Genomic DNA, 56725 nt, shown 5'->3' on the forward strand with positions numbered 1-56725 from the left:
CTGGCACACCGGCCAACCGGTCATGCGATCCCTGACCGCCTACGACCACTGACCCCTTGGAATCGATCATCTAGTGCACGGAGACGGCCAGGTCCGGGTCGACCGCGCCGAGGGTGGCGCGGGGCACGACCAGGACCATGACCGCCAGCGCCGCGGCCATGCCGCCCGCGATGACGATCGCCATCGGTACGCTCCCCGTCCCGAACAGGCCGGCAAGGGGCGCGGACAGCGCGCCGACGCCGAACTGGACGGCGCCGAGCAGTGCCGCTGCCGTGCCCGCCGCCTCGCTGTGCCGGCTCATGGCCAGCGCGGGCGCGTTCGGCAGGGCCAGACCGGCCGCGGCCAGCACCAGCCACAGCGACGCGAGCAGGGTGCCCAGGCCCCCGATGCCGGTGGCGGCGAACAGCACCAGCAGCAGGCCGGCCACCGTCCCCGCGATCAGGGCCAGGACGAGGATCTGCTGTGGCGTGTAGCGCCGCAGCAGCCGGACGTTGAACTGGGTGGCCCCGATCAGGCCCACCGCGCCGGCGCCGAAGGCCAGGCCGAACTGCTGCTCGTCGAGGCCGTACTCCCGCTGCAGGACGAAGGACGAACCGGAGACGTACGCGAACAGCGACGCCATGGCCAGCCCGGCGACCAGCACCAGACCGACGAAGGCCCGATCGCTCACCAGTCCTCGGTAGTCCCGCAGGGTCGCCGCGACACCACCGCGTCGGCGGCGCGACACGTCGAGGGTCTCCGGCAGCTTCATGGCCGCGACGACGATCAGCAACGCGCCCAGTACGGCCAACGCCGCGAACACGCCGCGCCATTCGGTCCAGCGCAGCAGCCCGCTGCCCAGCGTCGGCGCGAGGACCGGGGCGAGACCCATGACCAGCATCAACCGGGAGAAGATCCGCGCGAACGACGCGCCGCTGAACAGGTCGCGGACGACGGCCGTGGCGACCACGGTGGCGGCGGCGACGCCGAGGCCCTGCAGGACGCGTAGTGCGCCGAGCACCGCGATGTTGGGTGCGACGACGCACAGTACGGACGCCACGATGTGTGCGGCGAGGCCGGCGAGCAGCGGCCGGCGTCGGCCGACCACGTCGGAGACCGGCCCGATCAGCAACTGGCCCAGCGCGAGACCGACCAACGTGCCGGTCAGCGTCAACTGCACGGCGGTCTCGGTGGTCTGCAGGCCGGTCGTGATGGCCGGCAGCGCCGGCAGGTACATATCGATGGTCAGGGGGCCGATGGCGATCAACGCACCGAGCACGAGCACGAGTTGCGCGCGTTGACGGTTGGTCATCAGGTCGCCGGGCAGCGCGTCCGGCCCCGGCGAGGCGTCGTGGCCGATCTTCTCCGACAGCTGCGTCATCATCTCGATCTCGGTGCGCGGGCGGACGTGCCGTCGACGATGGTGACCGGACGGCACGGGCGTGAGTGATCCTCTCGCCCTGCAACGCCATCGGGGCCGGGCACGATTCCCACCGGGCGGAGTCGCCGCGGGTCGGGGAGGGCATCGGGTCCAACGGGGTCGCGATTTTCGCTCAATGCAAATCCCATTTCTGGTCGAGCACCATCAGCCGCAGTCCGACTACGGAGCGCGATATTCGTGTTTCCGTCGCCGTCCACCCGAACGAACCGTCTATTGTGGCCGAACAGTGGAATAGATAAAGCTCAGAGCCGTCAGTCGATCATGTTCACAGATTCCACGAGCGCGCCCATCTACATTCCGCCCTTCCACAGAGAGTTATATGCGGAATGGCCACTACGGATGCGTGAGGCGAGGATGATCGATCAATTGCGAGGGCTTGTTCCCGACAGCTCGGCCGCAGTGGTTCTGGGACTGGTGACCGGGGCGGTGATCGGGCTGGTCCGCGCCTACCTCCGGCACCGCACCCGGCTCCACGCGGAGCGGGAACTGTCCGCACGGACAGCGGCCCGGACGGCGGGCTTGATCACCCTGGTCAGCGGTCGCCACGAGAACATCACGGTCGACGAGCGGGACCGCGACGGGCACCGCGTCGTGGAGCTGCGTGGACCTCGACAGACCAGCGACAAGGAGGCGGCGTGAACCGGAACAGTTCTGCCGCGGCCCGCGCCGCGACCCGCTCGCCCGAACCCACCCCGGCCGAGCTGGAGGCGTCCTTCACGGCCTTCTGCGACGACAACTTCCTGCGGGTCGAGCGCTTCCTGCGCGCCCGCTGCGCCAATCGGGACCTCGTCGACGAGGCGGTCCAGGAGACATTCATCACCACTAGGGCCAAGTGGGCGCAGATCCGCAACTTCGAGAAGCCCCTGGCCTGGGTGCTCAAGACGGCACGGCACAAGCTCCAGGGGCAGCAGAGCCGCCGAACCCGGACCAGCACGACCACGACAAACCTGGACGAGGTACCCCCCGAGTTCCTCACCCAGCCGACCGACCCTCGGGAGGCGGACGAGCTGCTCGTCGCATGGCTGCAGCAACTGCCGCCCCGGCAGGCGGAGGTGTTCGTCCTCTTCTTCGACGGCTGGCGGGACCTCGACATCGCCAAGATGCTGGGTCTCGCCCACACCACCGTTCGCGCCTACAAGCAGCAGGCGCGTCAGCATCTGCAGCGCCTCGCGGAACAGGCCGGTTTCAACAAGCCCACGGGGAGGCCATCGTGAACCTCGACGACGTCCTGGCACTCGCGGCCGAACGTGCTCCCACCCCCCTCGAACGCGCGCGCGCCCGACGCGCCAGCCGGCAGATCCAGCAGGCCTACGCCCACGCGGTGACGGCCGGGCGTGATCTCGTCGTCGACGTCGACCCGCACGACCCGCTGAACGCCGACGCCGACGCCGACGAAGCCGCCCGGATCGCCCGCGCGGCCCAGCTGGCGAAGTTGGGCACCATCACCTGGATCTCCGCCACCGGAGAGATCTCCTGGTCCGACGAGATGTCGCTGATCCTCGGCTGTGCCCCCGGCACGATCCGACCCTCCGCCGATCTGCTCTTCGAGCTGGTCCATCCCGAGGACGCGCACGCCGTTCGTCGGACCATCCACCTGGCGTGGCGGGAGCAGACGGTCAGGGAGACGACGTACCGGGTGGTCCGACCGGACGGGGCGACCAGGTACGTGCACTGCTACATCGAGGTCCTGATCGACCGGTTCGACCGGCCGCACGGCATCATCGGTACCGGTCAGGACGTCACCGACCTGGAGCTGGCCCGCCAGGAGCGGGACCGGCTCGCCCGCCGGTGCGAGACCGCACGCACCGAACTGATCAGCCGCGACCCGGCCACCGGCCTGTTGACCCGCCCGCGCTTCGCCGACGAGGTCGACCGGACCCAACGCGGCGGGTCGGGCGCCCTGCTCGTGGTGGCCGCCGAGCCACTGAACCTACCGACCTCCGGGCACGACCACGCGACCCAGGATCGGCTCGCCGCCGCGATAGCCGGTGTGGTGAAGAACGTCGCCCGCCGGACCGCCGTGTGCGGGCTCGTCGGCCCGGGCGAGTTCGGCGTGCTGCTACAGAACACCACGATGAGGTCGGCCACGACCATCGCGGAGAGCATCATCGACAGCCTGCGCAGTCACGCGTTCGTCGTCGGCCAGGACCGGGAACGGGTACGCCTCGACGCCTGGGGCGGTCTCGTCCGGTACCAGGACGGCGACGACAGCAGCGGCTTCGACCTGCTGGTGGACGCGGAGAGCGCCTGGCGGCAGGCCAAGCGGGAGCAGGTGCCCCTGACCGTGCTGCGACAGCCGGCCCGTCCGGAGGACCGGCAGGAGACCTGCCGGAGCCGAATCCGGGCGGCGGTCGCCGGCAACAGTTTCACGCTCTACGCCCAGCCGATTCTCGACCTCAGCCTCAACCAGATCACCCGTCAGGAGATCCTGCTCCGCGTCCTCGACGGCACGGGCCAGCCGGTACCGCCGTCGGCGTTCCTGGACGTCGCCGAACGGGTCGACGAGATCTGGCCGATAGACCGCTGGGTCATCGACCACACCATGGAGCTGATCGCCCACGGACCACGGACCTCGCACTACCAGGTGAACGTCTCGGGCCGGTCGCTCGGCGATCCGCACCTGTTGGAGCATGTCCACGAGGTCATGCAGCGGCACGCCATCGACCCCTCCCAGGTCACCTTCGAGATCACCGAGACGGCGTTGATCGGCAACCTGACGCAGGCGATCGACTTCGCCTGCGGGATCCGGGACATCGGCTGTCGGCTGGCCCTGGACGACTTCGGCTCCGGATACGGCACGTTCACACACCTGAAGTACTTCCCGATCGACCTGGTGAAGATCGACGGCGACTTCATCAGCAGGATCGAGGAGTCCCGTCCCGACCAGGTGATCGTCCAGTCCTTCGTCGCCATGTGCCGGGGGTTGGGGATCCGGACCGCCGCCGAGTTCGTCCAGAGCGAGGCCACCCTGCGCCTGCTACGCGACTACGGGGTGGACTTCGCCCAGGGCTACGCCGTCGGCAAGCCGACCCCGGTCGGCAACCCGCACCGGGCCCTGCTGGACTCCGCCGAGATCGAGACGGCCGGGCTGGGCGCCGCGTTACGAACGGCGATCGGATGACCGACCGCACCGGCGACCGTCGTGGGCGGATCGGCAGCGCCACCGACCGCCGCGTCGGGGCGCGGCGGCCGGGGCGTGGACGGGCCGGCCCGGGACGTCGAGGCAGGTCCTAGACGACGTCGGCGAGGAGCTGCCGGGCCATGACGATCCGCTGCACCTGGTTGGTGCCCTCGTAGATCTGGGTGATCTTGGCGTCCCGCATCATCCGCTCGACCGGGTAGTCGCGCGTGTAGCCGTAGCCGCCGAGCAACTGCACCGCGTCGGTGGTGATCTCCATGGCGGCGTCGGAGGCGAAGCACTTCGCCGCCGCGCCGAAGTAGGTCAGGTCGGCGTCGCCCCGCTCGGACCTGCCGGCGGCGGCGTACGTGAGCTGCCGGGCCGCCTCCAGCTTCATGCCCATGTCGGCGAGCATGAACTGGATGCCCTGGAACTCGGCGACCGCCTTGCCGAACTGCCGGCGCTCGGCGACGTACCCCTTGGCGTAGTCGAGCGCGCCCTGCGCGATCCCGACGGCCTGCGCGGCGATGGTGACCCGGGTGTGGTCCAGGGTCTTCATGGCGGTGGCGAAGCCGGTGCCCTCCGCGCCGATCATCCGGTCGGCAGGGATCCGCACGTTGTCGAGGTAGACCTCGCGGGTCGGCGAGCCCTTGATGCCGAGCTTCTTCTCCGGCGCGCCGAAGCTCACGCCCGGGTCGGACTTCTCGACCACGAACGCCGAAATGCCCCGGGAGCGGGCGGCGGGGTCGGTGACGGCGAAGACGGTGTAGAACTCGGACACGCCGGCGTTGGTGATCCACCGCTTCACGCCGTTGAGCACCCAGTGATCCCCGTCACGCACCGCGCGGGTGGTCATCGACGCCGCGTCGCTGCCGGCCTCCGGCTCGGAGAGGCAGTACGAGAAGATGGCATCGCCCGCCGCGACCGGTGTCAGGTAGCGGCGCTTGATGTCGTCGGAGCCGGCCAGCAGCAGCGGCATCGTGCCGAGCTTGTTCACCGCCGGGATCAGTGAGGAGGACGCGCAGGCGCGCGCCACCTCCTCGATCACGATGGCGGTGGCCAGGGCGTCCGCGCCCGCGCCGCCGTACTCCTCGGGGATGTGCGGGGCGTGGAAGTCGGCGGCCCGCAGCGCGTCGTAGGACGCCTTCGGGAACTCCCCGGTCTCGTCGGCCTCGGCGGCATGCGGCGCCACCTTGGCGGCGCAGACCTCCCGGACCGCCTCCCGGATCGCCTCGTGCTCCTCCGGCAACCGGTAGACGTCGAACGACTCCCCTGCGGCCATGTCGGCCCCTCCCCTTCACCGCTATCATGCGCAGTCTGTGGCCTCCCCGGACCGCCGACCGCGCAGACTGAAGGATAGCGACTGCAGTTCAGGTGATGTTACCGGCGCGTAGGTATGGGCATGACGGAGCACCCGCGCCGCTGGGCGATGATGGAAGGCAGACAGTGAGCCACCCCTCCGGTGCCCGCCCAGGCGCCGCAGCAGAATGCGACGCGACGACGCGCCGCCAGTGCGAGCGGAGAAGACAGGCGTGACGATCCCCTACCCCACCATCCAGCCGACCCCCGCCATCGCCGCGGTGACGCCGCCCTCGGGCGCGTCTCGGCCGCGGGTGACGTTCCTGGGGACCGGTTACCTCGGTGCGACGTACGCCATCTGCTACGCCGAGCTGGGCTACGAGGTGCTCGGCTTCGACGTCGACGCGGACAAGATCGCGATGCTGAACGCCGGCGAGGTGCCGATCCACGAGCCCGGCCTGGACGAGCTGCTCAAGCGCAACCTCGCCGCTGGCCGGCTGCGGTTCTCGACCGACATCGCCGAGACCGCCGACTTCGGTGACGTGCACTTCATCTGCGTCGGCACCCCGCAGCGGGCCGACGGAATGGGCGCCGACCTGTCGTACGTCGAGGCGTCGGTGACCGGCCTCGCCCAGCACCTGACCCGCAAGGCGCTCATCGTGGGCAAGTCGACCGTGCCGGTGGGCACCGCCGAGTGGGTCGAGCAGCTCGTCGGCAAGCACACCCCGGACGACCTGGGCGTCGAGGTGGCGTGGAGCCCCGAGTTCCTCCAGGAGGGCTTCGCCGTCGACGACGTGCTGCGACCCAACCGGATCGTGGTCGGCGTCAAGAGCGAGTGGGCCAACGGCATGCTCTACGCCGCGCACAAGGGCGTCTTCGACCTGGCCGCCACCGAGGACCGCGAGGTGCCCCTGGTGGTCACCGACTTCGCCACGGCCGAGCTGGTCAAGGTCGCGGCGAACGCCTTCCTGGCCACCAAGATCTCGTTCATCAACGCCATGGCCGAGGTCTGCGAGGCCAGCGGCGGCGACGTCACCCAGTTGGCCCGGGCCATCGGCTACGACCCCCGCATCGGCAACCGTTTCCTCCAGGCCGGCCTCGGCTTCGGTGGCGCCTGCCTGCCTAAGGACATCCGCGCCTTCCAGGCCCGCGCACAGGAGCTGGGCGCGGGCGAGGCGCTGCGCTTCCTGCACGAGGTCGATCTGATCAACCTGCGTCGCCGGACCCGCGTGCTCCAGCTCGCGGCGGACCTGCTCGGCCGCCGCTCCGGGCCGGCCGGTCCGGACTTCTCCGGCACCCGGATCGCCGTGCTGGGCGCGACCTTCAAGCCCAACACCGACGACGTCCGCGACGCCCCGGCGCTCGCCGTCGCCGCGCTGCTGCAGAAGGCCGGGGCCGACGTCCACGTGTACGACCCGCAGGGCACCGAGAACGCCCGCCGCGCGGTGCCCGAGCTGACCTACGAGCCCGGGATCAACGAGGCGGTCGCCGACGCCGACCTGGTCTGTGTCCTCACCGAGTGGGCGGACTTCCGCAACGCCGACCCGGTCGCCCTGGGCGAGCTGGTCCGCGGCCGCAAGGTCGTCGACGGGCGCAACTGCCTCGACTCGGCACTGTGGACCCAGGCCGGCTGGGAGTACCGGGGCATGGGCCGTCCCTGACGATCCACCACTCACCGGCCGGCCGCAAAGCGCTCCACGCGGCCGGCCGGTGATGTTGTTTGCCCCGGACCCGCCGACAAGTGTCGAAATCCGCGCCAGCTTTGGGCATGCTGCGACAGTGGGAGTCCACAGTGCGGCGGGTGGAGGGGTGTCGTGGCGACCTTTCAATGCTCCTCGTGCGGCCGGGAGATCAAGCCGGCCGTGCACTGCCCCCATTGCGGGGCCGACCAGCCGCAGTGGGTCGAGCATCTGGCGGACATCGAGCGCTCGATCGCGGAGATGAAGAGGCGCGACGCCGCAATCGCCAGCGAGCAGCGGCAGATCGCCGCCAAGATGCAGGCCGCGCTCTTCCAGCGGGACATCCTCGCCCACGCCGGTGAGGAACGGATCAAGCAGGCCACCCGGCCCCGCCGGGTGTTGCGCCGCCGGCCCGGCCGCCGTCCGCCGACGGCCAGCCCCAGCCCCGGCACCGGCACCGGCACCGGCACCGGCGCACCGCCGCCCCGGGTTCCGCGCCAGGGCACGCCGCCCGTCCCGGAGGATCCGCCGCCGCCCCCGCCCCGGCCGTCCTGGCTGGACGCCGACGATCCCGAACACCCGCCGGAGGCGTCCAGCCGGGAGGTGCAGAACATCCCGCTCGGGCTGGGCGCGCTGCTGCTCGCCGTGGCCGCGGTGGTCTTCGCCGCGGTGGCGACCAGCTCGATGGACGCGCTGGCCCGCCTCGGCGTCCTGCTGCTCGCCACCGCGCTGATGCTGCTCGCCCCGCCGGCGCTGGCGCGACGCGGGCTCACCTCCACCGCAGAGACGATCTCGGCGGTGGGTCTGCTGCTCGTGCCGCTGGCCGGCTACGCGCTCTGGGCGGTGGACCGGATCGGCAGCGGCACCTCGGGCGCCGTCTTCGCCGGGTTGATCTTCGCGGCCACCGCCGCCGTGTCCGTCGGCTACGCGGCCTGGACAGGTCTGCGCGCACCCCGCTTCGCGACCGTGGTCGCCGCGCAGCCGGTCCTGCCGCTGCTCGCGTACGACCGGATCACCGGGCCGGGTGGCTGGGCGCTGGTGCTGACCCTGGTGGCCCTGCTCGACCTCTGGTTGGCCCGCTCGCCGATCGTGGTGGAGCGCGCCGTCGGGCAGGACCCGCCGCAGCCGGCCCCGCCGTCGGCGACGCCCCGGCAACGCGACGCCGAGGCCCGACCGGAGGGCGCCCCGGAGGAGGCCGGCGAGGTGGTCGACGTTGGCGCGGGCGCCGACGACACTCCATCCGTCCGCCCGGTGCCCGGACTGCGCGAGCTGACCTGGTCGCTGCACGCGGTGGCCGTCACTGTCGCCCTGGCGTACGCGGTCACCGCGCTGCTGCGGGCACAGGCCGTGCCGACGGCGACCGGCGCCGGGCTGGTGCTGCTGCTGGCCGCCGCCGTCGGGCTGGCCGGCGCGCTGGTGCTGCGCCGCCCACCGCTGCCCGACGTGGCGGCCGGCATCGTCACCCTGGCCGTGATCGGCGCGTTCGGCCGGGTCGCCTCCGTAGCCCTGCCCGGCCAGGCGTTGCTGCTGATCGCGGCGGTGATCACGGCGACCGGCCTCGCGGTACGCGCGATCCCCGAGGCCGCCCGCCGCGGCCCACAGATCGCCTCGGCGGTAGCGCTCACCGTCAGCGGGCTGGTGGTCGCCGGAGGAGCCCTGCGGGCCGGCGTCGCCCCCGTCCGGGCGGCACTGCCCGCCTGGGACGCCGACCTGGACCGGCACGCCGCCGAGCTGGCCGCCGCCGTCGGCCCGACCACGTGGCAGCTCGCCGCCGCCGCGTTTCTGCTCACCATCGCCGCGATGCTGGCCCTGCCACCGGAGATCCGCCGCGAGTTCGCGGTCGCCGGAGCCGCGCTGACGGCGCTCGCCGTGCCGGCGTCGTTCGGCCTCGGTTGGGCGGCCGCCCCCTGGCCGATGGTGGTCACCGCGATCGGTATCGGAGTCATCGGCCTCTCCGCGCGTACCCCCCGGGCCGCCCTGGCCCACGGAGTCGGCGCCGCCGTGGTGGGCCTGTTCGGCGCGGGCGCCGGCCTGTCCCGGCCCGCGCTCACGGCCGCGGTCCTGCTCGCCCTCTTCGCGGCCGGCGCGCTGGTCGCGCTGGCGCCCCGCGTCCGGATCGCCTCGGCCGCCGCCGAGACGGTCACCGACTGGGCCGCCGGAGGCGCGGCCTTCGCGCTGCCCGGCGCGGTGGCCGCGTTCGTGGCCGCCACCGTCCCCGTCGACGAGACCCCCACCCCGGCCAGCCTGCGCGAGGCGACCGTCCCGGTGCTCGCGGCGAGCTTCCTGGCCGTCTGTGTGACCCTCGGGTACGCGGCGATGGTGCAGGTCTCCCAGCGGCGCATCCCGGTGCCTCTGTCGGTCGGCACCGGGATGGGCGCGCTCGTCGTCACCGCCGCCGCCTTCGGCGCGCCCGGCGCCACCGTCGCCGACGCGTGGGTCGGGGCGCTCCTGCTGATCGCCGCGGTGCTGCTCTTCTTGGCCCCCTCGATCGACGCCGGCCGCCGCTCCGACCTCACCCTGGACGGCTCGGACCTGGCCGCCGCGGCGGTGACCACCGCACTGATCGCCACGATGGTGCGGATCGCCGCGGTTCTCGCGCCGGGCGGGCAGTTGGCGGTGGCCGCCGGCCTGGTCCTGGTCGTCGCCGTGGCCGCCCGCGCCATGCCCGAGGAGCGGCGACGCGGCCCGATCCTCGGCATCGCCGTCGGCGGCGTACTCATCGGGGTGCTCGCCGGTTGGACGGCGCTGCGCGGCGGGTTGGGCGTGCTGGCCACGCCCGGGCCGATCTGGGACGGGGATCTGAGCAACTGGCCGGCGGCGCCGACCGGCGGCTCGACCTGGCAGGCGCCGATCGCGCTGCTGCTGCTGGCCGTCGCCGCCGGCGTCCTGCTGCCACCGCCCTGGCGCTGGGACGCGTCCGGCGTGGCCGTGGTGCTCGCCACCATCGGCGCGCCGGCCGCATTCGACCTGCCCTGGTGGTCGCCGGTGCTGGTCGGGGCCATGGTCGCCACCGTCTTCGGGATGGCGGCGGTGGCCACCGAGGAGGCCCGGGCCGGGCTGTCCCGGGCCACCGTGGCCGGGGTGGTCGCGCTGCACGGGGCCGGCGCCGGCCTGGTCCGCCCGTGGACCACCGCGCTGGCGCTGGGCAGCATCGCGCTGATCGGTGTCCTGGTCGCCACGCTGGCACGCGTCCTCGCCCGGCCCCAGGTGACCGACCTGGAGACCGAGGGCATGCCGCCGCACCTGGCGCAGATCGGCGGCGCGGCGGCCGGTGCCGCGCTGCTGGCGTTGCCCGGCGCGGTGGCGGCGCTGGCCGTCGAGTTCCAGCACTCGGCGCAGGTGGTGCTGACCGCCGCGCTGGCCGCGTCGAGCCTCGGTCTGGCCGGGGTGGCCGCCGTACGCCGGCACGTGCCGCAGTACCTGCCCTGGGTCAGCGTGGCCGTGGTCGGCGGGGCGAGCATCAGCGCCCTCGCCGCCATCCCGACCGGCCTGCCCGTCGGGGTCTACGCGGCCGCGGCCGCACTGCTCGGTGTCCTCGCCGAACTGATCCGCGCGGCGACCGTACCGCCCACCGCCGCCGCCCAGCCGGTCCGCCGCTGGGCGGTGCTGCTCGACGGCGCGCTGCGCCGGCTACCGGACGACCCGGATCGGCGGCGGTGGCGGGTCAGCCCCTCCGCCGGCGCGCTCGCGGCCGCCGCCCTGCCGACCGCCCTGGCCCTCGTCTCGATCGCGCCCGCGCTGGTCTTCGCCCTGGTCGAGCCGCAGCGCACGTTGAACCGGATCTGGCAGGGTCCGCCGCCGGAACTGCTCACCCCACCGCCGGACCTGGTCAATCCGACCCACGTGCTCACCGCGCTGCTGCTCACGGCGACGGCGGCCCTGGCCGCCACCGGTTTCAGCGGCGGACGACGGTCCCGTGCCGTACCGGTGGTGCTCCCCGGCGCGGCCGTCACGCTGCTGATCGCGCCCATCGCGCTGGGCAGCAGGTGGCCGGCGAGCACCCTCGCCGCGCTGTCCGTGTTCACCATCTCCATGCTCGGTCTCGCCCTCACCCCGCCACCGCCGCTCGTCGAGCCGGCCCGTTCGTTGCGGCTGGCCCGGGTGCTCGTGTTCGTCATCGGTCTGGCCGCCGGTGGCGCCGGCCTGGCCGGCAGCCTTGCCGACCGGCAACTGACCCTGTTCACCCTCGGCGGCGCGGTGGGCGTGGGCGCGGTGGCGGCCCTGTTCGGCACCACCCAGCGCGCCCGGATCCTCGGCTGGCTGTTCGCCTCGGTCATGGCCCAGCTCTTCGTGCTCACCGCCGGCCTGATCGCCGGGCTGGCCCCGGTCTGGTCCGCGTTCGGGGTGCTCGCCGTCGGCGCGGTCCTCCAGGTGCTCGCGGCGACCCTGCCCCAACTTCGCCGTCCCGAGGCGCAGCGCGAGGCGTCCACCGTGCAGTGGACCGGGTACGCCGCGGCTCTGATCGCGCTGGCACTCGCCTTCGACTCTCCACGGCACATCGCCGCCCTGCTGGCCGCCTGGGGCGCCGTCCTCGGGGTGGCGGCGACCCGGCCCGGCCGGCGGCCCGTGGAGCGCCGGATCCTCTTCTGGGCGGTGGTGTTCTGCGAGATCACCGCCTGGTGGATCCTGATGCGCGTCGCCGACGTGGCGCTGCCCGAGGCGTACACGCTGCCGTTCGCCGCGCTGGCCCTGCTGGTCGGCGTGCTGGAACTACGCCACCGGCCGGACCTGAGCAGCTGGGTGGCGTACGGGCCGGCGCTGGTCGCCGCGTTCCTGCCGACCCTGGCGATCGTGCTCGCCACCGAGTCCAGCACGCTGCGGCAGATGCTGCTGCTGCTGGGTGCGGTGGCGGTGCTGATCTTCGGCTCGTCCAGCCGGCAGCAATCACCGGTGATCGTCGGCGCTTCGGTCACCGCGATCGCCGCGATCCACGCGCTGTTCAGCCTCGGCCCGTGGCTGGTGCTGATCCCCGTGGGCATCCTGCTGCTCGTCCTCGGGGCCAGCAACGAACGCCGTCGTCGCGCCCAGGAACGCCTCCAGACCGCGCTACGCGGCATGAGGTGAATCGGAGGGTCACGGCGGTTAGGGCAGGGTGGCTTGGAGGGCCGCGTCCTTGGACTTGATGAGGTTCTCCAGGTCCTGCTGGTAGGTGGCCATCCGGGTCCGCAGCGTCTCGTCGGACGCGCCGAGGATCCGGACGGCCAACAGGCCGGCGTTGCGGGCGTTACCGATCGACACGGTGGCCACCGGAATCCCCGCCGGCATCTGCACGATGGACAGCAGCGAGTCCATACCGTCGAGGTGCTTCAGCGGCACCGGCACGCCGATCACCGGCAACGGGGTCACCGAGGCGACCATGCCCGGCAGCGCTGCGGCGCCGCCGGCACCAGCGATGATCACCTTCAGCCCTCGGTCGACCGCGTCGCGGCCGTAATCGATCATCGCGACCGGGGTCCGGTGTGCCGAGATGACCCGCACCTCGTACGACACCTCGAAGTCGTCGAGCACCTCGGCGGCGGCCCGCATGGTCGGCCAGTCCGAGTCGCTGCCCATGATCAGCCCGACCGTGGTCACCGGAGTCCTCCTTGGTTCGCGACCACCCGGGTCACTCGTGCCCTACCTGGAGCCAGCGCACGGCCCGCGCCGCCCGCGCCCGTACGTCTTCCAGGTCGTCACCGAGCACGGTGACGTGCCCGATCTTGCGTCCGGGGCGTACCTGCTTGCCGTAGAGGTGCACCTTGGCCCCCGGCTCGGCGGCGAAGAGGTGGTGCAGCCGCTCGTCGATCGACATCCCGTCCGGTTCGCCGCCGAGGACGTTCGCCGACACGACGACCGGCGCGGTCAGCGCGGTGTCGCCCATCGGGTAGTCCAGCACCGCTCGCACGTGCTGCTCGAACTGCGAGGTCCGGACACCTTCAATGGTCCAGTGCCCCGAGTTGTGCGGACGCATCGCCAGCTCGTTGACCACGATCGCGGGTCGACCGGCGTCGTCGCGCACCTCGAAGAGCTCCACGGCGAGCAGCCCGACCACACCGAGCGCGGTGGCCAGGTCGATGGCGAGCTGCTGGGCGGAGACCGCCAGCTCCTCGTCGAGACCGGGCGCCGGGGCCAGCACCTCGACGTTGATGCCGTCCCGCTGGACCGTCTCGACCACCGGGTACGCGGCCACCTGGCCGAACGGCGAGCGGGCCACCTGCACGGCGAGTTCGCGGCGCAGCGGCACCCGCTCCTCGACGATCAGCCGGGTGCCACCCGCGAGCAGCGTCGCGGCCAGCTCGGCGGCCTGGGTGGCGTCGTCCACCATCCACACGCCGCGACCGTCGTAGCCGCCCTTGGCCGCCTTGAGCACCACCGGCCAGCCGACCTGCTCGCCGAACTCGACCAGCTCAGCGGTGTCGCCGACCGGCCGCCAGACCGGGTTGGGCGCGCCCAGCTCGGTGAGGCGTTCCCGCATGACCTGCTTGTCCTGGGCGTGCAGCAGCGCGTCCGCCGGCGGGTACAGGGTCACCCCTTCGGCCGCCAGCGTGCGGATGTGCTCGTTGGGCACGTGCTCGTGGTCGAAGGTGACCACGTCACAGCCCTTGGCGAAGGTGCGCAGGGCGGCCAGGTCGGTGTGGTCCCCGTACTGGACGTCGGCGGCGACCAGCGCCGCGCCGTCGTCGGGGGAGCTCGCGAGCACACGCAGTGACTGGCCGAGGGCGATCGCAGCCTGGTGGGTCATCCGGGCCAACTGGCCGCCACCCACCATGCCGACAACAGGCAGACCGGTACGGGAATCCATAGCGCGGCCAGCCTACCGGGTGCCCGACTCAGCCCAGCTCGGCGACCAGCTCGTCGACGGAGGTGACCGGCCGCTGGCAGACGAAACCCCGGCAGACGTACGCGGCGGACCGCCCGTCGACCAACGGCCGGTCGGCGAGCAACGGCACTCCGGGCTGGTCCGGGAGGCCGGCGACCACCACCGCTCCGGGCGGGGCGTAGCGGTGGGCGGCGGCCACCAGCGGATCGCCGGCCGGGTCGTCGGTCACCACCGCGATCTCGTACGGCCCGGACAGCAGCGCCTCGCCGACCGTGGCCGCGTACCCGGTGAAGCGGGCGTGCCGCCCGACGATCGGCGCCACGGTGGCGAGCGCGGCCTCGGCGGCCTCGCGGTAGCGGGTCTCCCCGGTCAGCGCGGAGTACGCCACCAGCCCGGCGACCAGCGCGGACCGCCCCGACGGGGTGGCGTTGTCGGTCGGATCGGCCGGCCGGGCGACCAACCGCTCCGCGTCGTCGGCCGTGTCGTAGTAGGCGCCTTCGGGCGCGGCGAAGTGCTCCAGGGCGGTGTCCAGCAGCTGACCGGCCAGGCTCAGCCAGCGCCCCTCGCCGGTGAGCTGGTGCAGGGCGCAGAACGCCTCGGCCACGCAGCCGTAGTCCTCCAGCACACCGGCCGGATCGCCGACCTTGCCGTCGCGGGAAACCCGGCGCAGCCGGCCGTCGACGACGTGCACGCTGGCCAGGTGCTCGGCGGCGTCCCGCATCGCGCCGTCGGCGACGATGGTGACGCCCTCCAACAGGTTGGCGCCCGCGTCCCGCGTCTCCAGGGCCAGCGCGGCGACCTGGAGGAACTCGACGATCGCGGTGATCGCCAGGCCGTTCCACGCGGCCACCACCTTGTCGTCGCGGGCCGGCTGGGGCCGGGTGTCGCGGGCCGCGAGCAGTTGCCCGACCACACCCTGCCAGCGGGTACGGACCTCGGGCGCGGCGTCGTCGACGTCCCGCGCGAGCTTGAGCACGCTCATGCCGTGTTCAAAGGTGCCCTCTTCGGTGACGGCGAACAGGTCGGCGGCGAAGCGGCCGTCGTCCTCGCCGAGTGCCTCGACGAGCTGCGCGGGCGTCCAGGCGTAGGTGAGCCCCTCCACGCCCTCGGTGTCGGCGTCCAGCGCGGACGCGAACCCCTCCCCCGGCCGGTGCAGCTCGTCGGCGAGGAATCGGGCGGTGTCCCGGGCGACCCGCCGCGCCAATGGATCGCCGGTCAGCCGCCAGAGCTGCGTGTAGACGCGCAGCAGCAGCGCGTTGTCGTAGAGCATCTTCTCGAAGTGCGGCACCGTCCAGTGCGCGTCCACCGAGTACCGGGCGAAACCGCCGGCGAGCTGGTCGTAGATGCCACCCCGGGCCATCGCCTCGGCGGTGTGCCGCACGATCTCCAGGCTGCGCGGGTCGCCGGTGCGCTGGTGGTGGCGCAGCAGGAAGAGCAGGTTCATGTGCGGTGGGAACTTCGGGGCGCCCCCGAACCCGCCGTTCGTCTCGTCGTACTCACCGGCCAGGTTGCCGGCCGCGGCGTCGAGCAGTGGGCCGTCCAGCGGCGCGGTGGGGCCGCCCACGGCCTGCGCGCCACCGATCGCCTCGACCACGGCGGCGCCCTGGCGCAGCACCTCGTCCCGCTGGTCCCGCCAGGCGGTGGTGACCGACTGGAGCAGGCGGGTGAAGTTGGCGCGCGGGAAGTAGGTGCCGCAGAAGAACGGGGTGCCGTCCGGGGTGGCGAAGACCGTCATCGGCCAGCCGCCCTGACCGGTCATCGCCTGGGTGGCGGTCATGTAGACGGCGTCGACGTCGGGACGCTCCTCGCGGTCCACCTTGATCGACACGAAGTTGTCGTTCATCAGCTTGCCGACCTGCTCGTTCTCGAACGACTCGTGCGCCATGACGTGGCACCAGTGGCAGGCCGCGTAGCCCACCGAGATGAGCACCGGGACGTCGCGTCGTTTCGCCTCGGCGAACGCCTCGTCGCACCAGGGCCACCAGTCCACCGGGTTGTCGGCGTGCTGGAGCAGGTACGGGGAGGTCGCGTCGGCGAGTCGATTCACCCGACGACCATAACCACCCGGGCCGGGACGCGCCGGGCGGTCAGGAGGCGCCGTCGGCGCGCAGCCGGAAGACGTTCGACTCGGCCGAGTCGCGCAACGTGCCCAGCACCGCACCGATCTTGTCGGCCGGCATGGGCTTGAAGAAGTGGTAGCCCTGCGCGGACGTGCAGCCCAGCTCGGCCAGGGCCAGCCGCTGTTCGGCCGTCTCCACGCCCTCCGCGACCACCCGCAGCCCCAACTCGTGCGCGAGCCCGACGGTGGTCCGGACGATCGCCGCGGCCTCCGGCGAGTCGGCCATCCGGATCACGAAGGAGCGGTCGACCTTCAACTCGTCCACCGCGATCCGGGTCAGGAACGTCAACGAGGAGAAGCCGGTGCCGAAGTCGTCCACCGCGAGCTGCACGCCCATCGACCGGAGGTTGGCGAGCACCTCGTCGATGATCTCCAGCTCGCTCATCACCACCGTTTCGGTGATCTCCAGGACCAGCCGGCGGGGTGGGACCTGGTGGCGGCGCAGCGCCTCGCCGATCTCCGCCGGGAGGCGGGGGTCGAGCAGGCTACGCGCGGACAGGTTGACCGAGATCGGGACGTCCAGCCCTTCGCGGGCCCAGCCGGCGGCCACCCCGAGCGCCTTGTCGAGCACGTACCGGGTGAACGTGCCGAGCTGTTCGCTGTTCTCCACCGGGCGGATGAAGTCGGCCGGGCCCAGCCAGCCGCGCCGGGGGTGCTGCCAGCGGATCAGCGCCTCCACGCCGGTGGGCGCGCCGGTCGCCAGGTCGACCGCCGGCTGCAACGCCAACACCAACTGGTCGTCGACCTTCAGCGCCTCGCGCAGCTCGGCGAGCAGGGCGAGCTGGTCGGTGCTGGCCGCGTCCCGGGTGCTGTCGTAGGCGGCGACGCTGCCACCGCCCTCCTTCGCCTGGTACATGGCGATGTCCGCGCGGCGCAGCAGCTCGGTCAGGTCGGCGGTGCCGGCGTCGGCCACGACCACGCCCACCGAAACCTCGATGGACATCCGCACCCCGGCCACCTCGGTCGGCGCGGCCAGCCGCTCGGCGATCTCACGAGCCTGACGCAGCGCGTGTGCCATGGGCGCGGCCCGGTCACCCAGCACGGGAACCGAGGTGAGCAGCAGGGCGAACTCGTCGCCGCCGAGCCGGCCGAGCAGGTCACCCGGGCGGGCCAACGCGCTGAGCCGATTGGCCGTCAGCCGCAGCAACTGGTCGCCGGCCGCGTGCCCGAGGGTGTCGTTGACCTCTTTGAACTGGTTGATGTCCAACAGCAGCAGGGCCACCGGGTGGTCGTGTGCGAGCTGCCGCAACGACTGGTCGCCCTTGCCGAGCATGGCCGTGCGGTTCGCCAGCCCGGTGAGCGCGTCGTGCACCGCCTCGTACGACGATCGGGCGGTGACCAGGCGTAGCTCGCGGTGGGTGGCGGCGTCGTGCAGTGCGGCGGCGAGCGCGTCGCCGAACGCGGCCACCGCGTCCCGTTCACGGGTCGTGGGCGGGGCGGAGCGGGGGAACCGGACCCGGAGCCGGCCGACCGGCACGGCGCCCACGGACAGGGGGCGGACCAACTCGTACTCGTCGGGCTCCGACTTGTCGGGCGGGCCGACCTCCCGGTCGAGCAACTGGCCCCCGGCGTCCCCCCGGTAGCGACGCCAACTGCCGTCGGGCCGGGCCACCTCGACATCGACCAACTCGGCGCTGAACAGCGCCAGCGCGCCCGTCACCGCCGCGCTGGCGACGCCCCGCTCGTCGAGCTGGTTGAGGGCAGCGGTGGCCTCGGCGAAGGCGCGCCACGTCCGACGTTCCTGGTCCGCTCGCAGGCGGTAACGGTAGGTCTGCTGCAGCAGCCAGAGCAGCGGCGGGAGCAGCAGCAACCAGCGCGGGTCCAGCTCCAGCAGCGCGATCACGACCAGGCCGACCGCCACGTTGCCGACGAACATCAGCAACTTGCCGCGCAGCGCGGCCAGCAGCGGCGGCCCGATCGGCAGCCCGTGCCGCAGGCTCAGGCTGACCGCGCCGAGCCAACCCGTCACCATCAGGTACGTCACCGACCCGGCGATCACGGCAAGCGCCAGCATCGGGGTGGGAGGGGTGAGCAGGGGGTGCCCCAACGCGGTGGTGACGGACACGGCCAGCGCCGACGCGGCGGCCAGCGACGCGGCGATCCGGACGATCTCCAGCGGCGGGCGGCGATCGCTGTGCAGGGACAACCCCGTCCAGGCCAGCCCGGCGCCGAGCAGCGTGGCCGACGGCAACCAGCCGGCCGGAGCGAGATAGAGGCAGACGATCAGGGCCGCTTCACCCCAGGTGATGCTGACCATGCCGGCGGCACCGCGGAACCGGAGCCGGGCGAGTTGGGCCAGGGCCAGGACACCGACCGCGATGCCGAAGCGGGCCGGACCACCCAGCGGGTCGTCGGCCGGCAGCCCGGACGGAAGCGTCAACCCGACCACGGCGGCGACCAGCGCGGTCAACGTCACCGCGACCGTCAGCACGCGCAGCCGGACCGGCATGCCGTGCACCCCGAGCCGGTCGAACGGGTCGCCGGCCGGACCGGAGGTCATCGACCTCCCCCGTCAGCCGACCAACCAACGGTACGGCGGGCAGCCGGTGCTGTGCTGGTCATCGGCGCCCCCTCCCGCGCACGTCTCGGGGACTTTTGGTCCCCCGGCGGAAGGCTAAGCCAAACCGGGTGGTCGCAACAGGGGTCCACCACCCGGTTCGGCGTGAATCACGCGCGGACTACCCGTTCCGCTGCTGCTGGTGCCCATTGGGGGCGTGCGCGGATGAATCATGCGCGTCGGTCCCGTCTGTCGGATCGACGACTGAAGCGTCGGCCCTGGTCGGATCGACCGCCCGCCCCGGCTGCGGGAACCGGTCGGGCAGACGACGCAGTCGGGCGTTCATGTTGCGGATCAGCAGGATGGTGGCGGTAGCCAGCAGCAGGATGAGGAGGAGGCCCATCGGGCCGGCCAGACCACCTGTGCGGGTGTCCCCGAAGTTGTTCTCCGCGAGCACCTGGGCAGCGGTCAGCATGGTCGTCCTCCGATGTGCGATTGCCTACCAGGGTAGCCCCGGCCGGGATCAGCGCGCGTGCGCCGTCTCCCGCACTCCGGCGAAGAGGTCGGACTCGGGCAGCGGGCTCTCCACCATTGTGCGTACCAGCTCGAAGTCCTCCGTCGGCCAGGCCCGCTGCTGCATCTCCATGGGCACGTGGAACCAGAAGCCGTCCGGGTCGACCTGGGTGGCGTGGGCGCGCAGCGCGTCGTCCCGCACGGGGAAGTATTCGGCGCAGTCGACCCGGGTGGTGATCCGTGGGCCCTTGTCCGGACGCTCGTCCCAGCGCTTGAGCCAGTCCTCGTACGGCGACTCGGCGCCCGTGGCGAGCACCGCCTCGTGCAGCGCCATGATCTTGGCCTTGGAGAAGCCGATGTCGTAGTAGAGCTTCAGCGGCTGCCAGGGGGCGCCCAGCTCGGGGTAGCGCTCCGCATCACCGGCGGCCTCGAAGGCGGCCACGCTCACCTTGTGGCACATGATGTGGTCGGGGTGGGGGTAGCCACCCTCCTCGTCGTACGTGGTCACCACGTGCGGACGGAACTCCCGCATCAGCCGGACCAGCGGACCGGCGGCCACCTCGACGTCCTGGAGGGCGAAGCAGCCCTCGGGGAGCGGCGGCAGCGGGTCACCCTCGGGCAGGCCGCTGTCGACGAACCCGAGCCAGGCCTGGTCGACGCCGAGGATCGCCCGCGCGGCGTCCATCTCGGCCCGCCGGATGTCCGCGATGTTGGCCCAGACGTCGGGCCGGTCGAGCTTGGGATTGAGCACGCTGCCGCGCTCACCGCCGGTGCACGTCACCACCAGCACGTCGACCCCCTGGGCGACGTACTTCGCCATGGTCGCCGCACCCTTGCTCGACTCGTCGTCCGGGTGTGCGTGGACGGCCATGAGACGCAGCTGCTCTGCCAACTTTCGGCGCTCCTCGTCTGTGTCGGCCGGTGGACCCGACCGGGCTCGACCGGCTGACCTGCCAGGAACCTCCCCCGCCCCGCCGCCGGTCGGCACCTGCGGGGACCCGACCTGCCGTTCCTGGCATTCGGCCGGGCTGGGAGGATGGACTCCTGCCATTCTTGCCGATGCCGCCGACAACAACGCCAGGAGATACCCGCCGGTGACCGAGACGCACGCCACAATTTCACCGGGCGCGCCGGTCTTCCCGGCCGGGCGCTACGGCCGACGCCGGGCACCCGGCGGAGGCCGGCGTCGTACGCTGCTGGCCGCCCTGGTGCTCCTGGTGCTGGTGGTGGGGCTGAGCCTGATCTCACTGCGGCTCTACCGGCAGTACGGCGACCCGGTCTACGACGCCCAGGTGATCACGTACACCGACATCACGGACAACCAGGTGGTCGTCGACTTTCGGGTACGTGTGCCGGAGGGCGGCTCGGCCGTCTGCGTTCTGCGCGCCCGGGACCGCGCCGGCGTCGAGGTGGCCCGCGACGAGGTCACGGTGACCGCCGCCCCGGGTGAGCGGCACGTCAGCGCCCGGCACCGGCTGAACACCAGCGCCCGACCGTTCATCGGCGAGGTGCTGCGCTGCCAAGCGCCGTCCTGAACTGCGGAGACATCACCCGGTAACGGCCGTCGCCCGGCTCGACCGCGGGTGTCGGGTCCGGACACCGCCGGTGATCGCCGACACGCTGTGTCGTACCGCACTGGTAACTTGGTAGTTCACCTGTCAGCCAGCCACGCACAACCGAGGAGAACGCCTGTGTCCACTGGCAACGAGGCGCCCGCCACCTGGCTGTCCCAGGACGCGTACGACCGCCTCCAGGCCGAGCTCGACGAGCACATCGCCAACCGTCCGGCTATCGCGGCCGAGATCAACGCCCGCCGCGAAGAGGGCGACCTGCGTGAGAACGGCGGCTACCACGCCGCCCGCGAGGAGCAGGGCAAGGCTGAGGGTCGCATCCGCTACCTGCAGGAGCTGCTGCGCACCGCCAAGGTCGGCGCCGCGCCGACGGCCGACGCGGTGTCACCCGGCATGGTGGTGACGATCTACTTCGACGACGACACCGACGACACCGAGACCTTCCTGCTCGGCTCACGGGAGATCGCCGCCACCACCGACCTGACGGTCTACAGCCCCGAGTCGGCCCTGGGCAAGGCGATCCTGGGTGGTCGCGCCGGTCAGACCTGCACCTACACGGCACCGAGTGGCGCCGACATCAAGGTGACCGTGGTCAGCTTCGAGCCGTTCTCCGGCTGAGCGGCAACTCCCCTACGGCGTAACGCCGCCGGGGCGTGGCACCGCCTGTCACGCCTCGGCGGCGAACACCACCTGATAGCCACTGGCCCGCAGCGCGCTGATCAACGTGTCGGAGTGCTCCACACCACGGGTCTCCACCGACAGCGCCACCTCCACCTCGCCGAGGCCGAGGTGCGGGTTGGCCCGCTGGTGTTCCACGTCCACCACGTTGGCCCGGTGCTCGGCGATCTGAGTGAGCAGTGACGCGAGCTGCCCGGGCCGATCCGAACAGCGCACGGTCACCCGCAGGTAGCGGCCGGCCGCGGCGAGACCGTGCTCGATCACCCGCATCATCAGCAGGGGATCGATGTTGCCGCCGGAGAGGACCGCGACCACCGGCGTCTCCACCTCCACCACGCCGGCCAGGAGCGCGGCCACGCCGACCGCCCCGGCCGGCTCGACGACCTGCTTGCCACGCTCCAGCAGCATCAGCAGGGCCCGCGAGATGTCCTCCTCGGAGACCGTGACGATCTCGTCGACGAGCTTGCGGACATGGTTGAAGGTGATCTCCCCCGGCCGTCCGACCGCGATGCCGTCCGCGATGGTGGCGAACGCCGGCAGCCGGACCGGCTCTCCGGCCACCAGGGAGGGCGGGAAGGCCGCCGCGCCCGCCGCCTGCACCCCGATGATGCGTACGTCCGGGCGGAGCGCCTTGGCGGCCACCGCCATGCCCGAGATCAGGCCGCCGCCGCCCACGCCCGTGATGATCGTCCGCACATCGGGACACTGCTCGAGGATCTCCAGGGCGACCGTGCCCTGCCCGGCGATCACGTCCCGGTGGTCGAACGGGTGGATGAGCACCGCGCCGGTCCGCTCGGCGTACGTCTGCGCGGCCACCAGCGACTCGTCGACGTTGTTGCCGGCCAGCTCGACCTGCGCGCCGTACCCCTTGGTGGCGGCGACCTTCGGCAGCGGCGCGTTGACCGGCATGAAGACCGTCGCGTGCGTGCCGACCAGCCCGGCGGCGAGCGCGACGCCCTGGGCGTGGTTGCCGGCGCTCGCCGCGACCACGCCACGCTTCCGCTCCGCCGCCGACAGCCGGGAGATCCGCACGTACGCGCCGCGCACCTTGTACGAGCCGGCGCGCTGCACGTTCTCGCACTTGAGCCACGTCGGCCCGCCCAGCGCCGCGCTCAGCGGCCGGGAGGGCTCCAGCGGGGTGGTCCGGACGACGTCGGCGAGCAGTTTCCGCGCAGCCCGTACGTCGTCGAGGCCGACCAGTTCCGTCATGCCCCGATCGTGCCATCCGACTCCGGCTACTCCGTCGGCGACACCGGGGTAGGCGACGACGGCGCGACCCCCGGCGTCTGCGGGGCCACGGCAGCGGGCGGCGCGGACTGGGTCGCCGGGGCCGGGACGGCGGCCGGCGAGGGCTGCGCCGGCACGACCGGCGGGGCAGGCGGGGCGGGCGGCCATGCTTGTGCTGGCCAGACCGGGGCGGTCGGCCACGCCGGGGCGGCGCGGGCGATCCGGGCCTCCTGGGCGGCGGAGATCCGGTGGATCAGCAGGATCAGCGTCACCGCCGCGACCGCGCAGCCCAGCGCCGGCAGGGCGTTGCGGAGCAGCGAGTCCCGGTAGTGGTCGACGTACGCCTGGTAGCCCACGTCGTTGAACGGGGTCTCCGGCAGCTTCGCGTACGCCCTGTCCTCGAGGCGGCTGCTCAGCCGCTCGCCGATGCTGAACACCGCCAGGAGCACCACCAGACGCTCACCAGGGTGGGCGTGAACCGCCGCCAGAGGCTGTCCCGCGCCACGCCCGCCACGACCCGGGCCGGCACCACGAAGTTCGCGAACGGCACCAGCCAGCCGGCGATCGCCCAGCCCGCTCCGAGGGTGGGCAGCGCGCCGGGGAAGACGTCGGTGTTCTTACGCGCCCGCCAGGTCCAGATGATCACCAGGACGGCGGCGGTGAGGTAGACCACGGCCATGATGAGCGCCACCACGACGTTGATGATCACCACGCCGAGGAGCAGGTCCGGGTCGTCGTTGGCCATGGCCCGCCGGGCCAGCGCCATCCCGATCAGCGGGGACAGCGCCACCACCAGGTAGAGCACGGCTGTCGCGCCGACGGCGACGCTGGCCGCCAGCCCGATCCCCCGTACGCGGTAGGTCGGCAGCCCCGGCGTGACCGCCGGCTGACCGAGCGGCGTGTGGCAGCGCGGGCATTCGTTGTGCTCGGAGGACGTGGCGTCTCCGCAGGTCTGGCAGCGCATTGGTGTCCCCCGTGGTTCGCGCGATGGTGCGCGCACACGCTAGACGATCATGCGCTGGCCGGCGACCCCGTTCCGACGAGGGGATAGCCGGGGGCGTGGCGCGCCCACGGGGCGGTCATCTCGAACTGACCGGCCACGCCGAGAAGCAGCAGCTCCGAGCCGGGCGGACCGACGATCTGCACGGCGACCGGCAGGCCGTCCGGGCGGCGTCCCACCGGCACGACGATCGCCGGCAGGCCGGCGACGTTCCACGGCGCGGCGTACGGGGCGTACCTGATGTTGGTCGACAGGTTCGCGCGCCAGGACCGCTCCGACCAGCGGCCGGCCTCCGGCGGCGCGCTCGCCAGGGCGGGCGTGAGCAGCAGGTCGACGGAGTGGTCGGTAAAGAAGTCGACGGACCGCTGGCGCCAGGCGGCCCGGTCGGCCTCCCGAACGTAGCCGCGCCGCTGTGCCCACTCGCCCAGTGCGACGTGCCGCCGGGTACGGCGTTGCAGACCGCGCCGGTCCAGTCCGGCGGCCCGGACGTCGGCGGCTGCCGCGGCGAACCAGGTGGCGAGGCCCTGCAGGCCCAGGGCCGTGGGGTAGACCGGGTCGGCCGGCACGGTGTCGTGGCCGGCGGCGGCGAGCAGCCGACCGGCCGCGGCGACCGCGTCCCGGTTGGGCGCGTCCGGCGAGACTCCGCGCACCGGCGAGCGCAGCGAGACACCGACGCGCAGCCGCTGCGGCGGGACCAGTTTCTCCGGGCGTCGGCCGGCGAGCACCGAGAAGCCGACGGCGGCGTCGGCGACCGTGCTGGCGAGCATCCCGTGCTCGGTGAGACCGAACCAGTCGTCCGCGCCGAGCTGGCAGGGCACCACGCCGCGACCGGGCTTGAGGCCGACCAGGCCGCAGCACGCCGCCGGGATGCGGATCGAGCCGAGGCCGTCGTTGCCGTGCGCGATCGGCACCAGGCCGGCGGCGACCGCGGCGGCCGCGCCGCCCGAGGAACCGCCGGGGGTACGCGTGTTGTCCCATGGGTTGCGCGTCACCGCGCTGTCGTCGTCGGTGAGCGCCCAGAGTCCCAGCTCGGGCATCCGGGTGACCCCGAGGATCACCGCGCCGGCGCCGCGCAGCCGCCGGACGACCTCGTGGTCGGCCTCCGCGACCTCGGTCCGCGCGGCGGCCGACCCGTTCCAGGTGGGCAGGCCCGCGACCGGAGTGTTCTCCTTGACGGCCACCGGCACCCCGGCCAGGGGGAGGTTGGCCAGGTCCTCCTGCTCGTCGACCTTCTCCGCCTCGGTGATCGCCTCGCCGCCGCGAACGGCGCGGAACGCGGCCAGTTCGCGGTCGGCGGAGGCGATGTACTCGAGGTGGTCGGCGACGACCTGGGTGGCCGAGACGTCACCCCGCCGTACGCCTCGGGCGATCTGCTTGGCGGTCGCCCCGACCCAGGTCGCCATGATGTCCTGCACGGCCGTCCTTCCCAGCGGTCAGCCCAGTGCCTGCTCCAGATCGGCGAGCAGGTCGTCGACCGTCTCGATGCCGACAGACAGTCGCACGAGATCGCCGGGAACTTCAAGCGGCGAGCCGGCAGCACTTGCGTGTGTCATCCGACCCGGGTGTTCGATCAGCGACTCGACGCCGCCCAGCGACTCGGCGAGCACGAAGAGCTTGGCCCGGTTGCAGATCTCGACGGCGTGGTCCTCGCCGCCGGCGGCCCGGAACGAGATCATGCCGCCGAACCGGCGCATCTGCTTGGCCGCCACCTCGTGACCAGGGTGCGAGGGCAGCCCGGGGTAGATCACCTCGGACACCTTGGCGTGCCCGTCGAGGTAGGCGGCAAGGCGCTCGGCGTTGTCGCAGTGCCGATCCATGCGTACCCCGAGGGTCTTGATGCCGCGCAGGGTGAGCCACGCGTCGAACGGGCCGTTGATCGCGCCCATCGCGTTCTGGTGGTAGCGCAGCTCCTCGCCCAGCGCGGCGTCGGCGACGACGAGCGCGCCGCCCACCACGTCCGAGTGCCCGCCGATGTACTTCGTGGTGGAGTGCACCACCACGTCGGCGCCGTACGCGATCGGCTGCTGGAGGTACGGCGAGGCGAAGGTGTTGTCGACCACCAGCAGCGCGCCGGCGTCGTGCGCCACACCGGCCAGGACGGCGATGTCGGCGATGCCGAGCAGCGGGTTCGTCGGCGTCTCCACCCAGATGATCTTCGTACGACCGGGCTGCACGGCGGCCCGGACCGCGGCCGGATCGGAGACCTTGGCCGGCGTGAACTCCAGCCCCCAGCGCTGGGCCACCCGGGCGAAGAGCCGGTAGGTGCCGCCGTACGCGTCGTCCGGAATGATCACGTGGTCGCCCGGCTGGCACACCGCCCGCAGCAGGGTGTCCTCGGCGGCCAGGCCACTGGCGAAGGCGAGACCCACCGGCCCGCCCTCCAACGCGGCCAGGCACTCCTGGAGGGCGTCGCGGGTCGGGTTGCCGGAGCGGCTGTACTCGTAGCCGAGCCGGGGCGCGCCGACGGCGTCCTGGGCGTACGTGCTGGTCTGGTAGATCGGCGGGATCACCGCGCCGGTCCGGGCCTCAGGGTCCTGACCGGCGTGAATGGCGAGCGTCTCGAAGCCGTGACTCATTCTGGTGAGGCTAGTGCCCCGCCGCGGCGACCTGGCACGGAACCCGCGCTCCGGGCGGGGGCCGGACCCATCCGGTCCGACCCCACGCTCCGGTTCAGCGCCGGGAACGGCCCTCAGGCGGCCGGGACGGGCAGGACGTGCAGGGTGACCGGGTGGGTTCCGGTCCAGTCATAGGAGACCGCGTAGAGCCGGGCGCCATTCGGGGCCCAGGCCAGCGCGCCGGGGCTGAGCTCGTCGCCCAGCTCGAAGTGCGCCAGCTCGGTGCCGCCCGTGGAGAAGACGAACACGTCCGGGTCGTAGGAGGCGTCCGCGCCGCCGGCGATCCGGGTGCCGTCGCGCGAGACCTCGACAGCATTTGGGTACGCGCCGGTGCGGTAGGTCGCCGACGGGGTGGTGATGTCGGCGAACGGGAACGCCTGCACCTCGTACGGGGCGCCGGAGGCGGTGAACACGGTCGCGCCGGTCGGGTCGAGGGCGATGTCGCGCAGGTTGCTGCCGATCGCCATGAACTCGTTGGTGCCCGGCGCGCTGAGCGCACCCCCCGTGCCGATCGTGTAGGTGTACACCGACGCGGGGCTCAGGCCGGGCTGCCCGGCCAGCAGCACCGAACGGTTCTGGCCGGCGGCGGTCAGCAGCGGGGCGCCGTAGAAGCCGCTGCCGGTGTCCAGACCCGTGGTCACCCGCGCCGGCTGGCGACCCAGGTCGATCCGGCCGATGTTGCCGTCCCAACCGCCACAGCCGTACCCGAACCACAGGTACCGCCCGGTCAGCGCCAGCGACGACGGGCACTCGCCCGCGCCGGTGTCGTACCGGGCCGACTCGACGAGCGTGCCGGTGTCGAAGGCGGCGATGGCGTTGGCGGTCGGCAGCGCCACGTAGAGGGTCTGCCGGTCGGCGCTGAGCAGCAGGTCGGACGGGCCCGGCAGGCCGGACAGGGTGCCCACGACCGCACCCGTCGCGCTGGCCACCACGACGTCGGTCGAGGACGGACCGCCGCTGACGAAGACCCGGTCACCGGCCGAGACCACGTCGGCCACCGCCGGCAACGACAGCGGGGTGGCCGTCGGCGCCACGGCGGCCTGGGCGGGGCCCGGGAGACCGGCGGTGAGCAACCCGGCGGCCAGTACGGCCAGTGCCAGGGTCGTGCCTCTCTTGCTGTGCACGTGCGTCCTTTCCGAGCATCGACGAGCGGACCCCCGAGGGCGGGGGTTCCGGGTCGCAACGAGGGGAGAGGACGTCTTCGCCCAGACGGCAGCGCGCCACGGCCGACCGGCCGAGCGACGCTGTCGTGGCAGCACTTCCCCCCGTGCACTGATCCAGACCCGTAAATGAGTACCACAGTCGATGCGCACGTGGGGGGCACGTCACCGCAGATCGGCGCTATAGCCTGGCGCGATGAGCGGGTGCGTGTTCTGCGGGATCGTGTCGGGTGACGTTCCGGCGTTCCGGGTCGCCGACGAGCCGGACGGGGTGGCGTTCCTGGACACCCGCCCGGTCTTCGCGGGACACGTGCTGGTCGTGCCCCGGACGCACCTGGTGACCCTGGCCGAATTGCCGGCCGACCTGCTACCTGGCTACTTCGCGCTGGTCCAGCGGCTGGCCGTGGCGGTGGAAGCCGGCCTGGGGGCCGGTGGGACGTTCGTGGCGATCAACAACCGGGTGTCCCAGTCCGTCCCCCATCTGCACACCCACGTGGTCCCCCGCACCAAGGGTGACGGGCTGCGTGGCTTCTTCTGGCCGCGCACCCGGTACAGCGACGACACCGAGGCACAGACCTACGCGGACCGGATCGCCACCGCCCTCGACGGCGGGGCCTGAGTCACAGTGGCGCGGGTAAGGAAGCAGAACCCACCGGTGTTACACGCTGGGAGACGCATGAGAGGAGTCCCACCGTGTTCCTGCGCCGTATGAACGCCGAGATGATCACGCCCGAGCAGGCCCTGCCGGGCCGCCCGATCTCGATGCCGGTCGCCGACCGCCACGAAGTTCTGGGCACCCCGCTGAAGGGTCCGTTCCCGGAGGGCCTCCAGGTGGCCGTCTTCGGCATGGGCTGCTTCTGGGGCGCCGAGCGGCTGTTCTGGACGCTGCCCGGCGTGTACACGACCTCCGCCGGCTACGCGGGTGGCTTCACCACCAACCCGACGTACGAGGAGACGTGTTCCGGCCGCACCGGGCACGCCGAGGTCGTCCAGGTGGTGTACGACCCCAGCAAGATCATGTACGAGGACCTGCTCAAGGTCTTCTGGGAGAACCACGACCCGACCCAGGGCATGCGCCAGGGCAACGACGTCGGCACCCAGTACCGGTCGGCGATCTACACGACCACCGACGAGCAACGGGCCATCGCGGAGTCGTCGCGGGACGCCTTCCAGCCGATCGTGAACCGGGCCGGCAAGGGTGAGATCACCACCGAGATCGCCCCGCTCGGCAGCTACTTCTTCGCCGAGGACTACCACCAGCAGTACCTGGCACCGACCAAGAACCCGAACGGGTACTGCAACCACGGCCCGAACGGCCTGAGCTGCCCGGTCGGCGTGGCCCGTACCGCCGGCTGAGTGCGGGCGTTAGCCTGATTCGGACGTGAGGGAGGGCACGATGAGCGGCGACAGCGCGATCCGTCCAGACGGTTACGCCAAGCCGGTTGTCGTGCCCGAGACTTTGGATCATCTGTGCGGCCCCACCACCGGCACCGTGGAGCTGCCACGCCACCTGAAGTGGTCGGGCAACCCCCGGTACGACCTATCGCAACCCGGACGCCTGAGCGACCTCTACCGAACCGTCCTGAACGAGGCGGCCAGCCCCGAGGATCTGAACAGGTATCTCAATCGCGATCCGCTGATCCGGCTGTGGCCGTCCATGTGGCTGCCCCGAGCGGTGCGTCGCGCGTGGGAAGAGCGCTTCCCGGAACTTCGTCTCGTTCCTCACCGCGCCGCGTAATCTGATGCTGCCCAACCACATCAAGATCACTAAAATCGCTCTCGATGCGGCCGGTCGATTCGGTTTCGCACTGGCGGGCGGGTACGCCGTGAGCGCTCACGGCATGGGTTCCCGGCTCAGCGGCGATGTCGATCTCTTCACCGCCTGGTCCATGCGCGCCTCGTTCCCGGAGGCGGTCGACAATGTCGTCGTCGCCCTGGAAGGCGCGGGCTACACGGTCGAGACGGTGATCCGGAACGACACGTTCGCCCGGCTCCTCGTCGCTGGTCCTGACGATCCGACCGCAGAGCCAGACAAAGTTGAGTTGTCGGCGGACTGGCGGGCGCATGCTCCGGTGATGTCCACCGTTGGCCCGGTTCTGCACCCCGATGATGCTGTCGCCAACAAGATGTGCGCCCTCTTCGGTCGCGCCGAAGCCCGTGACTTCCTGGACGTGGACGCCGCCCTGACGAGCGGGCACTACACCAGGCACCGCCTGCTGGAGCTGGCAGCGACCGCAGACCCTGGATTCCAGCCGCGCGTCTTCGCGGACGCACTGGGGGCACTGGACCAGATCACCGATGCCGACTTCGACTGCTACGGCGTGCCCGTCGGTGACCTCCCGGCTCTGCGCGAACGGTTCGCCCAGTGGCGACGCGAGCTGCTTGCCGTGCGGTGAGAGCAGCCCGGCAGGAGCTCGACCCAGACACCCGATGTCCGCGCGGCCGGGCATTCCCGTTTGGCCCTGTGATCGAAATCCGTTGCCGAGCCCCTCGGGGACTCGATAGCGTGGCAGTACACGTGAAAGGAGGTGGTCCAGACTTGTATAGCAATCGGACTCGTGAGGTGGCTGTCCGCTAGCCGCTGTCCTCGACAGTGATCGTCCGCCGCGAGGCGGGCAACCAGTACGACCGTCGAGACCGTGTGGCAGCGGTGCGGCGAAAACCACGACAGCCACCCGACCCCCGGGGTGCCGGCATAGTCCAGCCGGCCCACGCGACAGCGTGGAGCACCCCGGGGGTCGCTTCATATCGGTGGGAGATCAGCGTGTCGATGCGCGAGCTGGTGATTCTCGGGACGGCCAGCCAGACCCCCACCCGGCAGCGCAACCACAACGGTTACGTGCTGCGCTGGGACGACGAGGTGATCCTCTTCGACCCGGGCGAGGGCAGTCAGCGCCAACTCCTGCACACCACCGTCACCGCCAGCGACCTGACCCGGATCTGCGTCACGCACTTCCACGGCGACCACTGCCTCGGACTGCCCGGCACGATCCAGCGTCTCTCGCTGGACCGCGTACCGCACCCGGTGGCCGTGCACTTCCCGGCCGGCGGCGCCGAGTACTTCGCCCGGCTGCGGCACGCCACCTCCTTCTACGAGAGCGCCGAGCTGGCGGTAACCCCGATCGAGGCCGACGGGCAGCGGATCGCCCTACGCTGCGGGACGCTGGAGGCCCGCCGGCTGCGGCATCCCATCGAGACGTACGGCTATCGGCTCGTCGAGCCGGACGGCTACCGGATGCTGCCGGAGAAGCTGGCCGCGTACGGCATCGCCGGCCCGGCCGTCGGCGAGCTGATCCGCGTCGGCCACCTGGACCTCGACGGGCGTCGCGTCACCCGGGACGAGGTGAGCGAGCCCCGACCGGGGCAGCGGTTCGCCTTCGTCATGGACACCGGCCTCTGCGACGGCGTGTACGCCCTGGCTGAGCACGCCGACCTGCTGGTCATCGAGTCGACGTTCCTGGAGTCGGAGGCCGCGTTGGCCGCCGAGGTCGGCCACCTGACCGCGGCCCAGGCCGCGCGGGTGGCGACCGAGTCGGGGGTACGCACGCTGGTGCTGACGCACTTCTCCCAGCGCTATCCCGACCCGCGCCGGTTCCACGACGAGGCACGCGAGCACTTCGACGGTGACCTGATCATCGCGGCGGATCTGACCACCGTGCAGGTCCCGCCGCGCCGGGTAGCCTCGGCCGGGTGACTGTCACGCTCCGCCCCGCCACCGATCACGACCTGATGGGGGTCGGTGCCCTGCACCAACGGTCCCGGGTCGCCGCGTACTCCTCGTTCCTGCCGGCCGAGGCGCTTGCCGATCCGACGCCGGAGGCGATGGGGCGGTACTGGGCGGAACGGTGGCACTGGGAGCGGGACACCCACCGGCTGATCGTGGCCGAACAGGCCGGAACGCTCGTCGGGTTCAGCTACCTGGGTCCGGACGACGAGGACGACCCGGGGACCGGGCTGCTCAACGCGATCCACCTGGACCCGGCCGAGCAGGGCCGGGGCGTCGGCCGCGCGTTGATGGTGGACGCGCTCGACGCCATGCGTGACCGCGGTTGGCGTCGCGCGGTGCTCTGGGTGCTGCGCGAGAACGCCCACGCCCGCGCCTTTTACGAGCGCGGCGGCTGGACGTCGACGGGCACCGAACGCGAAGAGCACATCGGCACCGCCCTCACCCCCCAAATCCGCTACACCCGCCCCCTCTAACCCAACCCGTCCCCGACGCACCCCCTCGGCGCGTCGATGATGGAGTTGTGGTGGGCAGTTCAGGTGCCTATGCCGCTTATCGGCGGCACCACAAGTCCATGATCGACCGGGCGAGAGGGGCGGGGACGGGGGCGGGGTAGGGGTGGGACAGGGTTAGTGGGCGCCTAGGTGGGACAGGAGGTCCTGGCGGGTGAGGACGCCCTTGGGCTTGCCGTCGACCAGGACGAGGGCGGCGTCGGACTTCTCCAGCAGGCCGACCGCCTCGCTCACCGGCTGACCGCCACCGATCATCGGCAACGGGTCCCCCATGTGCCGCTCGATGGTGTCGTGCAGGTGAGCCTGGCCGGTGAACAGCGCGTCGAGCAGGTCCCGCTCGGCGATCGAGCCGGCCACCTCGCCGGTCACGACGGGCGGCTCGGCCTTGAGCACCGGCAACTGCGAGACGCCGTACTCACGCATGTAGTCGATCGCGTCGCGGACCGTCTCGGTCGGGTGCACGTGCACCAACTCGGGCAGGCCGCCCGGCTTGCTGGCCAGCGCGTCGGCCACGGTGGGCTCGGCGCCGGAGTTGTCGAGGAAGCCGTACCGGGCCATCCACGAGTCGTTGAAGATCTTCGAGAGGTAACCCCGGCCGCCATCGGGCAGCAGCACCACCACGACGTCGTCCGGGGCAGCCCTGCGCGCCACCTCCAGCGCGGCCACCACGGCCATCCCGCAGGAGCCGCCGACCAGCAGTCCCTCCTCGCGGGCCAGCCGACGGGTCATCTCGAACGACGCCTTGTCGGACACCTCGATGATCTCGTCGGCGACGCCCCGGTCGTACGTCTCGGGCCAGAAGTCCTCGCCGACGCCCTCCACGAGGTACGGCCGGCCGGTGCCGCCGGAGTAGACCGAACCCTCCGGGTCGGCGCCGACGATCTTCACCCGGCCGTCGGAGGCCTCCTTGAGGTACCGCCCGATGCCGGAGATCGTGCCGCCGGTGCCGACGCCCGCCACGAAGTGGGTGAGCCCGCCCTCGGTCTGCTTCCACAGCTCCGGGCCGGTGGTCTCGTAGTGCGAGCGCGGGTTCGCCGGGTTGCTGTACTGGTCGGGCTTCCACGCGCCGGGGATCTCGCGGGTCAGCCGGTCGGACACGTTGTAGTACGAGCGCGGGTCCTCCGGGGCGACCGCCGTCGGGCAGACCACCACCTCGGCGCCGTACGCCCGCAGCACGTCCTGCTTGTCCTGGCTGACCTTGTCGGGGCAGACGAAAACGCACCGGTAGCCCTTGAGCTGGGCCACCAGGGCCAGCCCGACGCCGGTGTTGCCGCTGGTCGGCTCGACGATGGTGCCGCCGGGCTTGAGCAGGCCGGCCGCCTCGGCGTCCTCGACCATGCGCAGCGCGATCCGGTCCTTCACCGAGCCGCCCGGGTTGACGTACTCCACCTTGGCGAGCACGGTGGCCTGGATGCCCTCGGTGACGCTCCGCAGGCGGACCAGCGGAGTGTTGCCGATCATGTCGACGACGTTGTCGTAGTACTGCACGGTGTGCCCTTCGTTGCGGCGCCGGCGACGGCGGCCGGGCAGACGTATCCTCGCCGCCCAGCGTACGTGCCGTCAGTGCACCAGACCCCCGGGGATGACCGAGCTGCGCCGGGCCTCCCACTCCAGGAAGCGGTCGGTCTCGGAGAGCACGCTGCCCGCCAGCCAGGTGACCATGACGGCGTCGTCGGCCAGCCCGAAGATCGCCAGCGGGATCTCCGGCAGGAAGTCGATGGGCGAGACGATGTACGCCGTGGCCGCCGTCATGAGGGCGAGCCGGAGGCCACCGTCGTACCCGCCCCGGGTGGTGGCACGGATCATCCGGGGCAGCGCCGCCAGCCGGGCGCCCAGCGACGGCCCGCCGCGCGCCCCCGCCATCAGTGCCCGCGCCAGGGCCGCGAACGCCGCGCTGCGCTTCAGTGTCTTCCCCATCGTCGCGCTCCTCTCCGCCGGATCAGCGTGGCGGGTCGGCGCAAGTCGGCCGGCCTCCACCGGACAGGTACCCCGTCGCGTCGGTTTCCAGGCATCCGCGAGCCGTGACGACGACAGCGGTGTGTCGGGCCGGCGCGATAATGTCGCCATATGGGGGTGGCTGGTTCTGTCGTACCCGTTGGTCCGCGCTGGCGGCAGGCCTGGCGGATCGCCCGACTGGCGGCGATCGGCACGGGCGCCACCGCGGCGGCCGCGATGGCGACCGGCGGGGTGCTGCTCGGCCAGGCCCGCCAGGCCCGGCGCACCATTCCGATGGCCCAGGCGCCCCCGCCGCGCTGCGACGGGATGTACGGCGCGAAGTTCCCCGGCCCCGCGCTCACCATGGTCGTGCTCGGTGACTCGTCGGCGGCCGGCTACGGGGTGCACCGCCGCCGGGAGACACCCGGAGCGCTGCTCGCCACCGGCCTGTCCCGGCGGCTGCACCGGCCGGTGCTGCTGCGCCGGTTCGCGGTGGTCGGAGCCATCTCCGCGGCCCTGCGTCACCAGGTGGAGGCGGCGCTCGACTGCTCCCCGGACATCGCGGTGATCCTCATCGGCGGCAACGACATCACCAACCGCACCCCGCGTGGCCTGGCCGTGCGTTACCTGGCCGAGGCGGTCCGCTCGCTGCGCGCCGCCGGCTGCGAGGTGGTCGTCGGCACCTGCCCCGACCTCGGCGCGATCCGGCCGATCCAGCCACCGCTGCGCTGGCTGGCGCACCGGTGGAGTCGCCAGCTCGCCGCCGCGCAGACGGTGGCCGTGGTCGAGGCGGGCGGTTGGGCGGTGTCCCTGGGCGACCTGCTCGGCCCGCGGTTCGCGGCCGAGCCGCTGCGGATGTTTGCCTGGGACCGGTTCCACCCCTCCGCCGAGGGGTACGCCATGGCCGCCGCCGCCCTGCTGCCGACGATGTTGTCCGCGCTCGGCGCGGGGCAGGAACGACGGGTCACACCGGCGCGGGGCGAGGGCGTACGGTCGCTGCCAGAGGCCGCGCAGGAGGCGGCCCGGCACGCCGGCACCGAGGTCAGCGGCGCCCAGGTCCGGGGCCGCGACCGGGGGCCGGCCGGCCGGTGGGCGCAGTTGCGCCGCCGGGCGTTCTTCGGTGTGCACGCGGTGCCGCAGGCAGGCTCCGCGGACACCTCGACAGTGGAGGGACTGGCATGAACGAGCGCAGCGAGCGGGACGTGACCGCCGGCTTCCCCGGCCGGCTGGGTCGGGCGGCGGCGCTCTCGCTGCTGGCCGGCACGGTGGGCGGCGCCGCCGTCCTGGCCGGCGAAGCGTTCGTCGCGCGGCACCGGCGCTACGCCCAGCCGGAGCTGGGGCTGGCGCTGCGCGCCACGATCGGCCGGGCCGACGCCGCGCCGCTGCGTCTGGTGCTGCTCGGTGACTCGTCGGCGCTGGGTGTCGGCGTCGACCGCCTCGACGACACCATCGGCGGGCAACTGGCCAACCTGCTCGCGGAGGGGCCGTCCGGCCGCCGGGTACACCTGTCCAGCGTCGGCGTCTCGGGCTCCCGCTCCACCGACCTGACCACCCAGGTCGCCCGGGCCCTGCTCGGCGACCGGCCCGACGTGGCGCTGATCCTGATCGGCGCGAACGACGCCACCGGGCTACGCCGGCCCGGCGACGCGTCCGCGTACCTGGGGGCGGCGGTGCACCGGCTGCGGGAGGCGCGCGTCGAGGTGGTGGTGGGCACCTGCCCCGACCTCGGGGCCGTACGCGCCATCGCGCCGCCGCTGCGGCAGCTCGTCGGCTGGTCCGGTCGGAGGATGGCCCGCGCGCAGACCACGGCGGCGCTGGAGGCGGGCGGGGCAGTGGTCGACCTGGCCACCGAGACCGGTCCGGTGTTCCGAGCCGACGCGGGCACGCTGTGCCACGACGGTTTCCACCCGTCGGCCGACGGCTACCGGGTGTGGGCGCACGCCCTGCTACCGGCCGTCGTGGCCGCCGCGGCGGTCGCCTCCCGGCGGTGACGCACCCCCGGCAAGGGTGACATTTCCCGCCGCTCCCGCTTCTTCCGCGCCATGTTACCGGCGGGTTAACGTTGGCCCATGCCGATTGAGTCGTCCCGCGACGCCGTCATCGTCGCTACCGCCCGCTCCCCCATCGGCCGGGCCCACAAGGGGTCCCTGCGCGATGTCCGCTCCGACGACCTCGCCGCGACCATCGTCCAGACCGCCCTGGACAAGATCCCCCAGCTCGACGCGAGCACCATCGACGACATCTACCTCGGGTGCGGCCTACCCGGCGGTGAACAGGGCTTCAACATGGCCCGCGTGGTGGCCACGCTGCTCGGCCTGGACACCGTGCCGGGCGCGACGCTGACCCGCTACTGCGCCTCGTCGTTGCAGACCACGCGGATGGCCCTGCACGCGATCCGCGCCGGGGAGGGCGACGTGTTCGTCTCCGCCGGGGTCGAGATGGTCTCCCGGTACGCCCGCGGCAGCTCCGACGGGCTGCCGCCGGAGGCGCAGGCGCTGGTCGGCGGCGGCTGGGAGAACCCGCGCTTCGCGTCCGCCGCCGAGCGCTCGAAGCGCCGCGCCCAGGGCGGCGCCGAGGTGTGGACCGACCCGCGCGACGGCGGCGACCTGCCGGACATCTACCTGACCATGGGGCAGACCGCGGAGAACCTGGCCCAGGTGTACGACGTGACCCGCGCCGACATGGACGAGTTTGGCGTACGCAGCCAGAACCTCGCCGAGAAGGCCATCGCCGACGGCTTCTGGGCCCGGGAGATCACCCCGGTCACCACGCCGGACGGCACCGTGGTGAGCACCGACGACGGTCCCCGACCCGGCGTCACCCTCGACGCGGTCGCCGGGCTGAAGCCGGTGTTCCGCCCCGACGGCCGGATCACCGCGGGCAACTGCTGTCCCCTCAACGACGGGGCCGCCGCCGTCGTGGTGATGAGCGCCCAGCGGGCCGAGGAGCTGGGCGTGACCCCGCTGGCCCGGATCGTCTCCACCGGCGTCACCGCGCTGTCGCCGGAGATCATGGGCCTCGGGCCGGTCGAGGCGTCCCGGCAGGCGCTGCGCCGGGCGGGCATGACCATCGACGACGTCGACCTGGTCGAGATCAACGAGGCGTTCGCCGCCCAGGTCATTCCCTCCTACCGCCAGTTGGGCATCCCGGAGGAGAAGCTGAACGTGATGGGCGGCGCGATCGCCGTCGGGCACCCGTTCGGCATGACCGGCGCCCGGATCACCGGCACCCTGCTCAACGCCCTCGAGTGGCACGACAAGACGATCGGTCTGGAGACCATGTGCGTCGGTGGTGGCCAGGGCATGGCCATGGTGCTCGAGCGGCTCAGCTGACGGGTTGAGCGCGCCGGGCCACAGGGCACGCCGGGCGGCTCAGAGCGCGTTGCGGGTCGCCGTCACCTCGGCGGCGGCCCGCGTCAGCACCTCGGCGTCGGCCCCGGCGGCGAGCAGGTCGGCCGTCACCACCCGCAGTTGGTCGGGCAGGGCCAGGTCGTTGTCGAGCCGGGGCACGGTTCGACGTGGTTGCCCCTCGGCGTCGGCCGCGAGGTTGGCGACCTCCTGCACCAGACGGTGCACCAGGTCGGCGCGAGGCACGTTGCCGGCGGTCGCGGTCGCGGCCCAGCGCGGCTGTTCCCAGTGCCCGACCTGGCCGACCAACAACCGCACGGCCTGCTCCAACTCCGCTACGCTCACCGCGCCGAGTCTACGGTCGGACGGCGGACGGCGGGTCAGCGGCGCAGGTAGCTGAGCAGGCGCAGCAACTGCCAGTAGAGGAACACCAGGCCGGTCAACAGACCGAACGCGCTCAGCCACGCGTACCGGCGCGGTCGGCCGTCGCGCACCGAACGCTCGACCAGGTCGAAGTCGAGGATGAAGCTGAACGCGCCCGCGATGATCGCCACCACCGAGAAGGCGTACGGCAACCAGCCGACCTGCCCGCTGACGCTGTAGACCGCCAACCCCGACCGACCGGAGACCAGGTAGGAGACGAGGTTGACCACGCTCAGCACCGCGATGCCGAGGAGCGTGCCGATCACCAGGCGGGCCAGTCGGGGGGTCGCGCGAATCACCCGGGCCCGGTACAGCGCGGTCATCCCGAGGAACACACCGAAGGTGCCGGCCACCGCCTGCACGACGATCCCCGGGTAGACCTGTTCGAAGGCCCGGCTGGCCACCCCGAGCAGCAGCCCCTGGAGCAGCGCGTAGCCGATGATCGGCACCGGATTGGTGATCCCCCGCAGCGAGATGACCAGGACCAGCACGATCGAGGCCAGGGCGGTGCCGGCCAGGGCCGCGCCCAACCACACCGCGTCGGGCACCACCGCCCAGGACACTGCGGCGGTCGCGCCGGTGAGCAGGAGCAATCCGACGGTACGCACCACGACGTCGTCGACCGTCATCGGCTCGACGTCGCGGGAGCTGACCACCCGGGACTCCAACCGGCCGGTCTCGTCCAGCCGCTTGAGCACCGGGTTGTCGCTGCGCACCGTCGCCTCCTTCGCCCGTACCCCCAGGAGATTCACTCTGCCCCGGACGGCCCGGCGGTGGCGGCGAAACGGCGCGGACGACGGCGCCCGCCCCCACGGGAAGCGGGAGCGGGCGCCGGTCAGCGGTGCGGACGAGGTCAGTCGTCGCCCTGGAAGTAGCTCAGCAGGCGCAGGATCTCGATGTAGAGCCAGACCAAGCTGACCAGGATGCCGAACGCGGCCACCCAGGAGTAGCGCTGGGGCAGGCCCATCCGGACGCCGTCCTCGATCTCCTTGAAGCTGAGCACGAAGCTCAGCGACGCGACCACGATGCAGACGAGGCTGAAGCCGATCGCGAGCGGGCTGCCGTCCCGCAGACCCGTGTTGACGCCGAACAGCGCCAGCACCAGGTTGATCAACATCACCGCGGCGAGGCCGATGATGGCCGTCGACACGATCTTCACGAACATCGGGGTGGCCCGGATGATCTTCGCCTTGTAGACCATCGTCATCACGAAGAAGATGCCGAAGCTCGCCACGGCGGCCTGGAGCACGATGCCGTCGTAGAAGGTCTCGAACGCCTTGCTGACCATGCCGACGAAGACGCCCTCGACCACCGCGTACGCGATGACCAGCGCCGGGTTGGCCATCCGGGAGAACGAGATGATCAAGCCCAGGACCAGGCCGACGACCGCCGCGGCGCCCCAGGCGAGACCGAGGAGCGAGTCGGGCACGAGCACCCAGGCGGCCGCGGCGGTGACGCCGAGGATGCCGAGCAGGGCGACCGTCTTGACGACCACGTCGTCGACGGTCATGGGCGCCACGGTGGGCGGTGCGGCCGGGTAGCCGGCCTGGGACGGGTACTGCTGCGGAATGCCGGGCTGTCCGTACGGCCCGGTCGGTGCGTACCCGGCGGAGCGCTCCCGCTCGGCCGCCTGGCCGAGCCGGGCGAGCACCGGGTTCGAGGTCTTCACTGTCTGGCCTCCCTCAGGGGGTCGTTTGCACGTGAACGTGCCCACCAAGAGTAAACTGCCCGACCCACTCCTGGTGATCACGAATGGGAACGCGAGGCCGTGGCGGATGGTGCCCGGGGCGGGGGTCGAACCCGCACGCCTTTCGGCAGCCGCTTTTAAGGCGGCCGTGTCTGCCGTTCCACCACCCGGGCGGGTGGCACCCGCGCGGCGACACGCGCGGTGCAGTGTCACCGTAGCCGGTCGGCGGCTACCCGGCGTACCCCGCCGGCCTGGCCACATTAGGGTCGATGCCGTGAGCAGCGCAGCCCCGACGGCCCCCGACGCCGCCCCTGACCAGGCGGTCCGCCTCGCCGATCCGGTCGAGCGCGCGAGCCGGGCCGGACGGCTGCGCACGGCCGTCCGCCGCCGCCGGACGGATCTACTGGTCGCCCTCATGTGGGTGACGCTGGCCGGCTGGCTGACCCACGGCCTGTGGCCCGACCCGGGCGGGCGCACGTTGGCGCTCAACCCCGAGGACCAGACGCTCTACGAATGGTTCCTGGCCGTCGACGCACGAGCGCTGCTCGGTGACTTCCACCTGCTCACCGACCGGCTCAACGCCCCGGACGGCGTCAACCTGATGGCCAACACCACGATCATCGCGCTCGGTGTGCTCTGCGCCCCGGTCACCCTGCTGTTCGGTGCGCCCACCTCCTTCGCGCTGCTCGCCGCCGCCAACCTGGCCGGCACCGCCCTCGCCTGGTACCTGCTCTTCCACCGGACGATGCGCGTCCGCCGGCTCGCCGCCGCGCTCGGCGGCGGTCTGTGCGGCTTCGGTCCCGGCATGGTCTCGCAGACCAACAGCCACCTGCACATGACGGCGCAGTGGCTGGTGCCGGTGATCGTCTGGCTGGTGGTACGGCTGCTGCGGGCGTCCGACCCCGGCGGGGGTCGTGGTCGGCCCGCCGGCCCGGACCGACGGCGGATGATCAGCTCCGCAGCCGGGCTGGCCGTCGCCGTGACCGCACAGGTCTTCATCGGCGAGGAGGTGCTCTTCCTCAGCGCCGTCACGCTGCTGGTGATGGCGATCGCCTACGCCCTCACGGACCGGGACCTCGCCCGGAGAGCGCTGCCCGGGTTCGCTGGCGGTCTGGCGATCGCCGCCGGTCTGGCGATGCTGGTGCTCGGCTACCCGCTGTGGTTCCAGTTCGCCGGGCCGCAGGGTGTCGCCGACGGGATGTTCAGCCCGGCCTACTTCTCGGCCGACCTGAGCAGTTGGTGGGCGGTCTCACCGCTGTCCGTGGCCGGCAGCGACGAGGCGTCGCGACTCACCACCGGCCCGGCCGAGTACAACACCTTCCTCGGCTGGCCGCTGCTGCTCGTCACCGCCGTCTGCGCGATCTGGGCCGGGCGACGCCGGCTGGTCCTGGTGTGTGTGGCGGCGGCCCTCGTGATGGGCGCTCTCTCGCTCGGCCCGGAGGTGGTGCTCGGCGGCACCCGCACCGCACTGCCGGGCCCGTACGCCCTGCTCTCCGGCCTGCCGGTGGTGGACGGCGCGTTGCCGATGCGGTTCGGGCTGGCACTGCTGCCGATCGTCGCGACGGTGCTGGCCCTCGCGGTCGACCGGGCACTGGGCAGCACCGGGCGGGCGCGTCGGCTGCTCCCGCTCTCCGTCGTCGCGGCTCTCCTGCCGATCTTCCCGACCCCGCTGCCGACCGCCGGCCGGCCCGCCCTGCCGGAGTTCGTCGCCGGCGGGCACTGGCGGCAGTGCGTCGATCCTGGCGGTGTGCTGGTGCCGGTGCCGCTACCCACTCCGAAGGAGCCGTGGCCGATGCGCTGGGCGGCCGCCGCCGACGCCGGCTTCGGCCTGCCCGAGGGGTTCTTCATCGGCCCCTACGGGCGCGGTGGCACCGCCGCCATGGGCACCTTCAAGCAGCCCACCTCGGCCCTGCTGGCCGACGTCGCCCGCCGCGGCGACCAACCGGCCATCGGTGACGAGCAGCGCCGGCAGGCCGCGAAGGACGCGGACTTCTGGGGCGCGTCCTGTGTGGCACTGACCGACGACGCCCCGCACGCGGCGAGCCTGAAGACCACCCTGGAGCAGCTCTACGGCCCGGCGACCAGGATCGCCGACGCCTGGACCTGGAAGGTCTGACCGGACAACACGAAAGGGCTCCTCGCCGGCAGGAGGAGCCCTTTCGTGACGATCTGGTCAGACGCGCGGAGCGCCGACCGGCTGGGACGCCTCGACGAACTCCTCACGCGGGTCGTGCAACTGGCCCAGCGCGACCACCTCACGCTTGAGGAAGAACGCCAGCGACCAGTCCACCACCACCCGGACCTTACGGTTGAACGAGGGGATCCGGCTCATGTGGTACGTGCGGTGCATGAACCAGGCCGGCCAGCCCGTCATCTTGATGCCGTACACCTGGGCGACGCCCTTGTGCAGGCCGAGGCTGGCCACGCTGCCGGCGTGCTTGTGCTTGTAGTCGACCGGCTCGCGACCCCGGATCACCGCGACGATGTTGTCGGCCATCCGCGCCGCCTGACGCACCGCGTGCTGCGCGCTCGGCGAGCAGAAGTTGCCCGGCTCCTTGGTCAGGTCCGGCACGGCGGCGCAGTCACCCGCGCTCCACGCGCCCTCGATCACCCGGTCACCGTCCACCACCTGCAGGGTGGGGATGCAGGTGACCCGCCGGCGATCGTCGCGCGGGAAGTCCGTCGCGTCGAGCATCGGCGACGGCTTCACGCCCGCCGTCCACACGATCGTGTCCGACCGGAAGCTGTCCCCGTCGGAGAGCTTCACCACCCCGTCGACACAGGACTCCAGGCGGGTGTCCAGCCGGATGTCCATGTTGCGCTTCGTGAGCTGCTGCACCGTGTAGGCGCCCATGTCCCGGTCGACCTCGGGCAGCACCCGCTGGGTCGCCTCGACGAGCACCCAGCGCATGTCCTCCGGCTTCAGCTCCGGGTAGTAGCGCAGGGCGTCCCGGGCCATGTCCTCCATCTCGGCGAGCGCCTCGATGCCGGCGTACCCACCGCCGACGAACGTGAAGGTCAGCGCCGAACGGCGGACCTCCGCGTCCGGGGTCGCGGCCGCGATGTCCAGCCGGTCCAGCACGTGGTTGCGGAGGTAGATCGCCTCGCCGATGGTCTTGAACCCGATGCCCTGCTCGTGCAGGCCCGGAATCGGCAGCGTCCGGGACACCGACCCCGGGGCCACGATCACGTGGTCGTACGCGATCTCCCGGGCCGGGCCGGCGATCGGCTGCACGGTCGCCACCTTGCGGTCGTGCTCGACACGCGTCACGGTCCCCGCCACCACCGTGCACCGGCGCAGCTCGCGGCGCAGCGGCACCACGGCGTGCCGCGGGGAGATGTTCCCCGCCGCGGCCTCGGGGAGGAACGGCTGATAGGTCATGTGGGGCTGGGGGTCCACGACGATGACCTCAGCCTCACGGGAGCTGAGCTTCTTCGACAGGCGCAGGGCGGCGTAGAGACCGACGTGCCCGGCACCCACCACAAGGATCCGCTTCGGATTCACGTCATCTATCTTTCCCCGCCCTGCTCAGGTAATCCCGCTCGCGCCCCCCATCTGTGACGGAACACAACCCCTGTGACCTGCGTAACCCTGTCGCATCACTGGTTCACCTACGCCGCAGCAGCCAACCCAGCAACGCGGCGACACCCACCGCCACCAGCAGCCCCAGCACGGTGACCCACTGGTGGCCGGTCTCGCCACCAAGACCCGCCACCCGCAACAGCAGCACCCCGAGCACGGCCGTACCCAGGAGCACCGCGGCCACCCGCGACAACCACCGGGTGATCAGTCCCGCGTCCACCACCCCGTCGTACGGCAGCAGCGCCGCCAGCGCGCACAGGGAGTGCCCCAGGTACAGCAGCGCGGCGACGGCGAGCAACCGCCACAACGCCACCGGCCGGCCGTACCCGTCGGTGGCGAGCAGCCAGCCACCCGCCATCACCAACGCCGCGAACGTCGGCCACAACCGGCGCGGACCCGCAGCCGGCAGCAGCGCGGCCACCGCCAGGAACAGCAGCGGCCGACCGGTCAACACCGCGGCGGGAAACGCCACCGCGAAACCGGCCAGCGTCGTGACGAAGATGGCGACCCGCACCAGCAGCGGTATGGCGCTGATCCGGGTCACGGCGTCCTGAACGGCCCGAACCCGCTCCCCGATCGCACTCATCGGGCACCGACCCGCGGAGCCGTCGCCAGCCGGGCCACATCCCGCAACACCTGGTCCAGGCTGCCCGCGCCGGCCCAGCGCACCACGGGCACACCGTGCTCCCGGAGCTGCCCGATCATCGTCTCCCGGTCCAGTCGCCACAGGCGGTACGCCACCTCGGCCCACCCCCGGTCCTTCGGCGGAGTCAGGTCGGCCGGCAACGTGTCGACCGCCACCACGAACCGACCGGCGCGCGCCAGCCGTGCCAGCATCTGCGCCGACCGCTCGTCCAGCAGCGGGGTGAGGACCACCACCAACGCGTCCGAGGAGAGCAACTGCGGACCGAAGACCTGGTCGTACGGCTCGTGCTGGGTTGCCTCGGCGCGTACGTCGAGCAGCCATTCCAGCACCGTCAGGTACTGCCGGCGGCCGGCGCCGGGGCGCAGTCGACGGGCGCCCGGCCCGTACTCCAGCAGCGACACCCGGTCGCCCCGGTGCAGGTAGTGCTCGGCGATCGCGGCGGTGGCCCGCACGGTGGTGTCCAGTACGGACGCGGCGCCGTCCACACCGCCGGAACGGCCCGCCTCGGCGAGCACGTCGAGCAGCAACACCACCTCGGCGTCGCGGTCGGACAGCGTCGCCGCGACGTGCAACTGCCGGGCGCGCAGCGACACCCGCCAGTCGACGCGGCGGAGCCGGTCGCCCGGGGCGAAGACCCGCACTCCGGCCAGCTCACCGCCCTCTCCGGGACGGCGGGAGTGGTGCGCGCCCACCAGACCGGCGGCGCGGGGCATCGCCTCCACCGCCTCGAACGGCTCGGTACGCGGGTAGACCCGCACCCCGACCGGTTCGGTGATCACCGCCCGGGACACCAGCAGGCCACCCGCCGCGGCGACCCGCGCCCCGGCCGGGCCGACGGGGTGTCGACCCCAACGCAGAGCCCGCCCGGCCAGTTCCAGGTCCACCGCCGCGCCGCTGGGCACCGAGGTCACGAACGGCCGGTCGGCGGCCGAGCGTCCCCGGCCGGAGGCGGGCGGGGTGGCGGTTGCCGGCGGCGCGGCGACGGGTTCGACACCGGCGAAACCGGCACGGGCGATCCGCAGCCACGGCGAGACCCGCGACCGCACCACCACGAGGTCGTAGTCGACCGTGTCCGGGTTGCCGACACTCACCGCCGCCGACACCTCGCCGCCCTCGACCAGCGGTCCGTCCTCGGCACTGGTGATCCAGACCTGCGGCAGGGCGGTGGGCCGGCGACGCAGGGCGTACGCGGTGCCCAGCGCGAACGGCGCCGCCAGCACGACGAGGTCGACCCGTCCCAGCAGCACCCCCGCCACCAGCAACAGGCCGGCGAGCAGCACGGCGCGGCCGAGCGCCGGGGTGGGCGCCCAGCCGGCGCTCGACTCCGGCTCGGTGGATCGCGGCGCGGACGCGGTCGGACCGGTCATCAGTGCCGGGGCCCGCCGGCGGCGTAGCTGGGCAGGGCGCCGCTGGCCGGAGCCGGCGTCCCCTCCAACACCTCACCGACCACGAACGCCGGGTCGACGCGGCGCAGCCACATCTCGGGGCGCAGGGTGATCCGGTGGGCCAGCGCGGGCGCGGCGACCTCCTTGACGTCCTCCGGCACCACGTAGTCCCGGCCGCCGAACACCGCGCGTACCCGGGACAGCAGCAGCAACGCCATGGAGCCACGCGGCGAGGCACCGACCAGCACCGACGGGTGCTCCCGGGTGGCCGCCGTGAGCGCCACGATGTACCGACCGATGGAGTCCTCCACCACCACGTCCTCCAGGGCGGCCTGCATGGCCCGCAGGGTGGCGGCGTCCACCACCGGTTTGATGTCCGCCTCCTCGCGGCGGCGGCTCATCCGGCGGCGCAGCACCTCCCACTCCTCCTCGTGCTGCGGGTAACCGAAGGAGACCCGCAGCAGGAACCGGTCTAGCTGCGCCTCGGGCAGCGGATAGGTGCCCTCGTACTCGATGGGGTTGGCGGTGGCCAGCACGTGGAACGGCTCGTCCAGCTTGTACGTGACGCCCTCGACCGAGACCTGCTTCTCCTGCATGGCCTCGAGCAGCGCGGACTGGGTCTTCGGCGGCGTCCGGTTGATCTCGTCGGCGAGGAGCAGGTTGGTGAAGACCGGCCCGGCCCGGAAGGTGAAGTCGCCGTTGCGCTGGTCGTAGAGGAAGGAGCCGGTGACGTCGGCGGGGAGCAGGTCGGGGGTGAACTGGAGGCGGCGGAAGTCCAGCCCGAGCGCCTGCGCGAAGGAGCGCGCGGTCAGCGTCTTGCCGAGGCCGGGCAGATCCTCCAGGAGCACGTGCCCACCCGCCAGGATCCCGGCGAGGACCAGTTCCAACGCGTCGCGCTTGCCGACCACGACGGTGCCGACCGCGTCCAGGACGGCCCGCGCCAGGCGACCGACCTCGGCGGCGGGCATGCTCCGGTCCACGTCGTTCATCAGATTTTCTCCAGTTCGGCGACGATCACCGCGAGGTCGCGCGGCGACGGGGGGCGTCGGGGCGGGGTTTCCAGGAACGTCCACAGCCGGTCGCCCAGCAGGGCGCGGGCGCGGGCCGGATCCGACTCACGGGTCACGGCGTGCTTCAGGCGAAGCCGCTCGTCGGCCAGTTCCGCGAGCCGGGGCAGGATCACCCCGGTGAAGCGTTCGGGTCGCGTGGTGGACCAGTCCAGCGGCAGTTCCCAGCCGTTGATCGCGGCGCGCAGCGCGTCCCGGGCACCCCAGTTCCAGGTGCCGTCGTCATCCTGGGCGAGCCGGGTGCGGGACCTCGCCGCGGGTGGCGGTGCGAGCGCGGCGGCGACCCGGCGTACCGCGGACACGGCGAACACCCCGGCGATCAGGATCGCCAGGGAGATCTGCAGGCCGACCACCCGGAGACCGACGACGAGCACGGCGACCAGGGCCGCGTTGCCGGCCACGGCCCGGAACACCCGCCCGGCCCGGCCACCGGAGCCCCGGTCATCGTGCCTCGGCCGCTCCTCCTCGAAGGTGAGCAGGTCGTCGATGCTGGCGCTGCCGCTCATGCCGGCATCTCGGGCGGGCCCGTCGTCACGATGGTGAGTTCGCCACGCAGACGCCGCAGCGCGGCACGGGCCTGGTCGCGGGTGCCCGCACCGACCTCACGCGTGGCGTACCGGGCCTCGCGGTAGACGTGCGCGAACTCGGCCAGCACGTCGGCGCTGACGATCGCCGGGACACCTGTCGACTCGTCGCCCCGCAGCAAACGGGTGACCAGGTCGGTCGGTGTGTCGCCGAGATGCCGGGGCACACCGGCGGCGGAGGCGGCCTCCTCCAGGCGTACCCAACAGGCGATGACCGCGACCCGGGGATCAGTGGACTGGTCGTCCAACTCCACCAGGCCGGCGTCCAGGGCGGCGACCACCTCGCGGGCCGTACCCTCGGCCGTACGCCGGGCCCGCTGCGCCGGTAGGGCCCGCGAGGTACGACGCAGCGCGCCACGGAGCAGGATCCAGGTGAGGTAGCCGAGCACCGCGAGGATCGCCAGCCCGAGCAGGGCCATCGCCGCGGTCGCGATCCACTGCGGGATGTGCGCCTGGGTGGCCTCGCCGGCGTCCCTCGGTTCGACGGGGATCGACGGCGACGGCACGTCCGTCGGATATTCCGGTACCCACGGCACGTTCTCGGCGGCCGGCGGGATCCGGCTCGCGCCGATCGACGAGTGGGCGGACGCGAGCGCGGCCGCCGCGAGCAGGGCCGCCACCACACCCACCGGCCACCAACGGCGGAGCAGGCCGAGCACCGGGCGGACCACACCTGACCCGGCGGGCGGCGACGGCGCGGGCGGGCGTGTTCCGGTCGTCATCGCCACCACCCCACGCGTCCTCAGTCCACTTCGGCCAGCTGCTTGGCCCGGCCGAAGACGTCGTCCAACATCCCCGGTGTCAGCCGCCCGGTGAAGGTGTTCTGCTGGCTGACGTGGTAGCAACCGAGCAACTCCGGCACGGCCGCGCCGGACCAGTGTGCCCCATGGCCGAACGCCGGTCGCGGGCTGGGCGGGCGCTGCCCGTACACGTGGCGGAGCACCGGCCACCACGCGGCCCAGGCGAACGCGCCCAGCGCGACCACGACGCGCAGGGTGGGTCGGATCAGCGTGACCTCACGGTGCAGCCAGGGCGCGCAGGTGTCCCGTTCGTCTGGGGTGGGCTTGTTGTCCGGCGGCGCGCAGCGGACGGCCGAGAAGATCCGGGTGTCCCGCAGGGTGAGCCCGTCGTCGGCGGCGACGCTGGTCGGCTGGTTGGCCAGGCCGGCCCGGTGCAGGGCCGCGAAGAGCACGTCGCCCGAGCGGTCGCCGGTGAAGATCCGGCCCGTGCGGTTGCCGCCGTGCGCGGCGGGCGCGAGGCCCAGGATGGCGATGCGCGCGTCGCCGGGCCCGAATCCGGGCACCGGCCGACCCCTGTACTCCTGGTCGCGGAAGGCGGCCCGCCGGGTGCGGGCCACCTCCTCCCGCCACCCGACCAGCCGAGGGCAGGCGAAACAGTCGCTGACCCCCGCGTCGAGATCGGCCAGGTCCGCCGACCGCGCGGCACGGGCGACGACCTGGTCGGGGGTACGGGACTCAGCCAAGCTTGGCCCGGAAGAGTTCGAGGGTGCGTGCCCAGGCGCTGGAGGCGGCGCGCTGGTCGAACGCCTCCGGCCGGTCGTCGTCGAAGAACCCGTGCGAGGTGCCCGGGTAGTCGTAGAGCTGGCAGGTGCCGCCGGCCTCCTCGACGGCCCGACGTACGGCCTGCACACCCTCGTCGGTGGAGGTGCCGTCCTGATCGGAGCAGTGGACGATGGCGGCCTTGCCGGCGTAGTCGACCCAGTCGGAACGCATCGACTCCCAGGACAGGGCGGGATAGAAGCCCGCGGTGGCCACGATCCGCTCGGAGCGGGTCGCCGACTTGAGAGCCAGGCTGCCACCGGCGCCGAACCCGACCGCGCCGACCTTGCCGGTGACCTCGGGACGCCCGGCGAGGTAGTCGGCGGCGTCCGCGACGTCCTTCGCCGCCTCGGCCACTCGCGTCGCCAACTCGTGCTGCGCCTCGGCCGCCTGGCTGGTCTCCGTGTCGTGCCGGAAGTTCGGGACGAGGGCGACGAAGCCGGCCTCGGCGAACCGGTCCGCGACCGACCGGATGTGCGGGACCAGGCCCCACGACTCCTGCAGGACGATGACGGCCGGGCTGGCCGTGCCGCTCGCGGGTATCGCGAGATACCCCTCGCTCGTGCCCCCGTTGCTGCGGTAGCTCACCATGTCGCCCATCGGCCGTCCTCCTAGCGGTCAGTCATCGTTGGCTGGTCGCCCAGTGGTCCTACGTGCCGGTAGCCTGCCACGCCGTGACCCCGGCCGGGAAGACGTCGGAACAGTGGCATTCACCTCCCGTTCGCCGGGTGGTGACCGCGGGTACGCCGACGGCGGCGGGGAATGTTCCCCGCCGCCGTCATCGGTGCTTCAGGCGTGTTATCAGGCCTTCTTGGTCAGGCAGAGCACGTAGCCCTTCTTGCCCGACTCGATGCTGTAGAAGACGTACCCCTCCTCGCCTTCCTTGAAGAACTCGTTGCAGGTGGTCTCGGACTTGGCCTGCGCCTCGGTCTGCCCGTCGAGCCGACCGACCACGTTGTACGCGGCGTCGGTGGAGGTGCACTCGACGACCTTGGCGCCGTCGACCTCCTCCTCCTTGTCACCCTTGATCTCGGGCAGCTCGGCGATGCAGTCGCCGGCCTTCGCGTCAGCGGTCTCGTCCTTGTTCACGAAGTTGCCGATGGCCGTGCCGAGGCCGAACTTCAGGCCGGCGATGACGAGGAAGATGACGATCGCGCCGATGATGCCGAGCGCCTTCTTCCCGCCGGACTTACCCTCCGGCTCGGCCGGCGGCGGCGTCTCGACGGCCGGCTGGGCCGGCGTGCCGACGGCCGGCTGGGCCGGCGTCTCGGCGGCCGGCTGGGCCGGCGCTGCGTCGGACGCGGGGGGCGGTGCGACCTGCTCTGACACGGGGGTTCCTTCCGAGGGATGAACGAGCAGACGACACCGTAACGATCATTGATTTCCGGTGCCGTCCCGCTCACCTCGTCCGTTCAGCTATTTCCCAGCCTCGTGTCCATGATCTGGTTCTCATCGCCCATCAGCTCGTCGCGGTCGGAGTCGGCTCGTCACTCGGCGTCGCGCTCGGGCTTGCCGGCGTCGCGCTCGGGCTTGCCGGCGTCGCGCTCGGGCTTGCCGGCGTCGCGCTCGGCGTCGGCGTGCCGGTCGGTGACTCGCTGGCCGACGGCGTGCTGGTCGGCGCCTCGGGCATCCGCGGACCCCGGGCCCCGAACGGCGGCCGGTCCGAGCAGTACGGGTACGGCCGCAGCAGCGGATTGCCGTACTCGTCGACGCGGCCTTCACAGTCCGGGTAGCCCAGGCGGATCGGATTGCCGTTCTGGTCGAAGAGCCGGGCGTTCTCCACCAGCCGACCCTCGCTGTCGTAGACGAAGACGTCCCGCACCTGGCTGTACGGGTCGTTGATCGAGGTCGGATCGATGCCGTAGTCGCCGTACCGCATCCGGTCCTCGGCCTGCACGAGAGCGGAGAGCGCGAAGACGACGAGCACCGCGCTGCCGATCTGCACCGCCGATCGCGGCCAGCGGGTGAGCTGGGCCGAACGGCGGCCGAGCCAGATCGAGGCGAGCACGAAGGCGACCAGCATGATCAGACCGGCGAGCAACTCCCCACCGAAGCGGGGCAGCACCCCGAAGCTGCCGCCGGTGCTGATCACGGTGAGCAGCATCGCCGCCAGGTAGCCGCGCAGCACCCACCAGGCGGGGCGCAGCAGACGGAGGAATTCGCTCGCCGTCGCGTACCCCAGGGGTGGGCCGAGCCGGGAGTCGAGCGCGCGCAGCCGGCCGCGGACCCGGACCATGGCGGTGGCGACCCGCTGGTCGAGGTTGCGTCCACCGCCCTCGCCGACGCCGGCCGCCGCGCGCAACTCGGCGGCGTAGGTTTCCGGCTCGCCCAGCCGCTCGACGAGCGTGCCCTCGGCCTCGGCGGCGACCTCGGTGAGATGGTCGGCGAGATCCTCGGTCAACTCGGTGCGGCGATCCGCCGGAAGGTCGGCCAGCGCGGCCCGGACCCGCGCCACGTAGTCGGTGATCTCCTGCTCCGTGACGGTCATGCCGCCAGCCCCCGTTCGTCGAGCAGCGTGTCCATGGTGGTGGCGAACGAGCGCCAGAGCTTGCCGGAGCGGGTCAACTGGTCACGCCCGGCGGCGTTGAGCGAGTAGTACTTGCGGTGCGGGCCGGTCTCGCTCGGCACGACGTAGGTGGTGAGCAGGCCGGCGGCGAAGAGACGGCGCAGCGTGCCGTAGACCGAGGCGTCGCCGATCTCCTCCAGGCCGGCCTCGCGGAGCCGGCGCAGGATGTCGTAGCCGTAGCCGTCCTCCTCCCGGAGGACGGCCAGGACGGCCAGATCGAGCACGCCCTTCAACAGCTGTGTGGTGTCCACGCATTGCACAGTAGTCTGCAATGCGAAGTAGCGTCAACGACTCGCCGACGTGCGGGGTGGTGATCCACTCGGATTCCCGGAAGACGCGGCATTCGAGGCGCTTGGACACCCCGGCTTCACGGAAGGCGAGTTGATCACGCGCCGCGAGTAGGGCCTTCCCCCTGCTCCGAGCCGGCCGGATCGGGAGCAGGATGCCTGGCGGTCCAGCTCACGAATCTGGCGAACAGGTCGGCCGGGGATGGCGCGGGGTTCGGATTGAGCTTGATCAGATCCGCGGTGGCCGCGAACAACAGGCCAGCCATGTAGACACTCAGGCCGACCCGGTCACGGCGGTACTCGATGCTCAACAACAAACGCGCGGGCTGACACGGCCAGGCGGCCGCGCAGACGCGGCACAACCAGAGAGGCCGCATCGGCAGGTGCGGGCGTACCGCCCGACGCTGGCGACCGCGATCAGGGGAAACGTCAGGTGTCGCCATCCCTCGATCGTGCTACCTCCGTATACGGTCGTCAACCCCGATCGCTGTTAGCGATCGCTCGGCAATCGCTGGTACCTACCGTCAACCCATGGGCGAGTTCGTGGGGATCGCGGAGATACGAGACATGCTCGGCGGCGTTTCGCGCGCTCGGGCTTCCGTGGTCGCCTCCCGGCGCGACTTCCCCGCACCCCACCAGGTGTTGCGGATGGGTCAGATCTGGCGGCGCACCGACGTCGAAGAGTGGATTCGGCAGCACCGGCCAGACCTGGCGGCTGACTGAGCCTTAGATCAACACGAGATCGCCGATACGGGGGTGTCCAGGTGGCCCGGATACCGCGACATCGGCGATGTCGAGTCGATCAAGGACGCGGGTGGCCTACTGGAGGCTCCAGGCGATGCCGTCCAGGATGTCGTGCTCGGACGCGACCACAGACGGCATGCCGGCCCGCTCCATGATCACGCGCAGCACCAGCGCCCCCGCGCCGATCACGTCGGCCCGACCGGGGTGCATCACCGGGATCTGCAGCCGCTGCGCGCTGGTCCGCTCCAGCAGGTCCGTGGTCACCCGCGCCACCTCCTCGTACGAGACCCGGGCGTGGTGGATGCGCTCCGGGTCGTACCCCGGAAGGTTCTGGGCGATGGCGACCACGGTGGTGACCGAACCGGCGAGGCCGATGAGGGTTGCCGCCTCCCGGCCGGGCACCGCCGCGAGCGCCCGGTCCACGACGGCGGCGATGTCGGCCTCCGCCGCCGCGACCTGCTCCGGCGTCGGCGGGTCACCCGCCAGGTGCCGTTCGGTCATCCGGACGCAGCCGATGTCCACCGAGATCGCCGACCGCACACCGGCCCGGTCACCGACCACGAACTCGGTCGAGCCGCCACCGATGTCGACGACGAGGAACGGCTCCTCGGCGTCGGCCGGCAACCCGCGCACCGCGCCCGTGAACGACAGCCGGGCCTCCTCGTCGCCGCTCACCACCTCGGGTGGCACGCCGAGGGTGTGCCGCACCATCTCGGTGAAGTCGGCGGCGTTGGCGGCGTCCCGCGAGGCCGAGGTCGCGCACATGCGTACCCGCTGGGCGCCCAACTTCTCGATGTCGGCGGCGTACGACGCGAGCGCCACCCGGGTCCGTTCGATCGCCTCCGGGGCGAGCCGGCCCGTCCGGTCCACGCCCTGCCCCAGCCGGACGATCTCCATCCGCCGGGTCACGTCGGTCAGCGGGGCCTGCGGCCCGGCCGACTCCTCCGGCAGGTCGGCGACCAGCAGTCGGATCGAGTTGGTCCCGCAGTCGATGGCCGCCACACGCGTCGTCACCCGGCAACCCTACGACAGCCCACCGACCAGCTCCTGCTCAGAGGCGGAGCAGCATCCGGGTGTTGCCGAGCGTGTTGGGCTTGACCCGCTCCAGGTCCAGGAATTCCGCGACGCCCTCGTCGTACGAGCGCAGCAGCTGCTCGTAGACCGGCTGCGGCACCGGCGCGCCGTCGATCTCGCGGAAACCGAACGAGCCGAAGAACTGGGTCTCGAAGGTCAGGACGAAGATCCGTGCCACACCCAACTCCCGAGCCACGTCGATCAGCTCGCGCACCAGCCGGTGCCCGATCCGCTGGCCCCGGCAGGACGGATCCACGGCCACCGTACGGATCTCGGCCAGGTCCTCCCACATCACGTGCAGCGCCCCGCAGCCCACCACGACGCCGTCGTCGGCCCGGACCGCGACCCGGAACTCCTGCACGTCCTCGTACAGGGTCACGGTGGCCTTGCTCAGCAGGCGCCGGTCGTCGGTGTACGTGTCGACCAGCCGGCGGATGCCCCGCACGTCCCGGGTGCGGGCACGCCGCACCAGGATCTGCCCCTCGGCCTGGGTGGTCATTCGCTGTCGGGTAGGTCCACGCACGGCCCCGCCGTCCACCAGGGCTCGACCAGCGCCAACGTCTCGTCGCCGAACGGGTTCACGCCGGGGCCGGCGCCCAGGGCGTGGCCGAGGTGCACGTGCAGGCACTTCACCCGGCCCGGCATTCCACCGGCCGAGATGCCGGCGATCTCCGGCACCTCGCCGATCGCGTCCCGGCGGGCGAGGTAGTCCTCGTGCGCCGCCCGGTAGTGGGCGGCCAGCTCCGGATCGGTCGCCAACCGGTCGGCCATCTCCCGCATCAGCCCCGCCGACTCCAGCCGGCTGCACGCCGCGGTGGCCCGGGGGCAGGTCAGGTAGAACAGCGTCGGGAACGGGGTGCCGTCGGCGAGGCGGGGCATCGTCTCCACCACGTCGGGCAGGCCGCACGGGCAGCGGTGGGCCACCGCCCGGGTGCCCCGGGGCGGGCGGCCGAGCTGCGCGGCCACCGCGGCCAGGTCGGCCTCGGTCGCCGGTTCCCGCTGCGGCAGGGGTACGGAATCCGCCGCCGGCTCCGACGGGGGTACGACAGTCACGGTGCTCGTCTCTCCTGGTGTGCTGGTCGGTGGATCACTTGCCCGGCTGCTGGTTGTCCGCCGCGCGCACGCTCGACCAGAGGGTGTCGTACCAGGTCGAAGGCCCGGCCGGGGCACCCGAACCGGCCGGCTTGCCGGCGTCGCGGGCGGCGCCCTCAGCGTCGTTCATGACCACCATCATCTTCTCGCCCGGTCGACCCATGAAGAACCGCTCCCGGGCCTGTGTGATCTTGTACTCGGGGTCCTGCCACTTGGCGGCCTTGGCGGCGAGTTCGGCGATTTCCTTCTCCTGCGCCGACTGGGCCGCCTCCATCCGCTCGATGTCGGCCTGCTGGTCCAGGTAGACCCGCACCGGGTAGGTGTACGCCAGGGCGAGCGCGATCAGCACCGCGAACAGGACGGTGGCCCGGCCGGTGAAGCGACGGGGATGGGGTGCGGCGAGCCGCTTGACGGCACCGCCACCGGCGGCGGTACGCCGGGCGGCGGCCGGACGACTCGCGGAGCGCCCACCCTCGGCGCCCCGGACCGTGCCCGGTGCGCGACCGGCGGCACCGCGTGGTTCGGCGCGTACGCCGGCGTCCCGGAGGGACCCGCGGGTGGCCCGCCCGGCACCCGGCCGGCCGGCCTGACCCGGTCGGCGGGCGGGCCGTTGACCACCCGGTGTGCGGCGCTGCATCGTCACACCCCTCCCCCGAGGCTACGTCTGTCGCGTACGTGCGCCGGGAGGCCCCAGGTGGGGCCTCCCGGCAACCACACTCAGGCCGAACGGTAACGCGGGAACGCACCCGCGCCCGCGTAGCGCGCCGCGTCGGCCAGCTCCTCCTCGATCCGGAGCAGCTGGTTGTACTTGGCGACCCGGTCCGAGCGGGCTGGAGCGCCGGTCTTGATCTGGCCACAGCCGGTGGCGACCGCCAGGTCGGCGATGGTGGTGTCCTCGGTCTCGCCGGAGCGGTGACTCATCATGCACTTGAAGCCGGCCCGGTGGGCCAGGTCCACCGCGTCCAGGGTCTCGGTCAGCGAACCGATCTGGTTGACCTTCACGAGGACGGCGTTGGCGGCCTTCTCCGCGATGCCACGGGCGATGCGCTGCGGGTTGGTCACGAACAGGTCGTCACCGACGATCTGCACCCGGTCGCCGATCGACGCGGTCAGCGTCTGCCAGCCGGACCAGTCGTCCTCGGCCAGCGGGTCCTCGATCGACACGATCGGGTACTCGTCGGCGAGCTTGGTGTAGTAGGTGCTCATGTCCTCGGCGGACTTCGCGGCGCCCTCGAAGGTGTAGGTGCCGTTCTCGAAGAACTCGGTGGCCGCCACGTCGAGCGCGAACACGATGTCGGTGCCGAGCCGGTAGCCGGCCTTCTCGACCGCCTCGGCGATCAGATCCAGGGCAGCCGCGTTGGTGGGCAGGTTCGGCGCGAAGCCACCCTCGTCACCGAGCCCGGTCGACAGGCCCTTCTTCTTGAGCACCGACTTCAGCGCGTGGTAGACCTCCGCGCCGGAGCGCAGCGCCTCGCGGAAGGTGGGCGCGCCGATCGGCGCGATCATGAACTCCTGGACGTCGACGTTGGAGTCGGCGTGCGCGCCACCGTTGAGGATGTTCATCATCGGCACCGGCAGCAGGTGCGCGTTCGGGCCGCCCAGGTAGCGGAAGAGGCTCAGCTCGGCGCTGCTGGCGGCGGCCTTCGCCACCGCGAGGGAGACCCCGAGGATGGCGTTCGCGCCCAGCTCCGACTTGCTGTCGGTGCCGTCGATGTCGAGCATCTTCTGGTCGATGAGCCGCTGCTCGCTGGCCTCGTAGCCGATGAGCTGGTCGACGATCTTGTCTTCGACGTTGGAGACCGCCTTCTCCACGCCCTTGCCCTGGTAACGGTCGGCGTCACCGTCGCGCAGCTCGATCGCCTCGAACGCGCCGGTGGAGGCGCCGGAGGGCACCGCGGCGCGGGCCACCGTGCCGTCGTCCAGGCCGATCTCGACCTCGACCGTCGGGTTGCCCCGCGAGTCGAGAATCTCCCGCGCGACGATTCCCTCGATGGTTGCCACTGAGTCGCTCCTCGTTGTTGTGATCCGGTCCGTGGGTGGGCCGCGACGGTGCGGCTGAGGCAGGTGTTGAACGCAGCGTATCGGGCGACGAGATCGGGCACGGCGTCGCCCGCGCACCCGAGTCGCCCCGCGGTGACGGACATTCCCGTATTTCCGGGCGTCAACCGGCAACGGGTTTGCGCTGCGCGGACTAGATCCACCAGGCTGGTCGCCATGCCCGCCGCCACGACCACCCTCCGCATGCTCGCCGTGTCGGTCATCGCGTCGCTCACGGTCACCGGCTGTCAGACATTCGAGGACGCCGGCAGCGCCATGGGTCGCTCGGATCTCGTCAACGACCTCGCCGCCCGCCTCGACCGGGCACTGGAGTTGACCTACACGGCCGACTACCAACTGCCCGGCGGCCAGACCGCCGCGATCGTCCAGGCGCAGGACCCGGCCCGCTCCGCCTACACCTACCCGGGTGGGCGGCTCACCGTCACCCCCGACGCCGTCACCCGCTGCACAGGGACCGGCAGTCGGACGGTGTGCACGCTCGTCCCGCCGCCCACGCCCGGCAGCAAGCCCACCGTCGCCCTGTTCGACGAGGCGAACCAGCAGGGTCTCGTCACCCCGCCCGTGGTGGTCGGCCTGCTGACCGCCGCCGCCCTCGACCCGCAGGCGGTGATCAAGCAGAGCGACACCACCGTCGCCGGGCACCACGCCGCCTGCGTCGAGGTCGAGCGCTCGGACGGCGACTTCAGCGCCTGCGTGACCACCGAGGGCGTGCTCGGCAGCTTCCTCGGCTCGGTCGACGGCAAACCGATGGAGCTGG

General features: G+C 72.3%; 55 protein-coding genes and 1 tRNA gene (1 of these 56 cut by a window edge). 19 read left to right on the forward strand and 37 right to left on the reverse strand.

What is annotated here, in order from left to right; genetic code table 11:
• Positions 1-70 precede the first annotated feature (70 nt).
• Positions 71-1363, reverse strand: a complete 1293-nt coding sequence (locus tag ACLQ25_RS22955) for a multidrug effflux MFS transporter (RefSeq protein WP_425732860.1) — start codon at positions 1361-1363, stop codon at positions 71-73.
• A gap of 411 nt (positions 1364-1774) precedes the next feature.
• Between ACLQ25_RS22955 and ACLQ25_RS22960 the strand changes: the two genes are divergently transcribed.
• The 3 genes from ACLQ25_RS22960 to ACLQ25_RS22970 are packed head-to-tail and all read left to right on the forward strand — an operon-like array spanning position 1775 to position 4541.
• Positions 1775-2059 carry a hypothetical protein gene (locus tag ACLQ25_RS22960; protein ID WP_425732861.1) on the forward strand — a complete coding sequence of 95 codons (285 nt, stop codon included), beginning with the start codon at positions 1775-1777 and terminating at the stop codon, positions 2057-2059.
• The gene (locus ACLQ25_RS22965) at positions 2056-2634 is read left to right on the forward strand and encodes an RNA polymerase sigma factor (RefSeq protein WP_425732862.1); all 579 of its coding nucleotides are present in this window, start codon (positions 2056-2058) and stop codon (positions 2632-2634) included. The genes ACLQ25_RS22960 and ACLQ25_RS22965 overlap by 4 nt, the downstream gene beginning before the upstream one ends.
• The gene (locus ACLQ25_RS22970; protein ID WP_425732863.1) at positions 2631-4541 is read left to right on the forward strand and encodes an EAL domain-containing protein; all 1911 of its coding nucleotides are present in this window, start codon (positions 2631-2633) and stop codon (positions 4539-4541) included. Before ACLQ25_RS22965 ends, ACLQ25_RS22970 begins: the two co-directional genes overlap by 4 nt.
• Before the next feature lie 109 nt (positions 4542-4650).
• Here the strand turns inward: ACLQ25_RS22970 and ACLQ25_RS22975 are convergent, their stop codons facing one another.
• Positions 4651-5820, reverse strand: coding sequence for an acyl-CoA dehydrogenase family protein (locus ACLQ25_RS22975; RefSeq protein WP_425732864.1), 1170 nt, complete (start codon positions 5818-5820; stop codon positions 4651-4653).
• A 250-nt stretch (positions 5821-6070) separates the two neighbouring features.
• On the opposite strand from ACLQ25_RS22975, the gene ACLQ25_RS22980 reads away from it, so the two are divergent.
• Both ACLQ25_RS22980 and ACLQ25_RS22985 read left to right on the forward strand, forming a co-directional pair.
• Positions 6071-7498, forward strand: a complete 1428-nt coding sequence (locus ACLQ25_RS22980; RefSeq protein ID WP_355048810.1) for a UDP-glucose dehydrogenase family protein — start codon at positions 6071-6073, stop codon at positions 7496-7498.
• A 153-nt stretch (positions 7499-7651) separates the two neighbouring features.
• Positions 7652-12580: an SCO7613 C-terminal domain-containing membrane protein gene (locus ACLQ25_RS22985; RefSeq protein WP_425732865.1), complete on the forward strand. Its 4929-nt coding sequence runs from the start codon at positions 7652-7654 to the stop codon at positions 12578-12580.
• Positions 12581-12598: 18 nt separating this feature from the next.
• Here ACLQ25_RS22985 and purE read toward each other — a convergent pair whose 3' ends face one another.
• The 6 genes from purE to mca all read right to left on the reverse strand — a co-directional run bounded on the left by purE (position 12599) and on the right by mca (position 20336).
• Positions 12599-13090, reverse strand: a complete 492-nt coding sequence (gene purE, locus ACLQ25_RS22990) for a 5-(carboxyamino)imidazole ribonucleotide mutase (RefSeq protein WP_425732866.1) — start codon at positions 13088-13090, stop codon at positions 12599-12601.
• A 31-nt stretch (positions 13091-13121) separates the two neighbouring features.
• Positions 13122-14297: a 5-(carboxyamino)imidazole ribonucleotide synthase gene (locus ACLQ25_RS22995; RefSeq protein ID WP_425732867.1), complete on the reverse strand. Its 1176-nt coding sequence runs from the start codon at positions 14295-14297 to the stop codon at positions 13122-13124.
• 28 nt (positions 14298-14325) lie between these two features.
• A complete protein-coding gene (locus ACLQ25_RS23000) occupies positions 14326-16362 on the reverse strand; it encodes a thioredoxin domain-containing protein (protein ID WP_425732868.1) in 2037 nt (678 codons plus the stop codon).
• 40 nt (positions 16363-16402) lie between these two features.
• The gene (locus tag ACLQ25_RS23005) at positions 16403-18883 is read right to left on the reverse strand and encodes a putative bifunctional diguanylate cyclase/phosphodiesterase (protein ID WP_425732909.1); all 2481 of its coding nucleotides are present in this window, start codon (positions 18881-18883) and stop codon (positions 16403-16405) included.
• A gap of 229 nt (positions 18884-19112) precedes the next feature.
• The gene (locus tag ACLQ25_RS23010; protein ID WP_425732869.1) at positions 19113-19406 is read right to left on the reverse strand and encodes a hypothetical protein; all 294 of its coding nucleotides are present in this window, start codon (positions 19404-19406) and stop codon (positions 19113-19115) included.
• A gap of 48 nt (positions 19407-19454) precedes the next feature.
• Positions 19455-20336: a mycothiol conjugate amidase Mca gene (mca, locus tag ACLQ25_RS23015; protein WP_425732870.1), complete on the reverse strand. Its 882-nt coding sequence runs from the start codon at positions 20334-20336 to the stop codon at positions 19455-19457.
• Between the two features lie 202 nt (positions 20337-20538).
• Here mca and ACLQ25_RS23020 point away from each other — a divergent pair, with 202 nt between their 5' ends.
• The gene (locus tag ACLQ25_RS23020; RefSeq protein WP_425732871.1) at positions 20539-20979 is read left to right on the forward strand and encodes a DUF4307 domain-containing protein; all 441 of its coding nucleotides are present in this window, start codon (positions 20539-20541) and stop codon (positions 20977-20979) included.
• Between the two features lie 156 nt (positions 20980-21135).
• Positions 21136-21633 (forward strand): transcription elongation factor GreA, encoded by a 498-nt coding sequence (greA, locus tag ACLQ25_RS23025; protein ID WP_355048818.1) that lies wholly within the window; start codon positions 21136-21138, stop codon positions 21631-21633.
• A 48-nt stretch (positions 21634-21681) separates the two neighbouring features.
• On the opposite strand, the gene ilvA is transcribed toward greA, so the two are convergent.
• The 6 genes from ilvA to ACLQ25_RS23055 all read right to left on the reverse strand — a co-directional run bounded on the left by ilvA (position 21682) and on the right by ACLQ25_RS23055 (position 27659).
• Positions 21682-22902, reverse strand: coding sequence for a threonine ammonia-lyase (gene ilvA / locus ACLQ25_RS23030; protein WP_425732872.1), 1221 nt, complete (start codon positions 22900-22902; stop codon positions 21682-21684).
• Positions 22903-22928: 26 nt separating this feature from the next.
• Complete coding sequence (locus ACLQ25_RS23035) at positions 22929-23369, reverse strand: hypothetical protein (RefSeq protein ID WP_425732873.1); 441 nt, start codon at positions 23367-23369, stop codon at positions 22929-22931.
• On the reverse strand, positions 23333-23884 hold the full coding sequence (locus ACLQ25_RS23040; RefSeq protein WP_425732874.1) for a DUF4328 domain-containing protein: 552 nt from the start codon (positions 23882-23884) through the stop codon (positions 23333-23335). Before ACLQ25_RS23040 ends, ACLQ25_RS23035 begins: the two co-directional genes overlap by 37 nt.
• A gap of 47 nt (positions 23885-23931) precedes the next feature.
• Positions 23932-25323, reverse strand: a complete 1392-nt coding sequence (locus tag ACLQ25_RS23045; RefSeq protein WP_425732910.1) for an amidase — start codon at positions 25321-25323, stop codon at positions 23932-23934.
• 30 nt (positions 25324-25353) lie between these two features.
• Positions 25354-26496, reverse strand: coding sequence for a cystathionine gamma-synthase (locus ACLQ25_RS23050; RefSeq protein WP_425732875.1), 1143 nt, complete (start codon positions 26494-26496; stop codon positions 25354-25356).
• Between the two features lie 113 nt (positions 26497-26609).
• Complete coding sequence (locus ACLQ25_RS23055) at positions 26610-27659, reverse strand: hypothetical protein (protein WP_425732876.1); 1050 nt, start codon at positions 27657-27659, stop codon at positions 26610-26612.
• Positions 27660-27891: 232 nt separating this feature from the next.
• Here ACLQ25_RS23055 and ACLQ25_RS23060 point away from each other — a divergent pair, with 232 nt between their 5' ends.
• From ACLQ25_RS23060 to ACLQ25_RS23085, 6 genes are all read left to right on the forward strand, one after another.
• Positions 27892-28314, forward strand: a complete 423-nt coding sequence (locus ACLQ25_RS23060) for an HIT family protein (RefSeq protein WP_425732877.1) — start codon at positions 27892-27894, stop codon at positions 28312-28314.
• A 74-nt stretch (positions 28315-28388) separates the two neighbouring features.
• Positions 28389-29051: a peptide-methionine (S)-S-oxide reductase MsrA gene (msrA, locus tag ACLQ25_RS23065; protein WP_425732878.1), complete on the forward strand. Its 663-nt coding sequence runs from the start codon at positions 28389-28391 to the stop codon at positions 29049-29051.
• A 40-nt stretch (positions 29052-29091) separates the two neighbouring features.
• Positions 29092-29433, forward strand: coding sequence for a hypothetical protein (locus ACLQ25_RS23070; RefSeq protein WP_425732879.1), 342 nt, complete (start codon positions 29092-29094; stop codon positions 29431-29433).
• 4 nt (positions 29434-29437) lie between these two features.
• Positions 29438-30091: a nucleotidyl transferase AbiEii/AbiGii toxin family protein gene (locus ACLQ25_RS23075; RefSeq protein WP_425732880.1), complete on the forward strand. Its 654-nt coding sequence runs from the start codon at positions 29438-29440 to the stop codon at positions 30089-30091.
• 368 nt (positions 30092-30459) lie between these two features.
• On the forward strand, positions 30460-31389 hold the full coding sequence (locus tag ACLQ25_RS23080; RefSeq protein WP_425732881.1) for a ribonuclease Z: 930 nt from the start codon (positions 30460-30462) through the stop codon (positions 31387-31389).
• Positions 31386-31895, forward strand: a complete 510-nt coding sequence (locus tag ACLQ25_RS23085) for a GNAT family N-acetyltransferase (RefSeq protein ID WP_425732882.1) — start codon at positions 31386-31388, stop codon at positions 31893-31895. The genes ACLQ25_RS23080 and ACLQ25_RS23085 overlap by 4 nt, the downstream gene beginning before the upstream one ends.
• 153 nt (positions 31896-32048) lie before the next feature.
• Here the strand turns inward: ACLQ25_RS23085 and ACLQ25_RS23090 are convergent, their stop codons facing one another.
• Both ACLQ25_RS23090 and ACLQ25_RS23095 read right to left on the reverse strand, forming a co-directional pair.
• Positions 32049-33419, reverse strand: a complete 1371-nt coding sequence (locus ACLQ25_RS23090; RefSeq protein ID WP_357130075.1) for a cystathionine beta-synthase — start codon at positions 33417-33419, stop codon at positions 32049-32051.
• Positions 33420-33491: 72 nt separating this feature from the next.
• Positions 33492-33848 (reverse strand): YkvA family protein, encoded by a 357-nt coding sequence (locus ACLQ25_RS23095; protein ID WP_425732883.1) that lies wholly within the window; start codon positions 33846-33848, stop codon positions 33492-33494.
• 150 nt (positions 33849-33998) lie between these two features.
• Here ACLQ25_RS23095 and ACLQ25_RS23100 point away from each other — a divergent pair, with 150 nt between their 5' ends.
• The 3 genes from ACLQ25_RS23100 (at position 33999) to ACLQ25_RS23110 (ending at position 37198) form a co-directional block, all read left to right on the forward strand.
• A complete protein-coding gene (locus tag ACLQ25_RS23100; RefSeq protein ID WP_425732884.1) occupies positions 33999-35048 on the forward strand; it encodes an SGNH/GDSL hydrolase family protein in 1050 nt (349 codons plus the stop codon).
• 20 nt (positions 35049-35068) lie between these two features.
• Complete coding sequence (locus ACLQ25_RS23105; RefSeq protein WP_425732911.1) at positions 35069-35857, forward strand: SGNH/GDSL hydrolase family protein; 789 nt, start codon at positions 35069-35071, stop codon at positions 35855-35857.
• 78 nt (positions 35858-35935) lie between these two features.
• Positions 35936-37198, forward strand: a complete 1263-nt coding sequence (locus ACLQ25_RS23110) for an acetyl-CoA C-acetyltransferase (protein ID WP_425732885.1) — start codon at positions 35936-35938, stop codon at positions 37196-37198.
• A 39-nt stretch (positions 37199-37237) separates the two neighbouring features.
• On the opposite strand, the gene ACLQ25_RS23115 is transcribed toward ACLQ25_RS23110, so the two are convergent.
• From ACLQ25_RS23115 to ACLQ25_RS23130, 4 genes are all read right to left on the reverse strand, one after another.
• Positions 37238-37558, reverse strand: coding sequence for a hypothetical protein (locus tag ACLQ25_RS23115; protein ID WP_425732886.1), 321 nt, complete (start codon positions 37556-37558; stop codon positions 37238-37240).
• A 35-nt stretch (positions 37559-37593) separates the two neighbouring features.
• Complete coding sequence (locus tag ACLQ25_RS23120) at positions 37594-38352, reverse strand: Bax inhibitor-1/YccA family protein (protein WP_425732887.1); 759 nt, start codon at positions 38350-38352, stop codon at positions 37594-37596.
• 137 nt (positions 38353-38489) lie between these two features.
• Complete coding sequence (locus ACLQ25_RS23125) at positions 38490-39305, reverse strand: Bax inhibitor-1/YccA family protein (RefSeq protein WP_425732888.1); 816 nt, start codon at positions 39303-39305, stop codon at positions 38490-38492.
• A 107-nt stretch (positions 39306-39412) separates the two neighbouring features.
• Positions 39413-39496, reverse strand: a tRNA-Leu gene (locus ACLQ25_RS23130).
• A 101-nt stretch (positions 39497-39597) separates the two neighbouring features.
• On the opposite strand from ACLQ25_RS23130, the gene ACLQ25_RS23135 reads away from it, so the two are divergent.
• On the forward strand, positions 39598-41439 hold the full coding sequence (locus ACLQ25_RS23135) for a hypothetical protein (RefSeq protein WP_425732889.1): 1842 nt from the start codon (positions 39598-39600) through the stop codon (positions 41437-41439).
• Positions 41440-41496: 57 nt separating this feature from the next.
• On the opposite strand, the gene ACLQ25_RS23140 is transcribed toward ACLQ25_RS23135, so the two are convergent.
• From ACLQ25_RS23140 to ACLQ25_RS23195, 12 genes are all read right to left on the reverse strand, one after another.
• A complete protein-coding gene (locus ACLQ25_RS23140) occupies positions 41497-42828 on the reverse strand; it encodes an NAD(P)/FAD-dependent oxidoreductase (protein ID WP_357130099.1) in 1332 nt (443 codons plus the stop codon).
• 103 nt (positions 42829-42931) lie between these two features.
• Positions 42932-43492 carry a hypothetical protein gene (locus tag ACLQ25_RS23145; RefSeq protein ID WP_425732890.1) on the reverse strand — a complete coding sequence of 187 codons (561 nt, stop codon included), beginning with the start codon at positions 43490-43492 and terminating at the stop codon, positions 42932-42934.
• Complete coding sequence (locus tag ACLQ25_RS23150) at positions 43489-44919, reverse strand: DUF58 domain-containing protein (RefSeq protein ID WP_425732891.1); 1431 nt, start codon at positions 44917-44919, stop codon at positions 43489-43491. Before ACLQ25_RS23150 ends, ACLQ25_RS23145 begins: the two co-directional genes overlap by 4 nt.
• Positions 44919-45926 carry an AAA family ATPase gene (locus tag ACLQ25_RS23155; RefSeq protein ID WP_425732892.1) on the reverse strand — a complete coding sequence of 336 codons (1008 nt, stop codon included), beginning with the start codon at positions 45924-45926 and terminating at the stop codon, positions 44919-44921. The genes ACLQ25_RS23150 and ACLQ25_RS23155 overlap by 1 nt, the downstream gene beginning before the upstream one ends.
• Positions 45926-46510 carry a hypothetical protein gene (locus tag ACLQ25_RS23160; protein WP_425732893.1) on the reverse strand — a complete coding sequence of 195 codons (585 nt, stop codon included), beginning with the start codon at positions 46508-46510 and terminating at the stop codon, positions 45926-45928. The genes ACLQ25_RS23155 and ACLQ25_RS23160 overlap by 1 nt, the downstream gene beginning before the upstream one ends.
• Entirely contained in the window at positions 46507-47310 is an 804-nt protein-coding gene (locus ACLQ25_RS23165; protein ID WP_425732894.1) for a DUF4129 domain-containing protein, read from the reverse strand. Before ACLQ25_RS23165 ends, ACLQ25_RS23160 begins: the two co-directional genes overlap by 4 nt.
• A 20-nt stretch (positions 47311-47330) precedes the next feature.
• Positions 47331-48071: a uracil-DNA glycosylase gene (locus ACLQ25_RS23170; RefSeq protein ID WP_425732895.1), complete on the reverse strand. Its 741-nt coding sequence runs from the start codon at positions 48069-48071 to the stop codon at positions 47331-47333.
• A complete protein-coding gene (locus ACLQ25_RS23175) occupies positions 48064-48747 on the reverse strand; it encodes a dienelactone hydrolase family protein (protein ID WP_425732896.1) in 684 nt (227 codons plus the stop codon). The genes ACLQ25_RS23170 and ACLQ25_RS23175 overlap by 8 nt, the downstream gene beginning before the upstream one ends.
• 201 nt (positions 48748-48948) lie before the next feature.
• A complete protein-coding gene (locus ACLQ25_RS23180; protein WP_396800889.1) occupies positions 48949-49476 on the reverse strand; it encodes an LppU/SCO3897 family protein in 528 nt (175 codons plus the stop codon).
• A gap of 130 nt (positions 49477-49606) precedes the next feature.
• Complete coding sequence (locus ACLQ25_RS23185) at positions 49607-50635, reverse strand: HAAS signaling domain-containing protein (protein ID WP_425732897.1); 1029 nt, start codon at positions 50633-50635, stop codon at positions 49607-49609.
• Positions 50632-50964 carry a PadR family transcriptional regulator gene (locus tag ACLQ25_RS23190; RefSeq protein ID WP_425732898.1) on the reverse strand — a complete coding sequence of 111 codons (333 nt, stop codon included), beginning with the start codon at positions 50962-50964 and terminating at the stop codon, positions 50632-50634. The genes ACLQ25_RS23185 and ACLQ25_RS23190 overlap by 4 nt, the downstream gene beginning before the upstream one ends.
• Positions 50965-51098: 134 nt before the next feature.
• On the reverse strand, positions 51099-51443 hold the full coding sequence (locus ACLQ25_RS23195) for a hypothetical protein (protein ID WP_425732899.1): 345 nt from the start codon (positions 51441-51443) through the stop codon (positions 51099-51101).
• Positions 51444-51531: 88 nt separating this feature from the next.
• On the opposite strand from ACLQ25_RS23195, the gene ACLQ25_RS23200 reads away from it, so the two are divergent.
• A complete protein-coding gene (locus tag ACLQ25_RS23200) occupies positions 51532-51723 on the forward strand; it encodes a hypothetical protein (protein ID WP_425732900.1) in 192 nt (63 codons plus the stop codon).
• A 96-nt stretch (positions 51724-51819) separates the two neighbouring features.
• On the opposite strand, the gene ACLQ25_RS23205 is transcribed toward ACLQ25_RS23200, so the two are convergent.
• From ACLQ25_RS23205 to eno, 5 genes are all read right to left on the reverse strand, one after another.
• On the reverse strand, positions 51820-52746 hold the full coding sequence (locus ACLQ25_RS23205) for an exopolyphosphatase (RefSeq protein WP_425732912.1): 927 nt from the start codon (positions 52744-52746) through the stop codon (positions 51820-51822).
• Between the two features lie 49 nt (positions 52747-52795).
• A complete protein-coding gene (locus tag ACLQ25_RS23210) occupies positions 52796-53317 on the reverse strand; it encodes an amino-acid N-acetyltransferase (RefSeq protein ID WP_425732901.1) in 522 nt (173 codons plus the stop codon).
• Positions 53314-53871, reverse strand: a complete 558-nt coding sequence (locus tag ACLQ25_RS23215) for a DUF501 domain-containing protein (protein ID WP_425732902.1) — start codon at positions 53869-53871, stop codon at positions 53314-53316. Before ACLQ25_RS23215 ends, ACLQ25_RS23210 begins: the two co-directional genes overlap by 4 nt.
• A gap of 34 nt (positions 53872-53905) precedes the next feature.
• Positions 53906-54547 carry an FtsB family cell division protein gene (locus ACLQ25_RS23220; RefSeq protein ID WP_425732903.1) on the reverse strand — a complete coding sequence of 214 codons (642 nt, stop codon included), beginning with the start codon at positions 54545-54547 and terminating at the stop codon, positions 53906-53908.
• 80 nt (positions 54548-54627) lie between these two features.
• The gene (eno, locus tag ACLQ25_RS23225; RefSeq protein ID WP_355048850.1) at positions 54628-55911 is read right to left on the reverse strand and encodes a phosphopyruvate hydratase; all 1284 of its coding nucleotides are present in this window, start codon (positions 55909-55911) and stop codon (positions 54628-54630) included.
• A 213-nt stretch (positions 55912-56124) separates the two neighbouring features.
• Between eno and ACLQ25_RS23230 the strand changes: the two genes are divergently transcribed.
• Positions 56125-56725: the 5' portion of a hypothetical protein gene (locus ACLQ25_RS23230; RefSeq protein ID WP_425732904.1), read on the forward strand. Its footprint extends 92 nt past the window's final position; only the first 601 of its 693 coding nucleotides appear in the window; the start codon lies at positions 56125-56127; its stop codon lies off the right edge, out of view.

Source organism: Micromonospora sp. DT44 (assembly GCF_049841635.1).
Classification (GTDB): Bacteria; Actinomycetota; Actinomycetes; order Mycobacteriales; family Micromonosporaceae; genus Micromonospora.

Coding starts and splice junctions, on each gene's coding strand:
- ACLQ25_RS23010 (WP_425732869.1), bottom strand. CDS start 19,406: ATGCTGACCGCTGCCCAGGTGCTCGCGGAGAACAACTTCGGGGACACC.
- ACLQ25_RS22960 (WP_425732861.1), top strand. CDS start 1,775: ATGATCGATCAATTGCGAGGGCTTGTTCCCGACAGCTCGGCCGCAGTG.
- ACLQ25_RS23210 (WP_425732901.1), bottom strand. CDS start 53,317: ATGACCACCCAGGCCGAGGGGCAGATCCTGGTGCGGCGTGCCCGCACC.
- ACLQ25_RS23050 (WP_425732875.1), bottom strand. CDS start 26,496: ATGAGTCACGGCTTCGAGACGCTCGCCATTCACGCCGGTCAGGACCCT.
- ACLQ25_RS23070 (WP_425732879.1), top strand. CDS start 29,092: ATGAGCGGCGACAGCGCGATCCGTCCAGACGGTTACGCCAAGCCGGTT.
- ACLQ25_RS23220 (WP_425732903.1), bottom strand. CDS start 54,547: ATGCAGCGCCGCACACCGGGTGGTCAACGGCCCGCCCGCCGACCGGGT.
- ACLQ25_RS23145 (WP_425732890.1), bottom strand. CDS start 43,492: ATGAGTGCGATCGGGGAGCGGGTTCGGGCCGTTCAGGACGCCGTGACC.
- ACLQ25_RS23165 (WP_425732894.1), bottom strand. CDS start 47,310: ATGACGACCGGAACACGCCCGCCCGCGCCGTCGCCGCCCGCCGGGTCA.
- ACLQ25_RS22975 (WP_425732864.1), bottom strand. CDS start 5,820: ATGGCCGCAGGGGAGTCGTTCGACGTCTACCGGTTGCCGGAGGAGCAC.
- ACLQ25_RS23100 (WP_425732884.1), top strand. CDS start 33,999: ATGGGGGTGGCTGGTTCTGTCGTACCCGTTGGTCCGCGCTGGCGGCAG.
- ACLQ25_RS23175 (WP_425732896.1), bottom strand. CDS start 48,747: ATGGGCGACATGGTGAGCTACCGCAGCAACGGGGGCACGAGCGAGGGG.
- ACLQ25_RS23150 (WP_425732891.1), bottom strand. CDS start 44,919: ATGACCGGTCCGACCGCGTCCGCGCCGCGATCCACCGAGCCGGAGTCG.
- ACLQ25_RS22995 (WP_425732867.1), bottom strand. CDS start 14,297: ATGGATTCCCGTACCGGTCTGCCTGTTGTCGGCATGGTGGGTGGCGGC.
- ACLQ25_RS23195 (WP_425732899.1), bottom strand. CDS start 51,443: ATGGCGACACCTGACGTTTCCCCTGATCGCGGTCGCCAGCGTCGGGCG.
- ACLQ25_RS23200 (WP_425732900.1), top strand. CDS start 51,532: ATGGGCGAGTTCGTGGGGATCGCGGAGATACGAGACATGCTCGGCGGC.
- ACLQ25_RS23095 (WP_425732883.1), bottom strand. CDS start 33,848: ATGGGGAAGACACTGAAGCGCAGCGCGGCGTTCGCGGCCCTGGCGCGG.
- ACLQ25_RS23005 (WP_425732909.1), bottom strand. CDS start 18,883: ATGCCGGTCCGGCTGCGCGTGCTGACGGTCGCGGTGACGTTGACCGCG.
- ACLQ25_RS22955 (WP_425732860.1), bottom strand. CDS start 1,363: ATGATGACGCAGCTGTCGGAGAAGATCGGCCACGACGCCTCGCCGGGG.
- ACLQ25_RS23040 (WP_425732874.1), bottom strand. CDS start 23,884: ATGCGCTGCCAGACCTGCGGAGACGCCACGTCCTCCGAGCACAACGAA.
- ACLQ25_RS23160 (WP_425732893.1), bottom strand. CDS start 46,510: ATGAGCGGCAGCGCCAGCATCGACGACCTGCTCACCTTCGAGGAGGAG.
- ACLQ25_RS23075 (WP_425732880.1), top strand. CDS start 29,438: ATGCTGCCCAACCACATCAAGATCACTAAAATCGCTCTCGATGCGGCC.
- ACLQ25_RS23045 (WP_425732910.1), bottom strand. CDS start 25,323: ATGGCGACCTGGGTCGGGGCGACCGCCAAGCAGATCGCCCGAGGCGTA.
- ACLQ25_RS23060 (WP_425732877.1), top strand. CDS start 27,892: ATGAGCGGGTGCGTGTTCTGCGGGATCGTGTCGGGTGACGTTCCGGCG.
- ACLQ25_RS23155 (WP_425732892.1), bottom strand. CDS start 45,926: ATGAACGACGTGGACCGGAGCATGCCCGCCGCCGAGGTCGGTCGCCTG.
- ACLQ25_RS23110 (WP_425732885.1), top strand. CDS start 35,936: ATGCCGATTGAGTCGTCCCGCGACGCCGTCATCGTCGCTACCGCCCGC.
- ACLQ25_RS23185 (WP_425732897.1), bottom strand. CDS start 50,635: ATGACCGTCACGGAGCAGGAGATCACCGACTACGTGGCGCGGGTCCGG.
- ilvA (WP_425732872.1), bottom strand. CDS start 22,902: ATGACGGAACTGGTCGGCCTCGACGACGTACGGGCTGCGCGGAAACTG.